Here is a 57,671-nt window from a genome sequence, read left to right as displayed (position 1 = left end):
TGAACGCGGCCTGCGGGTCCGGCAGGTCGCGCAGCGCCTTGGCGAGGACGACGGCGTCCTCCAGGGCCATCGAGGCCCCCTGGCCGGTCGCCGGGGAGGCCGCGTGGGCCGCGTCGCCGATGAGCAGGGTGCGACCCTTCTGCCACACCGCGCCGAGCGGCATCTCGGTGGCGTTGGTGACCATCACGGGGCCCTGGGACGCGGCGACGATGTCCGCGGCGGGCGTGGGGTCCTTGCGCAGCAGCGGCAGCAGCTCCTCGCGCCACGGGGCGCGGTGCGCGGCTGCTCCGGCGGGCAGGGGTCCGGTGCTCACGCGGGCGAACCAGTACGTCTGCCCGGTCGGCGAGGCCGCGTATCCGAAGGCGGTCTCGCTGCCCCGCACCATGGTGATGACTCCGGTGCCCTCCGCGCCGGGTGTGGCGTCGCTGTAGCCGTAGAAGACCCGCTGCCCCGCGTAGGTGGGCCGCACGCCGGGGGTGAGGATCCGGCGCACGGTGGAGTTCAGCCCGTCGGCGCCGACGACGAGGTCCGCGTGGGCCGTGCCGCCGTCGGCGAACCGGGCGGTGACGCCGTACGGGCCGTCCGTGACGTCGACCAGGCGGGCGCCGTGGCTCAGCCGGATGCCGCGCCGGACCGCCTCGCCCTGCAGGGCCGCGTTCAGCTCGCCGCGGCGCAGACAGCGGTACCGCAGGTCCGGGTCGGCCATCTCGCCGAGCGGCGCGTGCGTCAGTTCGGCTCCCTGGCTGTCGAGGAGCCGCAGCGAAGTCAGCGGAAAACCGACGGCGGTGACGGCGTCCGCGGCGTCGAGCTGGGCCAGGGCGCGCATGCCGTTGCTCGCCAGGGTGAGGAACGCCCCGATGTCCTCGGCCGTGTCGGGGTGTGCCTCGTACACGGTGACGTCGTGTCCGGCCTTGTCCAGTCCGAGCGCGGCCGCGGTGCCCGCGATGCCGCCGCCGATCACCAGTACCCTCGTCGCATCCGTCCCGCTCAAGTGCCGCTCCTCGCCCCGACAGTGGTGGTGGCCATCTAAGGGCAGGGCCGGGCTGGTCGGGTGGCCGGGGGCCGAGATCCGGACAGGGTCCACGCGGGGAGGATGCGGCGAGGGGTGTCGGACGGCGGAACCGCCGCCCGCTGTGGTGCTCACGGGTGCCGGGGACCAGGGGACGCAGGTCGTCCGGGTCCTGCGGATCGTCACGGGTCTGGGCGCCTGGCACAGCGCCCGGTCGGCCGCGCGGGGGTGCAGGTGGCCGTTCTCGCGCAGACCTGGTTCGCGGCGGCCGACGGCACCAAGGCCTGGCTGCGGACGCCCGGGGCTGAGGCGGACGGACGTGGTGTGCGGGGCTGCGGCGGACGTGGTGTGCGGGGCATGTGCCCGGACACCGCCGTGGGGCCGGCGTCCGGTGGACACCGGCCCGTGCGCGGCCCGCTCCTGGCCCGCCTCCGACTGTCCCGCGAGCCGTTCCCGGGGAGCATGCGGGCCCGCTGCTGTGCACACGCGCGCCCCCTGTGCGAGGGGTTGTCGCGGGAGGACTGGGTACTTCCCGGCCATGCGGGTGAGCGTGGTGGATGCGGGGTCGAACACGGTCCGGTTGGTGATCGCTGATGTGGAGGGCGGCGTTCCGCTGCCGGTGCACACCGTCAAGTGGAAGCTGCGCCTGTCCGAACACGTCGGTCCGGACGGCACCATCGCCGACGAGGCGGTGGAGCTGCTGGTCAAGGCGGTGGCCGCGGCCGGTGCCACGGCACGGACGTGGCACGCGGCAGGACCGCTGGCCTTCGCGACCGCGGTGGTGCGGAGCGCTCCGAACCGGCAGGAGGTGCTACGACGGGTCGCGGCGGGCACCGGGATCCGCATGTGCACGCTGCCCGGCGAGACCGAGGCCGACCTGACGTTCCTGGCGGCCCGGCGCTGGCTGGGCTGGCACGCCGGCCCGCTCGCGGTGCTCGACATCGGCGGCGGCTCCCTGGAGGTGGCCTTCGGCCGGGGCCGGCTGCCCGACTTCGCCGCCTCCCTGCCGCTCGGCGCGAACCGGCTCACGCGGGAGTACCTGTCCGACCAGGACCCGCCGGGGTCGGCGGAACTGAAGGGGCTGCGCCGCCGGGTACGCCACGAGCTGCGGGACGTGGCATCACGGATCCGCTGGGAACGGCCGCGCACCGCCGCGGTCAGCTCCCGTACGTTCCAGCAGCTGGCCCGGCTGTGCGGTGCGGCACCGGGGCGGTACGGCCCGTTCGTGCAGCGGGACATGCGCTGTCGGGAGCTGCGCGAGGCGGTGCGTACTCTCGCCGCGCTGCCCGCCGCCGAGCGTGCCCAGCTGCCCGGGATCTCCGCGCCGCGCGCCGAGCAGAGTCTGGCCGGGGCGGTCGTCGGACACACGGCGCTGAAGCTGATGGGGCTGCGCGGGGCCGTCGTCTGCCCGTGGGCGATCCGCGAGGGCGTCCTGCTGCGGTACATCGAGGACGGCGCCGACTGGTGGACGGAGGCCGCCGGCACCACCGACACCGCGGCGCCCCCTGCCCCGACGGCCCTGCGCATCGCCGGCCCGCCGGCCTGACCGACATCGCCCCGCCCGGGGAGGTACCCCGCCCGGGCCCGGGTGGAGTCCTCTGCCCCAACGGCTCCGGCACGGCGCTCGGTTCGGCATTCTCCTAAGGTCCCGAAACCCACCGACAGCCTGGGGCGATCATGACAAATGCGGGGTAGTCATGCCCGTATGCCTTTACGCCGATCACGACCGGGAATGAAACGCCTCGCCGCGCTCGCCGCTGCCGCGGCGCTGGTCCTCGTGGGCTGCGACGGCGGCGGGAAGCCGCCCTCCGGCGACGGTCGGCAGCAGCTGACCGTGGCGGCGCTGCCGCTCACCGACTCGGCCGCCCTCTATCTCGCCCGGGACCGCGGGCTGTTCGCCAAGGAGGGCCTGGACGTGCGCGTCCAGCCCGTCCAGCAGAGCATCCAGGCCCTGCCCGCCCTGCTCAAGGGCCAGGTGGACGTGATCGCGAGCGCGAACTACGTCACCTATTTCCAGGCGTACGAGAAGGGCACCCTGGACCTGCGCATCCTCGCCGAGGGCGTCCGGATCGCCCCGCACATGATGGACGTCCTCGTGCCCGGGGACTCCCCCCTGAAGTCCCCCGCGGACCTCGCCGGCAAGAAGGTCGCCGTCGCCGTCCTGAACAACATCCAGTCCCTGACCCTGAACGCGATCCTCGACGCCCGGGGCGCCGGGCGGCCCGTCTACCGGCAGATCCTGTTCCCGCAGATGGGGCCCGCCCTGGACCGGGGCCAGGTGGACGCCGTACACGCCGTCGAGCCCTTCGAGACCGCCATCCAGGGCGAGTCGGGCGCCCGGGTGCTGCTGGACGCCGGATCGGGCCCGGCGCGGGGCCTGCCCGCCAGCGGGTACATCACCACGCGTGACTTCGTCGACAAGCATCCGAAGGCCGCCGCGGGCTTCCGGCGCGCCGTCGAAGCGGCCTCCCGGCTCGCCGCCGGGGATCCGGGTGCGGTCCGCACGGAACTGCCGAAGTACGCCAAGGTCAGCGCGGCCCAGGCCGAGTCGATCCATCTGCCCGCCTATCCGGCGACCGCCGACCCGGCCGCGCTGCGCCGGCTGATCCGCCTCATGCGCGCCCAAGGGCTGCTGGAGAAGGACGTCGATCCGGCACCGTTGCTGGCGAAATGACCCGGCGTCAGGACGTGCTGCTCGGTCTGCTCGGCTCGGCGGCGGCCTTCGGAGTCTGCGAGGCGGTCGCCCGGGCCGGGTTCGTACGGCGCAGCTATCTCCCGCCCGCCTCCCAAGTCCTCGCCCGCGCCGTCCGGCTGGCGGGTGACCCGGCCTTCCTCGACGGGATCGGGGTGACCCTGCGGGCGTGGGCGCTGGGTCTCGGTCTCGCCTGCGCGGTCGCCGTGCCGCTGGGGCTGCTGCTGGGCGCGGTACCGGTCGTGGAGGCCGCCGCCCGCGCGGTGATCGAGTTCCTGCGGCCTCTGCCGTCCGTCGCGCTGATACCGCTGGTGTCGTTGCTGCTCGGGTCGGGCACGCGGACGGAGGTGACGCTGATCGCGTACGCCTCGCTGTGGCCGGTGCTGTTCAACACCGTCTACGGACTCGGGGAGACCGATCCGCTGGCCAAGGACACCCTGCGCGCCTTCGGGTCCGGCCGGCTCGCGGTGCTGCTGCGGGTCGAGTTGCCGGCCACCGCTCCGTTCATCGCCGCCGGTGTGCGGATCTCGGCCGCGGTCGCCCTGATCCTCGCCGTCGCGACGGAGATCCTCTCCGGCTTCGGCCAGGGTCTCGGGATCTTCATCGCCCAGGCGGAGACGGCGACGGACGGCACCCGGGACGTGCTGGCGGGGGTGGTGTGGGCGGGGGCCCTGGGGCTGGTGATCAACGGCGTACTGGTCCGGGCGGAGCGGCGGCTGTTCGCCTGGGCGCTCGAACCACGGGAAACCGCGGGGCGGTTGCGGAGGGGGCTGCGGTGGTGAGGCGTACCGCGCTTCCCCTGGTGCTGCGGTGGGCCGTGCTGCTCGTCGCCGTCGCCTGCTGGGAGGTGGCCGCCCGTGCGCGGGACAGCGTGTACTTCCCGCCGCCGCTGCGGATCGCCCGGCACGCCCACGCGCTGTGGTTCTCCGGGAACGCCGGCCATCTGTTCCTCACCCCGGCCGCCGTCGACACCATCCTGCCGAGCCTGGGCCGGATGGTGTCCGGGTTCGTGCTCGCCGCCGTCGCGGGGATTGTCCTGGGGATCGCGGTGGGCCGCTCGCCGCGGGTGTACGCGCTGTGCAACCCGGTGCTCCAGTTCGCCCGGGCCGTGCCTCCACCCGCGCTGGTGCCGGTGTTCGTCGTGGTCTTCGACTTCGGTACGCCCATGCAGGTGGCGTCGATCGTGTTCAGCGCCGTGTGGCCGGTGCTGGTCAACTCGGCCGAGGGCGCCCGGGCCACCGACCCGCTGCGGCTTCAGGTGGTGGCCGTGCTGCGGCTGACGGCACCCGAGCGGCTGTGGTTCCTGATCCTGCCCTCGGCACTGCCCAGGATCTTCGCGGGGCTGCGGCTCAGCCTGTCGCTGTGCCTGATCCTGATGGTGTTCTCGGAGCTGCTGCCGGGCAGCGACAACGGCATCGGCTTCACGCTCACCGACGCCCAGACCCGCTCCGACCTGCTCACGGTATGGGCGGCGCTGGTGCTGCTGGGAGCGCTCGGACATCTGCTCAACACCGGACTGCTGGCGATCGAGAAGCGGCTCGTCGGCCCGACGGCGTCCGCGGGGAGGACGGCATGACGACGGGTACGGTGCGTGAGGCGGTCGTGGGGTTGCTGCGTGCCACCGGCATGACCACGGTCTTCGGCAATCCGGGCTCCACGGAACTGCGGATGTTCCGCGACTGGCCGGACGACTTCACCTACGTGCTGGGCCTGCAGGAGTCCGTCGCCGTCGGCCTGGCGGCCGGACACGCCCTGGGCACCCGGCGCGCCGCCTTCGTCAGTCTGCACTCGGCCGGCGGGGTGGGGCACGCGCTCGGCGCGGTGTTCAACGCGTTCCGCGACCGGGTGCCGCTGGTGGTCGTGGCGGGTCAGCAGGCGCGCTCCCTCATCCAGTTGCGGCCGTTCCTCGGCGCGGACGAACCGGCCCTGTTCCCGCGCCCGTACGTGAAGTCCGCCCGCCAGCCGGAGCGGGCCGAGGACGTGCCGGCCGTGCTGGCCGAGGCGCACCGGCTCGCGATGACGCCTCCGCGCGGCCCGGTGTTCGTGTCCGTGCCCGAGGACGACTGGGACCGGCCCGCCGGACCCGTCACGCCCCGTACCGTGCACGCGGCGTTCACGGCCTCCCCGGACGCCCTCGACGCGCTCGCCGCCCGGCTGGACTCCTGCGCGCGCCCGGCACTGGTGGTGGGCCCCGGCGTGGACGACGAGGACGCGCTGGACCTGGTCCGGACGCTGGCCGAGCGGATCCGGGCCGGGGTGTGGATCAGCCCGCTCTCCGGCCGCTCCGGCTTCCCGGAGTCGCATCCGCTGTTCCAGGGGTTCCTGCCGCCGACAGCCCGGCAGCTGGCCGCGCGGCTCGCCCCGTACGACGTGGTGGTCGCCCTGGGCGCACCGGTCTTCACCTACCACGTGGCGGACGACGGGCCGCCGCTCGCGCCCGGCACCGAACTGTTCCATCTGGACTGCGATGCCGGCCAGGCCGCCTGGCTGCCCACCGGCACCAGCATCGTCACCACCCTGCGGCCCGCCCTGGCCCGGCTCACCGCGCTGCTGGGGGACTCCGACCGCGATCCGCCCCCACCCCGGCCGGCCCCCGCGCCGGCCCGCGCCGAGGGACACATCACCCCGGAGCTGTTCTTCGACCTGCTGCGTGCCCGCCTGCCGCGCGACAGGGTCCTCGTCGAGGAGGCGCCGAGCCACCGCGACGCGCTCCACGCGCGCGTGCCCGTCGAGTCGAGCGGCGGCTTCCTCACCACGGGCAGCGGGGCGCTCGGCTGGGGCCTGCCCCTCGCGGTCGGCCGGGCGCTCGCCGACCGGCGGCGCGTGGTGTGCGTGGTCGGTGACGGATCGGCGCTGTACTCGGTGCAGGCCCTGTGGACCGCGGCCCGGCACACGGCACCGGTCACCTACGTGCTGCTGGACAACGGCGGTTACGCGGCCGTGCGCGCGCTGGGCCGCCGGATCGGCATCGCGCCCGTGCCCGGCACGGACATCGCGGGCATCGACTTCGTGACCCTCGCGCAGTCCTTCGGCTGCCCGGCGGCCCGCGCCGGACACCCCGGGGAGCTGCCGGCCGCCCTGGACCACGCCCTGGGCCGGGGCGACGACACGGGACCGTTCCTGCTGCACGTGCCGGTCACCGGCAACGCGGGCACCCTGTACGAGCCCTGGGCCGGGTGACGGATGCTGCGCCTCGACTCCGTCAGCCGGCACTTCGGCGACCAGCACGTCCTCGACGGCATCAGCCTCACCGTGCCCGACGGCCAGCTCCTCAGCGTGGTCGGGCCCTCCGGCTGCGGCAAGTCCACGCTGCTGCGCACCATCGCCGGGCTGCTGCCCGCCCAGGAGGGCACGATCACGATCGACGGGACACCGGTGCACGGCGTACCGGAGCGGCTCGCGGTCGTCTTCCAGGAGTACGGCCGCTCGCTGCTGCCGTGGCTCACCGTCCGCGACAACGTGGCCCTGCCGCTGCGCCGCCGGGGTCTCGGGCGCGCGGCCCGCCGGGCCGAGGCCGAGACGATGCTGGAACGCGTCGGCCTGCGCGGGGCCGCCCGGCGCCATCCCCGTGAGCTGTCCGGCGGCATGCAGCAGCGCGTCGCCCTCGCGCGCGCCCTGGTCTGCCGGCCGTCCCTGCTGCTGATGGACGAGCCGTTCGGCTCGCTGGACGCGGGCACCCGCGAGGATCTGGAGGACCTGCTGCTGGAGCTCCATCGGGGCCGTGACGCGACCATCGTGTTCGTCACCCACGACATCGACGAGAGCGTGTACGTCGGCGACCGCGTCGTCGTCCTGTCCCCCGGCCCCGGCTCCCGCGTGGTGCGGGACCTGTCGGTCGGTCTGCCCGGCGAGCGTGACCAGCTCACCACCCGGGGCCTGCCGGGATTCGTGGAGCTGCGCACGGAGGTCGGGCGGGCGCTCCGCGGCCGCTGAGCGTGGCGGTGGGAAGGGTGGCCCCGGAGGCGCCCGGGGCCGCCCCTCCCGCGGCCGTCAGTGGAGGTCTCGCACCCTCACGGTGTAGATTCCCCGGCCGTGCGTGGCGGCGTACAGCGTGCGGCCGTCGGGGCCCGCCTTGAGCTGGAGGACGGCCACGGCCGGCAGGCTGCCGATCCGCTCCCAGGAGGTGCGGCCCGGCGCGCGGTAGACGACCCCGAGGTCGGTGGCGACGGCGAGGCCGCCGTCCGCCGTCACCAGGGCGGAGTCGGTGGGCACGTCGGGCAGGTTGGCCGAGATGTCCTTCCAGGTGGTGCCGCCGTCGGCGGACTCGAAGACATGGCCGACGCCCGCGCCGGGGCCCTCGGTCCAGTGCCGCGAGAAGCCGTTGACGGCGAGGAAGACATGGTCGGCGTTCTTCGGGTCGACGGCGAAGCCGCTGAGGTAGCGGTTGGGTACGGTGCCGTCGGCCGGCAGGCTGACGTCGTGCCAGCCGGTGCCGTCCGCGTTGCCGACGGCGATGCCGCGGGCGAAGCCCTGGTTGTTGCAGGGGCCGCACCAGGCGGCGTAGATCTTGCCGCCGGACGCGGCGACGGCGGTCGCGGTGCGGCCCGCGCCGAGGTCGTGGACGCTGGTCCACTCCGTGCCGCTGCGGATGGCGTACCCGTGGGTCTGGACCCAGATGTGCCGGCCGCCGGCGACCCAGACGTCCCCGTTCTTCGTGTCCGCCGCGAGCGGGGCGATGAAGCGGGCCTCGCTGGTGGCGTTGTCGGGCGGGGCTACGGCGTACGAGGTGGCCTTGCCCGGGTCGGTGGTCCAGCTGCCGTCGTTCACGGCGCAGTTCTGGGTCACCTGGACGGCGAGGTAGACGTACTCCTGGGCGATGTTGCAGCCGTTGGCCGGATCAGTGAGGGTGTCGCCGCCGTCACCGCCGAAGTCGGAGCCCATCACCTTGTCGTCGCCGCGCAGGACGGACTGGCCGTTGTCCTGCAGGCCGCCGGTGACGGACAGGCCGCCGTGGTCGAGGTCCCTGCCGATGCCGACGGAGTAGTACTGCAGGGTGTCGATGGTGCCGTCGTTGAGGGACGTCCAGTCGGTGGCGTGGCCGGAGGCGTCCTGGGCGCCGTTCACCGGACGCTTGTAGACGCCGCCGTCGTTGCCGACGTACACGAAGCTTTTGCCGTGGTACCGGCCGATCGCGACGCCGTGCTGGTCGGAGTGGGTGGTCGGGTTGCAGGCGCCGGTCTGCCGGGAGGGGTCGATGCTCCAGCAGGAGAAGCCGAAGTTCCAGTACGGGCCGACCGTGGACCAGTTCGCACCGCCGTCCTTGGTCTCGTAGACCTCTTCCAGGCCCGCGTAGACGTGCTGCGGGTCGGCGGGGTCGACGGTGAGGAACTGGTTGTACCAGGCCTGCACGCCCGGCATGTAACCGGGCGAGGTCAGTGCCGAGTTGTCCGCGGCCAGGCCCTTGTAGTCGGCGATCTTCGTCCAGGGGCCGGCCGGCGAGCCGGAGGCGTAGATGCCCTCCAGGCCGCTGTCCGGGTTGGTGCTGAGCTGCTTCGGGGACTGGTCGATGGCGTAGTAGCGGGAGCCGTCGGCCGAGCGGGCGAAGGTGACGTTGCCGACGTCGTCCGCGTCGGCCGGGAGGTCACCGAGACCGCTGGTGATCCGGGTCCAGGCGCCCTTCACCCGGGTGTAGAAGCCGTTGTAGTCGTCGCCGCCGCGCCAGCCGACGGCCAGGACCACCTTGGACGGGTCCTTGGGGTCGATGGCGATGTCGTTGGCGATGTTCTTGTACGGGGCGTCCGGGTCGTGGGCCTGGGAACCGCCCGGCAGGAAGTCGGGGTTGGGCGCGAACTCCAGCTTCCAGGCGCCGCTCAGCTTCTGGATGGAGTGGCTCCACACGCCCTCGCTGGTGGCGGCCCACACCTTGCCGCCGCCGAAGCGGAGTTCGTGGATGGTGGTGCTCTCCAGCTCGTCGCCGCCGACCCGGCTGCGTGCGGAGAAGGTGCCGTGGTGCGGGTGCGCGAGGACGTAGACGCCGCTGCCGAGGTAGGCGTCGGAGTTGGTGGTGGCCTCGCCGGTGCCGAGCCAGAGGCGGCCGGACCCGTCGAGGGCGAGGGCACCGGTGGACTGGGCGGGCAGCCGGTCGCTGACGGGCTGCCAGTGGCCGCCGCCGGTGCGCGAGCGCCACACCCCGCCGCCGGCGCTGCCCGCGTAGACGTAACCGTCGTCGTCGGCGGCGATCGCCGCCATCCGGCCGGTGACCTTTCCGCTTCCGCCGCTGGAGTTGGAGTCGATGTCGCGGTAGCGCGGGTCGTCGGAGTCGTACGGCAGGTCGGTGATGTTGCGCCAGCCGCCGGTGCTCTTGAGGCGGGAGAGGCCGCGCCAGGCGGCGCCGTACGCGCCCGGTGCGACGACACCCGGTGAGGTGCGGGCCTCGGCGTACTGGTCCGCGCCTTCGGCTATCTCGTCCGCCTCGTTGCCGTCGTCGCCGTCCGCCGCCAGGTGCGGCGACGCGGCGCCCACCGACTGCTCGCGTTCCTTGGCGAGTTGGCCGAGCGTGCGGGCTCCGAAGGGGCCGGCACCCCGCCCCGAGGCGGCGGACGGGGGTATCGCGACGAGGGCCGCGGAAGCGGTGAGCGCGCAGACGGCCAGCCACCGTCTTCTGTGGGTGGGCAGGGACACCAAGGACCTCCCGAGGTGCAGCGACACTGCTGACGCAGGAGACCCGACCACGCGGGGGCGACGACATCAGACACTTGGGAAAGTCTTGACGAGAACCTGTCAGTAGTTGCCGAGAACCCGCCAGTGGTTACCGCTCCGGACGGCCGTTCCCCCGGGCGGCCGGGGAAGCCGCCCCGCCCTGGGTGCGGAGCCTGCCCGCGGTCCTCAGCAGCCGGTCGGCCGGATCACGCAGCCCGGGATGGGCCAGCACCGTGTTCCGCAGTCCGCGGACCGGCCTGCGCCACAGCCGCCGGGCCAGCGCCACCGGGTGCGGACGGGCCGCGAAGCCCTCGGCCACCCGCAGTTCACGGGTCTTCAGCCAGTCCTTGTACTCCTTGTCGCCGCGCCCGAGGTCCACGAGGGTCACACCGTGCCGGGCGGCCGCCTCGGCGGTCCTCAGATGCATCATCAACCCTGGTGAGTAGGCTGGCAGTTCGGGGTCGTAGGCGGTGAACCAGGCGGCCAGCACCGTGCCCGACCGGGGTCCGAAGTGGGCCGCGACCGGCCGGTCGCCCGCGTACAGCACGGACAGCACCCCGGTGAAGTGCTCCTCGCGCACCCGGAAGAGATGGTCGACCAGGCCGACGATCCACGGCCGGGAGAACCGGTCCATGCGGCCGGTCCTGCGGTACTGCGCGGACTTCCACCGCATGAGCGTGCGCAGCACCTCCGGGTCCCGCTCGTCGAACTCGAACCGCACCTCGCCGATGTCCCGGCCGAGCCGCCGTTCCTTCTTCAGCGTCGTCTTGGCCAGCCCCGGATAGGTGGCGCGCAGCCACTCCGCGTAGCCGCCGTCGCCGGGCTTCACATCGATGACCGGGGAGGCGAAGGTGCCGGTGACGTGCGGCGCGAACGGCCGCTGTTCCTGGACGAGATGGTCGAACTCGAAGATGCTGAGCCGGCAGGCCCGCAGCAGTTCCCCGGTGTCCCAGGTGACACCGGGCCGGTGCACGAGCGCCTGACAGTCGGACAGGCCGAGCCCGATGGCCCGTCCGGTGCCGAAAGGCCCCCGCTCGTACGGGAAGAACCCGGTGGGCTCCGCACCCTCGCGCAGCACCGCCACCCGGGCACCGCTGCGGTAGTGGCCGACGCCGATCGCGAACTCCGGCGCGAGAAACGGGTTGGCGTACTCGGGCGACTCGTCCATGGCGCGATGCCAGGCCCCGCACAGCTCGGGCGTCAGCTCGCCGGGTCTGTGGATCGTGATCTCCACCTCAGTTCGACCGCCCTTCCGCGGGCTCCGCGAGCGGTGTGCCCGACGCGGCACGGGTCGGTGAGGCGTGTGAATCATGGCTCATGGATCGCATGGGCGACCGCTCCCCCCATGACGCGCCGGGCGCGTCCTGCCCTAGGTACCGATGTGCGCCGAATCCCCTCCGTGCGCGACTGCTCAAACGTGGCGAAACAGTACGCACGCTGTCAAGGGTGCCTCAGGCGACGGACAGTCCGCCACGGGTACGCGGATATCCGGGACAACCCTTTGTAAAGGCTTCGCCTCTGCGCAATGAGCTTCCTCAGCACCCGCGGCACCCCGGCCCTTCGGCCGTGACGGACAGCGCTCTTGACATGGACCTGCATGAGCCCCGAGTCTTCGTGCTTGAAGTTGCTCGATTGATGCTCATTTCGAGCGCTTACGAGCACCAGAAGCAAGAACAGTCAGTCCGCAGTGCTGCGAGGGGAGCTGTTCCGCCGTGCAAAGACCGCGAAGACTGCGCCACCGTGTGCCGTGGCCGGCCTGGGTACCGCTGGCGCTGGCCGCCGCCCTGACGGGAACCGCGCTCGCCGCCCCGGCACCCGCCCGGGCCGCCACCGCGACCGGGGCCGTACTCGACCCCGCCCACGGCAGCGTCAGCTGGCAGAGCCCGGCCTACCCCAAGGGCACCGGCGGCGGCACCGAGAGCTGTCCGGACGCCCCGGCCGACCCGGACAACAAGGTCTGCGACCGTTTCGACCTGACCGTCTCGGTGCCGGACGGCTACTGGGACGACAACCCCGAGGGCGGCGTCCCGCTGTCGGTGAAGTGGGAGAAGCCCTCCGACGACTTCGACCTGTACGTGTACGACGACCACGGCAAGCAGGTGGCGTCCAGCGCGGGCACCGCCGATCCCGAGGCCACGGTGATCCCGCGGGCGTCGGGGACGTACCACGTGGTGGTCGTGCCGTACGACGTGCACGACAGCTCCTTCACCGGCACCGCCTACCTGCCCGCCACCACGGACGCCGGTGACCTCACGTCCTTCTCGGGCGGCGCCGGAAGCTACACCGTCGAGGCCGGGCGGCTCACCGCGCGGGCGGACTTCCTGACGGGGGGTCAACTGCGGCTGCAGGCCGACCCGTCCGGCTCGCTGAGCGATCCCGCCGGCACCGCCATCGTGCGCGGACAGCCCGCCCCGGAGCGGCACACCTCGTCCTTCGACGCGGGCGACTACTACGGCATCCGCTCCCCTCAGGCCGTCCTGCGCGTGTACAAGAGTCCCCTGCGCTTCGGTCTGTACAGACCCGACAACCGCACCCGGATCTGGCAGGAGGACAAGCCGCTGCGCTGGTCGACCGGCGGCATGCGGCAGAGCCTCGTGCGCGGCGCGGACGAGCAGTTCTTCGGCGGCGGAGAACAGAACGGCAGCTTCTCGCACCGCGGGCAGACGATGTACGTGTCCAACAGCTTCGACTGGAACGAGGGCGGCTACAACAACTCCCAGCCCTTCTACCTCTCCAGCGCGGGCTACGGCGTCTTCCGCAACACCTTCGCCCCGGGCGTGTACACCTTCGCCCAGCCCGTGACCACCGGCCAGCAGGAACGGCGCCTGGACGCCTACTACTTCCTCGGTGACGCCAAGCAGGTGATCGGCAAGTACACGGCGCTGGTGGGCAAGCCCTTCATGCCACCGGTGTACGGCCTCGAACCCGGCGACTCCGACTGCTACCTGCACAACGCCAACCGGGGGGAGCGGCACACCCTGGACGCGCTGAGGATCGCCGACGGCTACACACAGCACCAGATGCCGCTCGGCTGGATGCTGGTCAACGACGGCTACGGCTGCGGGTACGAGAACCTGGAGCAGACCGCCAAGGGCCTGCAGGACCACCACGCCCAGCTGGGCCTGTGGACCCAGGACGGCATCGACAAGCTGGCCGACCAGGTCAAGGCCGGCCAGCGGGTGGCCAAGCTGGACGTGGCCTGGGTCGGCAACGGCTACAAGTTCGCACTCGACGCGTGCGACGCCGCCAAGAAGGGCATCGAGGACAACAGCGACGCGCGCGGCTTCGTGTGGCTGCCGGTGTCCTGGGCGGGCGCCCAGCGCTGCGGCGTGCTGTGGAGCGGCGACCAGAAGCTGTCCTGGGACTACATCCGCTGGCAGATCCCGACCTACGCCGGCGCCACCCTGTCCGGCATCTCCTACAACACCGGTGACGTGGGCAGCATCTACCGCCACGACGCCAAGATGTACGCCCGCGACCTGCAGTGGAAGGCGTTCCTGCCGGCCGTCATGACCATGGACGGCTGGGCGAGCGACGGCACCACGGGCAAGCCCGCCGACCAGCAGCCCTGGCTCGACGGCGAGCCGTACACCTCGATCAACCGCACGTACCTGCAGCTCAAGGAGCGGCTGCTGCCGTACATGTACACGTTGTCCGCCGAGGCGGCGAAGACCGGGGTCGGCGCGGTCCGTCCGCTGTGGCTGGAGTATCCGGAGGACCCCGGCACCCTCGGGGACGGCGCGAAGTACGAGTTCCTGTCGGGCCCCGACTTCCTCGTCGCCCCGGTCTACCAGGACTCCGACACCCGCGACGGCATCTACCTGCCGAAGGGCACCTGGACCGACTACCGGACCGGCCGCACCTACCAGGGCCCGACCACGGTCGACGGCTACCACGCCCCGCTCGACACGCTCCCGCTGTTCGTGCGCGAGGGCGCGATCGTACCGATGTGGCCGAAGGGGACGACGAGCTGGCAGACCCGGGACCGGCACGAGCTGGACTGGGACCTGTATCCGGCGGCCCACGGCACGAGCCGCTACACGCTGTACGAGGACGACGGGGTGACCCGCGACTTCGCCAAGGGCGCGGCCGCCACCCAGCGGGTGTCGATGCGGGACGACGGCCATGGGACGACCGTCTCGGTGGGCGCGAGCAGGGGCGACTACGCGGGCAAGGTGGACGCCCGTGGCTACCGGTTCACCGTGCACGGCGGCCCGGCGCCCGCCCGGGTGCTCCTCGACGGCCGCCGACTCCCCGCCTCCGCCTGGTCGTTCGACCCTGTCACGCACGTCACGACCGTCACCACCCCGAGCCTGCCACTGGACCGGGGGTTCACGGTGCGACTGGTCGACGGGAGGTAAAGAGATCATATGGTCTAGTCCAAAGCGAGCATTGGTCTAGTCCAGCCTATTGACGTGACCGCAACAGCTCCCGGAGGGTGGGGCTCCCCGCTCAGGGGACCTCCCCACCCCACCCTCTGGAGGCACGCAGTGAGACCTCTTCGGGCATGTCTGGGCGCGGCGACGGCCGTCACGCTCGCCGCCGCGGGCACCGCCGCGTTCGTCGCGGGCAACGCCTCGGGCGCGACCACCGCGCTCGGCAACCGCTGGTACGCCGCCGCCCCGTATCTGATGCCGCTGGACAACGACCCGCCGGACCCGGCGGCCATCATGGACGCCACCGGCCTCAAGGCGTTCCAGCTGGCGTTCGTCCTCGCCCCCGCCGGCGGTGACTGCTCGCCGACCTGGGGCGGCACCGCGCCCGTCTCCTCGGACACGGCGGTGCAGTCGATGATCAGCACGATCCGCGCCAAGGGCGGTGACGTGTCGGTCTCCATCGGCGGCTACGGCGGCACCAAGCTCGGCCAGGCCTGCTCCGACGCGGCGTCCACGGCGGCGGCGTACCAGCAGGTCATCACCAAGTACGGGCTGCACGCCATCGACTTCGACCTGGAGGAGCCGGAGTACGAGAACACGGCGGCCATCAGGAACGAGATCGGCGCGGCCAAGATCCTCCAGCAGAACAACCCTGGCCTGTACGTCTCCGTGACCACGGCCGGCACCGCGGACGGCACCGGCTGGTTCGGCAAGCAGATGCTGCTGGAGGCCAAGTCCCAGGGGTTCACCCCGAACAACTTCTCCATCATGCCCTTCGACGGCGGTTTCAACGGCGCGGCGAGCCAGACCGGCGCGCTGACCAACTTCAACGCGATCCTGCAGTCGACCTTCGGCTGGGACCAGGCGACCGCGTACGCCCACGAGGGCTTCTCCGGCATGAACGGTCGCAGCGACACCGGTGAGTACTTCACCCAGGCGGACTTCCAGACCGTGCTGGACTACGCGACGAGCCACCACATGGACCGGTTCACGTTCTGGTCCCTGAACCGGGACCGGCAGTGCAGCCCGCCCGACAACGGCGGCCGTACCTCCGGGACATGCTCCAGCGTCCCCCAGAACCCGTGGGACTTCGCGACGTACTCGGTGAAGTTCGCCGGCGTCACCCCGCCCACCGCCACGCCGACGCCGACCCCCACGCCGACGCCGGCGTCCTGCAAGCCCGCGTGGAGCTCGACGGCGGTGTACACCCAGGGGAACGAGGTCTCCTACGCCAAGCACAACTGGAAGGCCAAGTGGTGGACCCAGAACGAGGTGCCCGGCGCCTCGGAATGGGGCCCGTGGCAGGACGAGGGCGCCTGCTGAAGCCCTTGACGTGCCCGGTTCAGACCTCTAGCTTCTCGGGTCACCAGCGACCAAGGATGCGTTCAGAGTTCACATATATGAACTCATCCTTGGTCCGACGGAAGGGACCCCCACATGACCCGGACCCGGCTCCTCGCGACGCCGACCACCGCCTGTCTCGCCCTCGCGCTCACCCTGCTCGCCGGCCCCCGCGCGAGCGCCGCCGACCCGCATGCGGCGCCCGGCGGCAACTTCGACCTGTCGGTCTGGGAGCTGCAGGAGCCCGTCGGCTCCCCCGGCCACCCGACCACCATCCCGTCGTCCCGGCTCCAGGGCGCGGACGGCTACCAGGACGCGTACTTCTACACCGACACCCGTGACGGGGCCATGACCTTCTGGGCGCCCGAGAAGGGCGTGACGACGCCGAACTCCCACTACGCCCGCTCCGAACTGCGCGAGATGAACCGCGACGGCAGCGCCGCCGACTGGGCACTGTCCGGCTCGCACCGGATGAGCGCGACCCTGCGCGTGGTGTCCGTGACGGAGAACGTGTGCGTCGGGCAGATCCACCTCGGCAGCGGCGGCTCCTCCACCAAGCCACTGCTGGAGCTGTACTACCGCGCGAACGGCGACATCGTCCTCGGCACGGAGAACTCACCGGCCGGCGGACAGACCACGCACCCCGTGGGGCACGTGGCGGTGGGCAAGACCTGGAGCTACACCATCGCCGTCTCCGGCGGGAACACCATCGACCTGACCGTCAACGGCACCACCACCCACTACGGCATCCCGTCGTCGTTCCAGCAGTACAAGCAGTACTTCAAAGCCGGCTCCTACAACCAGTCCTCCTCGGAGAGCACCACCGCCGGTGCCCGCGTCGCGTTCTACGGCCTCACCCTCAAACACGGGTGACACGCCGCGCGACCTGCGCGATTGGTGCAAATGGCCGCACGGTCGTAGCGTCAAGTGAACGCGGTCGGACACAGAACGACAGTGGGAGCGGCCATGCGCGGATCACTGGTGGGAACGGCAGCCACCCTCGCGGCAGGAGCCCTGCTGACAGGGGCGATGACGACGGCCTCGGCCAGCCCGCCGGCTCCGGCCGCGACGCACGCGAAGTCCGAGACGACACGGCCCGTGCTGATCGACTGTTTCTTCCACCGGAACGTCCGCCCCGCGGACTTCATCCTCGCCTGCGGCGACGGCAACAGCCGGCTCTCCGGACTCCACTGGACCGAGTGGGGTCCGGACGCGGCGAAGGCCGTGGGCGTGAACTGGGTCAACGACTGCACGCCGTACTGCGCGGCCGGCACCTTCCACAGCTACCCGGTCGTCGTCCGGCTCACCGGCGGGAAGCAGTGGACGCGGCACCCGTCCTTCGCGCGCTACACGCAGATGACCCTGACCTACACCGACACCCGGCCGGACGCCTTCAAGCAGGTCATGACCTACCCGCTCTGGGACTGACCGCTCCGGGGACGGGCCGTCCCCTCGATACGCGCCGAATTGCGGTGCAGCGGCCCGCACGCCTCTGCGATCATGCCGCAATGCGCGACACCCTCGAACAGCTGGTCGTACGGCACACCCACCGCATCCCCGCCCCCACCGGAGCCGCCGGAAGCGGCGAGGTGACGGCGCGGCAGTTCGACGCCGCGCTGATGTCGGTGGGCTTCAAGCTCTCCGCGGCCGCTCTCGGGCACCTGTCGGCACAGTCCGAGGACGTGGTCGCCGACACCGCCGTACGCACCCTGGCGGCGGTCCGCGAGCTGGTCGGCGACCACGTCGAGCACAACGTCTACTTCGTCGACTTCCCGGCGAACGTCCCCGACACCGTCGAGTTCTGGATGCGTTGCGTCGACGAGGCGCTCACCGACGACTCCACCCGCACGGGCACGCTGAAGCAGCTGATCAGCGGGGTGGTCGACCTGCTGACCCTGCCGTCGTACGGCCGCTACCGGCACACCTACGCCGAGGTGCTCGCCCGGCACGACGAGCTGATCCCGGCGGCGGGCGACCGCCTGACCGTGCTGGACCTCGGCGCTCCGCTGGAGGACGAGGTCACCGCGCTGTACCTCGCCCTGGCCGGCAGCAGCACCCCGCTGGGCGAGGACGGCCTGCGCGACCTGGAGGTGCTCGCCGGGCACTGCGTGACCGGGCCGCAGCCCGAGGTGATCCCCGTGCGGGAGAACCGGGCCGTGGTCAACCGGGCACGGCTGCGGGCGGGCGCCGACCTGCTGCTGGACACCGTCACCGACGTGCTCCGCCTGGCCTGCGCGCTGTCCGACGGCGACGTGACCCTTCAGGAGCCCACCCGGTTCCGGGGGCTGTCCCGGCCGGTGCGCCGCGCGCTGCTCGCGGGACTGGACGCCGTCGTCGCCGCCTCCCCCGCCAAGCTGGCGGACGTCTCCGCCCACCGGGAGGCGTTCAAGCGCCTCGGGGAGCGGCTGCACCCGCACGAGTACCCCCAGTGGCCGCACGCCGTCGACGTGTTCGCCGTCGCCCGCGGTGAGCGCCGGGCGCCGTCCTTCGAGGGCCGCGTCGAGGAGCTCCTCGCGGCCGGCGACGTCACCGGGGCGGTTCGGCTGCTGCGGTCCGCTCCCGGGAAGCTGTTCCGCGCCCTGGACCGGCTGCTGCGCACGGCCCGCACCCAGGAGGAGCGCGACACCGTGGTCGCCGCGGCCGAGGAGGTCGCCGGCGAGGCGTCCGGGCGGGTCCTGCTCTCGGTGCGCGAGCATCTGTACAACCGTGCCGAGGCGGGGGAAGGCCGCCGGGTGTTCGTGAGCCGGCGGGGCCGCGCCTGGGTCACCGACGACACCCGCCCGCCCCTGCTGCCGCCGGAACGCGAGCGGCTGAGCCGCGCACTGGACCAGGAGATCGGCCGCCGGCTCCCGGCCGTGGACCGGCTGCTGGTCGACCCCGACGTGCTCGACGTGGCGCTGCCGCTCAGCGGCAAGGCGACCGCGTCCGGCCTGGGCGTGCTGCCGCGCGGCTCCCTCTCCCCCGTCGACGGCGAGCTGCTGCGCTTCTTCGTCTACTGGAAGGAGTCCGGCGGGCCCACCGACTACGACCTGTCGGCGCTGCTGCTCGACGCCGACTACGAGACGGTCACCTGGCTGTCCTGGACGGCCCTGTCCGACGTCGAGGGCGAGCACTCCGGCGACATCACCGAAGCCCCCGACGGTGCCTCGGAGTTCATCAACCTGCGCCTGGGTGCCGTGCGCGGCACGTTCGTCGTCCCGCAGGTCGACATCTACTCCGGGGAGGGCTTCGAAGAGGTCGAGGAGTCCTTCTTCGGGTTCATGCTGCGCGAGTCCGAGCAGGCCGGCCGCCCCTTCGAGCCGCGCACGGTACGGATGAAGTCGGAGCTGCGCGGGCCCGGCCGGGTCGCGCTGCCGCTGGCGTTCCTGCGCGACGCCGACGGCCGGTGGCACGCGAAGTGGCTGCACCTGTACCTCAAGGGGCATCCGGCGGCCAACCGGGTGGAGGGCAACCGGGTGTCGGTGGCGACGCTGCTGCGCGGCATCGTCGAGCGCGAGTACCTCACGGTGGGGTATCTCGCCGGGCTGCTGGCCGGACGCGGCACCACCGTGACCGAGTGGGACGGTACGGTGGCGGCCCCGGACGGCCCGGTCACCTACGTCGGCCTGCAGCGGCCGGAGGGACTGCACCCGGACTCCCGGATCGTCACCCCGGAAAATCTGCGCGACCTGATCCCGGAGTGACTGCTAACGTGAGCGACGGCGAGGCCATGAAGGGGCTTCCTTCTCACCTCTCCTGGCATAGGGATTAAATCCAGTCCCTTCGCTCTCCTCGCCGTCGGCGTCGGCCCCGTGGCACCTTCCGGTACCACGGGGCCTTGTCGTGCGTGCCGTGCGGGCGTGGCTCAGGCGAGCTCGACCAGCAGGTCGCCGCCCTCCACCTGCTGGATCCGGTTGATGGCGAGGCGCGACACCCGGCCCGCCTTCGGCGCGGTGATGGTGGCCTCCATCTTCATCGCCTCGATGGTGGCGACGGTGGCACCGGCCGCCACCTCGTCGCCCTCGGCCACCGCCAGGGTCACCACACCGGCGAACGGCGCGGCGACATGGCCGGGGTTGGCGCGGTCGGCCTTCTCCGTCACCGGCACGTCCGAGGCGGCGGCGCGGTCGCGGACCTGGATCGGGCGCAGCTGGCCGTTGAGCGAGGACATCACGGTGCGCATACCGCGCTCGTCGGCCTCGCCGACCGCCTGCAGCTCGATCAGCAGCCGGACGCCGGGCTCCAGGTCGACGGCGTACTCCTTGCCCGGGCGCAGCCCGTAGAAGAAGGCCTTGCTGTCCAGGACGCTGGTGTCGCCGAAGGCCTGCCGGTGCGTCTCGAACTCCCGCGTCGGGCCCGGGAACAGCAGCCGGTTGAGGGTGGCGCGGCGGTCCTTGGCCAGGCCCTCGCGGTCCTCGGCGGACAGCTCGGGCGCGGGCTTGGGCGCGGACCGGCCCCGCAGGGCCTTGGTGCGGAACGGCTCGGGCCAGCCGCCGGGCGGAGTGCCCAGCTCGCCGCGCAGGAAGCCGATGACCGAGTCCGGGATGTCGAACCTGTCCGGCGTCTCCTCGAAGGCCTCCGGGGAGACTCCGGCGCCGACCAGGTGCAGGGCGAGGTCGCCGACCACCTTGGAGGAAGGGGTGACCTTGACCAGGCGGCCGAGGATGCGGTCGGCGGCGGCGTACATGGCCTCGATGGCCTCGAAGCGGTCGCCGAGGCCGAGGGCGACGGCCTGCGTGCGCAGGTTGGACAGCTGCCCGCCGGGGATCTCGTGGTGGTAGACGCGGCCGGTCGGGGAGGCGAGGCCCGCCTCGAAGGGGGCGTAGATCCTGCGGACCCCCTCCCAGTACGGCTCCAGGTCGCCGACGGCCCCCAGGTCGAGGCCGGTGGGCCGCTCGGAGTGGTCGGTGGCGGCGACGAGCGCGGACAGCGACGGCTGCGAGGTCGTACCGGCCATGGAGGCCACCGCGCCGTCCACCGCGTCGGCGCCGGCCTGGATCGCGGCCAGGTAGGTGGCGAGCTGACCGCCGGCCGTGTCGTGCGTGTGCAGATGCACGGGCAGGTCGAACTCGCGGCGCAGCGCGGAGACCAGCTTGGCGGCGGCCGGGGCGCGCAGCAGGCCCGCCATGTCCTTGATGGCGAGGACGTGCGCGCCGGCGTCGACGATCTGCTCGGCCAGGCGCAGGTAGTAGTCGAGGGTGTAGAGCCGCTCGGACGGGTCGTTGAGGTCGGCGGTGTAGCAGAGGGCGACCTCGGCGATCGCGGTTCCGGTCTCGCGTACGGCGTCGATGGCGGGGCGCATCTGGCCGACGTCGTTGAGGGCGTCGAAGATGCGGAAGATGTCGATGCCGGTGGCGGCGGCCTCCTGCACGAAGGCGTCGGTGACCTCGGTCGGGTACGGGGTGTAGCCGACGGTGTTGCGGCCGCGCAGCAGCATCTGCAGACAGATGTTGGGGACGGCCTCGCGCAGCGCGGCCAGCCGCTCCCAGGGGTCCTCGGCGAGGAAGCGCAGCGCCACGTCGTAGGTGGCGCCGCCCCAGCACTCCAGGGACAGCAGCTGCGGCAGGGTGCGGGCGACGACCGGGGCGACGGCGAGGAGGTCCTTGGTGCGCACCCGGGTGGCGAGCAGGGACTGGTGTGCGTCGCGGAAGGTGGTGTCGGTGACGCCGATGGTCGGCGACTCGCGCAGCCGGCGGGCGAAGCCCTCGGGGCCGAGGTCGACCAGCAGCTGGCGGGAGCCGGCCGGGGGTTCGCCGGCCGGGAGCGGCGGGAGCTTGGTGACCGGGTCGAGCAGGTCGGGGCGCCCGCCGTGCGGCTTGTTGACGGTCACGTCGGCGAGGTAGGTGAGCAGCTTGGTGCCGCGGTCCGCGGAGGAGCGGGCGGTCAGCAGGTGCGGACGCTGCTCGATGAAGGAGGTGGTGACCCGCCCGGCCTGGAAGTCGGGGTCGTCCAGGACGGCCTGGAGGAAGGGGATGTTGGTGGCCACGCCGCGGATCCGGAACTCGGCGACGGCACGCCGGGCCCGGCCGACGGCGGCCTTGAAGTCCCGGCCCCGGCAGGTGAGCTTGACCAGCATCGAGTCGAAGTGCGCGCTGATCTCCGTACCGGCGTGGGTGGTGCCGCCGTCCAGGCGGATGCCGGAGCCGCCCGGGGAGCGGTAGGCGCTGATCCGGCCGGTGTCCGGGCGGAAGCCGTTGGCGGGGTCCTCGGTGGTGATACGGCACTGCAGGGCGGCGCCGCGCAGGGTGATGGTCTCCTGGGCGAGGCCGAGGTCGGCGAGGGTCTCGCCCGAGGCGATGCGCAGCTGGGCCTGGACCAGGTCGACGTCGGTGACCTCCTCGGTCACCGTGTGCTCGACCTGGATGCGCGGGTTCATCTCGATGAAGACGTGGTTGCCGTCGGGGTCGAGCAGGAACTCGACGGTGCCCGCGTTGCGGTAACCGATCTCGCGGGCGAAGCGCACGGCGTCGTCGCAGATCCGCGCGCGCACCTCGGGGTCGAGGTTGGGCGCGGGGGCCAGCTCGATGACCTTCTGGTGGCGGCGCTGGAGCGAGCAGTCGCGCTCGTAGAGGTGGATGACGTTGCCCTCGCCGTCGGCGAGGATCTGCACCTCGATGTGGCGCGGGTCGACGACGGCCTTCTCCAGGAAGACGGTCGGGTCACCGAACGCGGAGGCGGCCTCGCGGGAGGCGGCCTCGATGGACTCGCGCAGCTGGGCAGGGTCCTCCACGCGGCGCATGCCGCGCCCGCCGCCGCCCGCGACGGCCTTGACGAAGACGGGGAAGCCGATCTCCTCGGCCGCCCGCACCAGTTCGTCGACGTCGGTGGAGGGCTGGGAGGAGCCGAGCACGGGCACGCCCGCCGCGCGGGCGGCGGCGACCGCCCGGGCCTTGTTGCCGGTCAGCTCCAGGGTGGCCGTGCTCGGGCCGACGAAGGTGATGCCCGCCTCCTCGCAGGCGCGGGCCAGTTCCGGGTTCTCGGACAGGAAGCCGTAACCCGGATAGACGGCGTCGGCGCCGGCCCGGCGGGCGGCGGCCACGATCTCCTCGACGGAGAGATAGGCCCGCACCGGGTGCCCCGGCTCCCCGATCTCGTACGCCTCGTCTGCCTTGAGCCGGTGCAGCGAGTTGCGGTCCTCGTGCGGGAACACGGCGACGGTGCGCGCGCCGAGTTCGTAGCCCGCCCGGAACGCGCGGATCGCGATCTCTCCTCGGTTGGCGACCAGCACCTTGCGGAACATCCTGGATTCCCTTCAGCTGCCTGCCGGCGACGAACACCATGGTGTCAGCCACGCCCTGCCGTATCCGCGGCAAACCCTAGGGGGTGCCCGCGCGTGTCGACGTGCGAAAACCATCACATCGACGGGGTGGGCCGCGCCACACCCGCATCCGACGGAATCAGCATTCCAGGGATGTCATCGCCGTGTCGCGCGTACGGTCGGCGGTCGCCGGAGCGGACGGGGCGCCGGGCGGGGCGGGCGCGGGGACCTGCGCCGGCTCGGCGGGGGCGGGGTGGCGGTGCCGGGTCCCGGCCGGGGCGGGACCGCCGGACCGCGTGGTCCGCGCCGGCCGCGGGGACCGCACACGGTCGCGCGGGCGAGCACGGCGGCCGTGCAGGAGGCCGAGGAGGATCGCCGTGACCACCGCGACCAGGTGCTCGCGGCCGGCCAGGTCGGGCACGGCGAGGGACTGCCCCACCATCGAGCCGCCGGTCAGGGCGAACACCAGCGGCGCGCGTCTGATCACCGCGAGATAGGTGAACAGGCCGACGATGGCCGCGGAGGGTCCCGTGTCGAGCACCTGGCCGTACGCCGGCGGCAGCCCGAGGCCCCACCAGCCGGGGCCCAGCGCGATCATCACGCGGGCGGCGAGCGTGCCGGCCAGGGTGGTGACGTAGGCGATCGCCAGGGTCCGGGCCCGGCCCAGGAGCAGTTCGGCGAGGGCGAAGGCGAGGAAGAGCTGGGTGATGCCCGCCCACACGGGCAGGTCGAGTGCGGGGACGTACAGCGACACGGGCGTACGCAGCAGCGAGAGCCACAGCGGGAGGTCGGCGTCGACGCCCCCGAGGCGCTGGACCCACAGCCGGCCGAGCGGGTGCTGGGCGACGTCGTGGCAGAAGACCACGCCGAACGCGGCGACGAACCCCAGGAGGAGCGCGGACACACCGCGCCGGGTGAGGCACCGCACCGGGTCGACGACGATCGCACACCACTCGGTCCGCAGCGTCCGCGCGGTGAACCGGGCGAGCCGTGCGGGCAGTGAGCGGTGACGGTCGGTGTGCCCTTCAGTCGTCATGAGGCACGGCAGCCCATCGCCTGCGGCTCCCCCGTCATGTCCCTCGCCCCCTTCACCCCGCTCACGGTGGTCGGACCGTGCGGGGCTTTCTGCCGGCGTTCGCCCGTTCCGGGCGTCAACGTAGAGCTGCGGCGGTGAGGCCCGATCGGGGACAGTCCAGCGAGCCGGAGGACAGGCGTCAAGATCCATTGCGGGGACGCGCGGGTGTGGGAAGACCCACAGGCGCGCGGGGCCGGGAATCGAGGAGCGCGGGGCAACCTCCACCCTCTCGGACCCGTCCTGCGGAACGAGGCCCCCGCGACTCCCGTACGGCTCCGGCGGCGTGCGCGGGGCGGGGCGTCGCAGTCGCCCTCTTCAGTCCAACGCGCCGGAACGACCGCTCAGTTCATTCAACGAACGCGAAACCTTTCTGATCCGATCACGAACTCTCGTACGGTGACCGTCCCTTCACCACCGAGTGTCATGTCTCGCCACGAACACACCCCTGCCCACCTCGGGCGCCGATCGCCGCCCTGTCCCGGCTGGGGAACGATCCGGTGATCACCCGGAACGACCTGTTCGAGCTGCCGGTCCGGCTGGGCGCGTAGCCCGGCCCGGAGCGCGGCTTGACTTGGAGAGCGCTCCAACTCGTAGCGTCGCGGACGTCCGGCACGAGGGTGCCCGCGCCCGGCCTCCCCCACGGGATGCCGGGTGCCGCGATCCGTCGCTAGATGGAAACAGGGCGGACCACGGCCCGTGCCGTACGGAACGACGATCGAGTGCGCAGGAAAGGCTGGGACATCGCATGCAGAAGCGCAGTCTGCGGGACCTCCAGGTATCGGCCATCGGCCTCGGATGCATGGGGATGTCCGCCTTCTACGGATCCGCCGACCAGGAGGAGGGCATCGCGACCATCCGGCGGGCCCTGGAACTGGGCGTCGACTTCCTCGACACGGCCCAGGTGTACGGGCCGCTGACCAACGAGTCGCTGGTCGGCGAGGCGATACGGGGACATCGCGACGAGTACGTGATCGCGACCAAGTTCAACTACCGCATGGACGAAGCCGTACCCGGCGACATGAGCACGATCGGCCGGCAGGACGGCTCGGCCGAGCACGTGCGCGCCTCGGTGCACGGCTCGCTGGAGCGGCTCGGCACGGACCACATCGACCTGTACTACCAGCACCGGGTCGACCCGGACGTGCCCATCGAGGAGACGGTCGGCGCGCTGGGCGAGCTGGTCGCCGAGGGCAAGGTGCGCCACATCGGGCTGAGCGAGGCGAGCGCGGAGACCATCCGGCGGGCGCACGCCGTGCACCCGATCACCGCGGTGCAGAGCGAGTACTCGCTGTGGACGCGGGACGTGGAGGCCGAGGTGCTGCCCGCGTGCCGGGAGCTGGGCATCGGCTTCGTGCCGTACTCCCCGCTCGGCCGCGGCTTCCTCGCGGGCCGCTTCACCTCGCCGGACGAGCTGGACGAGAACGACTTCCGCCGCGCCAACCCGCGCTTCACGGACGCCAACCTGGAGGCGAACCTGCGACTGGCGGCGAAGGTGAAGGAGATCGCCGCCGAGAAGGACGTGACCCCGGCCCAGCTGGCCATCGCCTGGGTGCTGGCCCAGGGCGAGGACCTGGTGCCGATCCCGGGCACCAAGCGCCGCGGCTACCTGGAGCAGAACGCCGGTGCCGTCGGTATCGGGCTGACCGAGGAGGACCTGGCCCGTATCGACGCGGAGCTGCCCGAGGCGGCGGGCGAGCGGTACGACGAGGCGGGCATGCGGGCGGTCAACCGCTAGGGGCGGGACATTGCGGTCCCCGCAGGATCCGGGAGAGAGCCTCGGCGGGTCGCCACCTGCCGGGCCCGGTGTCTGACGCCTGCCGGGGCTGGACTCACCGCTGCGGGTGCTGCTCCCGGCCCGGCAGGTGGTACACGTGGAAGGCCTGTTGGATCACCGGCTGGGCCACGTTCCGCACGCGCACGCCGCCGCTGGTCATGCCGTGCTCGGTGCCGGCGTGGGCGTGGCCGTGCACGGCCAGGTCGGCGCCGCCGGTGTCGATCGCCTCCGCCAGCAGATAGCTGCCGAGGAACGGATAGATCTCCTGCGGCTCCCCGGCGAGGGTGTCCGGCACGGGTGAGAAGTGGGTCAGGGCGATCCGCACGTCGCAGTCGGCCAGCTCCTTCAGGGCGGTGTGCAGGGTGTCGGCGCACCGGCGGCTGTAGCGGACGAACTCCTTCATGAGCGGTTCGCCGAACTCCCCGGCGCAGCGTCCGACGAATCCGCCGCCGAAGCCCTTGGTCCCCGCGACCCCGATCCGGCGCTCGCCCGCGGTGACGACGGCGGACTGCCCCTCCAGGACGTGGGCCCCGGCGTCGCGGAGGATCGCGGCGACCTCCTCGGGCCGTTCGTCGTGGTGGTCGTGGTTGCCGAGGACGGCGACGACCGGCACCCCGATGTCCTTGATCTCCCGTGCGACGACCGCGGCCTCCTCCGGGGTGCCGTGCCGGGTGAGGTCGCCGGCGAGCAGCAGGACGTCGGCGCACCCGGGGAGCGTCTCGAAGGAGGGGCGCAGCGTGCCCTGGCTCTCGGGGCCCATGTGGATGTCCCCGACGGCCGCGACGCGGATCATGTCAGGTCCTCTCCGTGGTCGGGCGAGGAGGTCCCGGCGACGAGGATGTCGCAGTGGACGGGATGCTCCGCCAGTTCCTCGCGGGCCATGTGGCAGATGTCGTCCCGGCACTGGGCGGACGGCACGGTGCCGGTCAGCAGGACGGCGTCGCCGCGCATCTCCACTCGTACGCCGAGTTCCCCGAGGGGTCCGGCGGCCAGGTGCTCGGCGAGGTGGGCGACGCGGTAGTCCAGGTTGCCGGCCGCCGGCGGGGGCGGCGGGCTCGTGTCGGTCATGGCTGCCCCTCCTGGGGGTCGATCACGTTCAGCCGTTCGAGGAGGAAGAGGAAGGCGGCCGGCATGGGCTGGTCCCCGCAGGCGGCCCGGACCTCGTCCCAGTCGACCTTCTCGCGGACGGCCCGGGCGACCGGCAGGACGGCCCCGAAGTCGCAGTAGTGCTCGGAGAAGGCGCTGAGCAGGCTGTGGATCAGGTCGGTCGGGGACAGGACGGGCATCAGCACCGAGTCGACCGGCAGGACGTGGGCGCGCTCCAGCAGGTCCTTGGTGACGGGCTGGTGCGCGAGGGCGAAGATGATGTCGACGTTCTGCCCGCGGCACGTGGTCTTCAGCAGCCAGTCCTCGGGCGGGGTGCGGACGGCGAGGCCGGCCTCGGCCAGCGTGGCGACGACCGTGTCGGCGTCGTCGGGCAGGACGCAGAAGTCCGCGTCGTGCTGGAGGTAGCGGCTGCCGCCGTGGGCGTAGACGGCCACGCTCCCGGCGAGCGCGAAGGGATGGCCGGCGCGTTTGAGGAGGGCGCCGATCTCCTTGGCGGCCTCCAGGATCGCCTGGCTGCGGTCGTGCGGCAGGTCCGGCTGTCCCGGCGCGGACCCGTGATGCAGGTCCGGCGACTCCGGCACGGGCTCATGCGGCAGATGCGGCGACCCTGGCACGGACTCGTGCGACAGGCGCGGCGCCCCTGGCACGGACTCGTGCGACGGGTCCGGCGGCACCGGCGCTGAGGTGGCAGGCCGGTCCGGTCCTTCCGTGGCGAGGTGGAGTTCGGTGACCTCCGGCGGCCGGAGGGGCGCGGTGTCCTCCCCGTTTCGTGTCATGACCTCTCCTTCACGGCACCCGGCGCCCCCGGGGCGGCCGGTCCGGTCCCGGGGGTCCTACGGGTACCCGCCGCGACCGCACCGACACGACGCACCCTCCGGCGGTCGGCGACGTCTCTGTCCGCCGGGTGCGGCAGCAGGTCGCCGGGCGCGAGGGAACAGGCCGTCGCAGGCAGTGTCGGGACGAGCGGGCGAGGCCGCGGCGGACGCAGCCCGGCTCGGGCTGCCCTCGTGTGACGTGCGGCGCGTGCGGCCGGAGAGCAGGCTGTAGGAATGAAACCCCGGCTCAGGGGGGCTTGGCGGCAGCCTTGGCGGTCGATGCATCCGCTGTTGTTGCTCCCGGTCGCGCTCATCGTCGTGATCACGGTGGTGGACATGCAGACCCCCTACAGCGTCCACCTCGGCCCGGCCCTGGTGATCGCGCCCGCGCTGACGCCCTCCATCGCCGGGCCCCGCACCACGGCGGTCATCGGGGCGCTCGCCCTGGCCGCCCAGATCCTCATCGGAATCACCCACGGCGGTCTCGGCACCACGAACCACATCGTGCAGATCATCACGCTCGCGGTGCTCTCGGTGCTGGTGGTGCTCTACAGCGCCCTGCGGGAACGCCGGCAGGCCCAGCTGGCCCAGGTCCGCACGGTGGCGGAGGCCGCCCAGCACGTGCTGATGTGGCCGCTGCCCGAGCAGATCGGCCCGCTGCGGATCGCCTCGCTGTATCTGGCCGCCGAGGACGAGGCGCAGATCGGTGGCGACCTCTACGCGGCGACCCGGTGCGACGGCGGGGTCCGCGTGCTGATCGGCGATGTCCGCGGCAAGGGACTGGCCGCCATCGGCGAGGCCGCCCTGCTGCTCGGGGCCTTCCGGGAGAGCGCGCACCGGCGCATCCCGCTCGCGGAACTGGCGGCCGTCCTGGAGCAGAGCATCGCCCGGCACGCCGCGGACCTGGAGCCGCCCGAGGAGGCGGGCGAACGGTTCGCCACGGCGCTGCTGGTGGAGATCCCGGACCGGGATCCGGTCACCCGGATGACCAGTTGCGGCCATCCGCCGCCGCTGCTGCTGAGCCCCGGCCACGCCGTCACCGTCCCCAGCCTGCACCCGTCACCGCCGCTCGGGGTGCACGGCGGCACCGAGCACACGCTGGACGTGTTCTCCTTCGAGCCGGGCGACACCCTGCTCCTCTACACCGACGGCGTGGTGGAGGCACGGGACGCCCGCGGCCGGTTCTACCCGCTCACCGAGCGGGTGATGCGCTGGACCGACGACAGTCCCGAGGCGCTGATGCACCATGTGCGGCGCGATCTGCTCGCCCACGCCGGGGGCCGGCTCGGCGACGACGCCGCGCTCATCGCACTGCACCGCACGGCCGTGGAGCGGCACCGCCACCACGGCCGGGTCCCCGGCACGGAAGCCCTCCGGCACGGGTGACCGCGTCCGGCGGGCGGACGCTGCGGGCACGCTCGGTCCCGTGATCCCGGCCGGCGCCCGGGCCCCGCCCGGAGCGGCGGTGCCCCGGGTACGTCCCGCGCGGGCACCGCCGGCCGCCACGGCAGGCGTGCGTCCCGCCCCGAGTGGGGCGGGGCGGGACGCACGCCCCCGGTCAGCGGACCGACTTGAGGTCGGTGATCTTCAGGGTCTTCAGGTCGGACTGCACGTCGATCTTGCTGACCTCGGCGTGCGGACCGTCGCTCCAGGTGAGCGTGACCCGGCTGGTGGCGTGGCCGGCGCCGGAGCCGGTGTAGGTCACCTTCCACTTCACCGGAACGTTCTGCGCGAAGAGGATGCCGTCGGCGTGCTCCCTCTTCTCGAAGGCCGTCACCTTCCTCTGGGCGGCGGCGGAGAGGTAGAAGCCCCGCAGTGCCTTGGCGGCCTCGCCCGCGGACCTGTCGTCGGTGGACCAGACGGCGTCGATGTAGGCGCCGTAGAAGTCCGCCACGTGCTGGGTGACGTTGCGCGGGTCGCCCTGGGCGGAGGACACGGCGGCGGCGTGGGTGGTGCGGCTCGCGCCGGTGCCCGCGAGGGCGGGCGCCACGGCGGCCAGGGTGATGCCGCCGGTGAGGACCGCGGCGGCGAGGAGGGTCTTGCGGCTGTGAACGGACATGCGTCTCATTCCCCCGGTTTCGTGACGTCCGGGCCGATCCCGTCCGTCGACGGACCTTAAGACCTCATTTCCCTCGCGCCGGTTCCGCTTCTCCCGGCATTTTTCCCACTCCCCTCACAGAACATGAGGCGGCCGGAAGGTTGTGCCGAATTCCGGTCCGTTTTCCGCGCCGTTTCGGTCATCCCGCCGTGCGCGAGGAGAAGGGGCCGGGGTCCGGGAGGTGGGTGCGGACCCCGGCCCCTGGTCTGTCAGGGCTCGCCGGTCGTCTGTCAGGGCGTGCCTACGGCTCGTCAGGGCTTGCGGGCGACCGCGCCGTACATGGCGATGTCCTCGTCGCGGATGCCCTTCTCGCCGGTCCCGTCGGGGTGCCACTTGTGCACCTGGACGATGCCCGGCTCGACCAGCTCCAGGCCCTCGAAGAACTCGTGGGCCTCGGCGAGGGTGCGCAGCCGCATCGGCATGTCGCGGGCCGCGTACTCGCGGGCGACCCGGCCCACCTCCTCGGGGGCGAACTCGGCGGTGCCGATGGACATCGCGAGGTGACTGCCGGACGGCAGCGGCTCCAGCAGCCGGCGTACGACACCGACCGCGTCGTCCGCGTCGAGCATGAAGTGGACGATGGCGATGACGGTGAGCGCTACCGGCTTGCCCAGGTCCAGCGTCTCGCGCAGCTCGGGGGCGTCCAGGATGGCCGCCGGGTCGCGGAAGTCCGCCTCCAGGTACGCGGTACGGCCCTCGGGCGCGCTGGCGAGCAGGCCCTGGGAGAGGGTGAGCACGATCGGGTCGTTGTCGACGTACACGACCCGGGACTCGGGGGCCACGGCCTGGGCGATCTCGTGCAGGTTCGGGGAGGTCGGGATGCCGGTGCCGATGTCCAGGAACTGGCGCATGCCCGCCTCCTCGGCGAGCCAGCGCACGGCGCGGTTCATCCAGTCGCGGTTGGCGCGCATGTGGACCGGGAGCGCGGGCCACTCCCGGGCCATGGCGTCGCCCGCCTCCTGGTCGGCGGGGTAGTAGTCCTTGCCGCCGAGGATGTAGTCGTAGATGCGGGCGGAGTGGGCGTTCTCGGTGTCGATCCGGTCGGCCGGCCATCCGTTGTCGGGCAACGCCGTGTCTCCCATTCAGGTCGAGGGGTGGGGGCTTCGCGTACGCGCGGGCGGGTGCGTCACAGCTCCTTGCGGATCGCGCCGAGCAGGGCCTCGGTCTTCCTGGCGGGTGCGGCCTGGGCACCGAGCCGGTCCAGTGCCTCCCGGTACACCACGACGTCGTCGGTCTTGTCGAGGTAGACGGCCCCGACCAGGCCGTTGAGGTAGACGACGTCGGGCAGTTCGCGGGCCCGGAACCGGAAGAGGTGATAGGCGCCCGCCCGCAGCGCCGGGTGCGGGCCGTTGGCGAACGGCATGAGCTGCAGGGTGACATGGGGCAGCCGGTTGACCTCGATGAGGTGGTCGACCTGCGCCCGCATCACCTGCGCCCCGCCGACCGGCCAGCGCAGTACCGTCTCGTCCATCACCACCCACACCCGCGGCGGCGCCTCGCGGGCCAGCAGCTCCTGGCGGCGCATGCGCAGGGCGACCCGGCGTTCGGTGGCCTCGGCGGAGGCGTGCGGAGTGTCCGCGGCGAGCAGGGCGCGGGCGTAGTCCTCGGTCTGCAGCAGGCCGTGCACGAACTGGTTCTCGTACGCGCGGATCTGCAACGCGGCCTGTTCCAGGCTGAGGTAGGCGGCGAACCAGTCGGGCATCACATCGCGGTACGTGTGCCACCAGCCGCGCTTGTTCGCCTCGCGCACGGACTGCAGGAAGGTGTCGATCTCCGCCCGGTCGGTGACGCCGTAGACCTGGAGCAGTTTCTCGACGTCCGCGAGCCGCAGCCGGGCCACCTTGGCGGCCTCCATGCGGCGGATCGTGGAGTGGCTGACCCCGATGGCGGCGCCCGCTTCCGGGTAGCCGAGGCCGGCCCGGGTGCGCAGCTCTTCCAGTTGACGGCCCAGGATCATGCGCAGGACGGAGGGGGCGCCGCCCCAGTCGGTCTCCGCGGTCACGCGCCACACCCCCTCAGCAGGTCACGGGGACACCGTCGCACACGATCGCTTCCCCGACCCATTCGATCACGTTCTGGCGGAAGCAGCATGCACTTGGCTACTTGCAAATTTCAACTTGCTGGTTGCGGAGCGTTGTCGGCAGGTGCCACAGTGGACTCACTGCTCCGGCTGACCAAGGAGCGGGCGGCGCGGCCGGGTTGGGGGAGACCTGGCCGCACTACGGCCTCGTGGGAGGCGGTGTGTCGTCTGCTGCGCGAGCGGCCGGCGAGAGCCCGACACCCCCACACGAGGCCGGACGAAAGGCGCACGGCGATGGCTCCGCCCTCCCTCCCCCGACCACTCCACCGAGCACCCTTGCCGTCAAGCCCGTCGCGCCTGCCCGCGGTACCCCGCCGGCACCGGCCCGCGGACCCGGTGAAACCCCTGCGCCGGGATGCGGGCGACGCGGAGCGCACAGGCCTGCCCCGGGACACCGCCGAACCGACCCACCGGGCCCCGGACCTCCTCACCCGGCCACACCACGCGCCGGGCATCGCCGAGCGAGCGCATCAGACTCCGGACGGCATCGACCGGCCCCGCCGGACCCCGGAGACGACAGACCGGCAACACACCGTGCCGGACACCGCCCACCGGGCACACCGGACCCCGGACGACACGGACCGGCCACACCGGACGCCGGAGACCGCCAACCCGCGACACCCCGTGCCGGACACCGCCGACCGGCTGCAACAGGCTCCGCACGACGCTGAGGCGGCACGTCGGGCGCCGGACCGCACCGACCGCACACACATGGTTCCCGACACCGCGGACGGACCGCGCCGGGCTCCGGAGAACGCCGGCACCGCGGACCTGCCTCGTCCGGCTCCGGCGAACACCGCTGCGGCGGACCGAGCACCGGACCGTGCCGACCGGGCACCCCGCGTTCCGGACGTCGCCGGCCGGCGGCCGCCCCGGGCTCCGGACGGTGCGGGGATGCGGGACGCGTGGGCTGCCGCGGCGGAGGCCGCCCCGTACCGGGCCTCGGACACCGGGGACCGCCCCCTCCCCGGGGCGGACACCGCGGAGCATCCGCACCGGCCGCCGCTCCCGGCCGGTGTCCTCGTACCACCCGGAGGCGAGCGACCCGGTCGACTCCCTGGACCCCTCGGTCCCGACCGGCTCGCCTCCGGGGCCCCGCCGTCCCGCTCCGCGCCCACCACCGCCTTCGAGCTGCCGGCCCGGCCGGTGGCCGTCGGCACGGCCCGTCGCGCCGTACGGGACCTGCTGGCCGCCTGGGGCGTGCCGGCAGACCGGCGGGACGACGCGGTCCTGGTGACCTCGGAGCTGGTCACGAACGCCCTCGTGCACACGGCCGGTGAGCGGATCGCCTGCCGGGTGCACGGCACGGCGGACCGGATACGGATCGAGGTCGAGGACCAGGGAGGCGGCCACGCGCTGCCGGCGGCGCGCCGCCCGGGGCCCGACGACCAGCACGGGCGCGGGCTGTTCCTGGTGGACGCGCTGAGCCTCGACCGGGGCGTGGCGCCGGTGTCCGGCCGGTCCGCCCGCGTCGTCTGGGCGGAGCTGCCGTCAGGCCTCGGCTGATCCCCCAGCCGTCGATCCCATCCCCCGCCCCGGACCATCCCCCACTCGTCCGAAGGATTCCCCATGCACCACGCGGCCCCCGTCCCCGCCCCGTCCGCCGACCCCTCATGGACCCGCACCCGCCCCAAGCCGGGCTCCCAGGAGCAGGCCGGCTGAGCCCGAACGCCCCGCCGGCCCCGCGGAGTCCATCCCCAGCCATCGCGTCACTCACGCCACGCGGACGCCCGCGGCGCGCTGTCGTGCCACAGCACCCGGCCCCCCGTCACCTCGACACCCCGGTACGGAGGGGCCCACGCCCCCGTGCCGTGCTCCACCCGGCTCCCACCGCCCCCAGCACCCCCACACGGGGGCGTGGGCCCCACGCCGCACTTCACCTGCTCCCTGCCTCGACATCCCCGCCGCCCCGCAGCCCCGAGGGGATACGGATCCGGGTGCTTCCCGGAACCGGCCCACCGCCCCACGACCGCGCCCCACCCGCCCGGCACCCCGCACGCACCACCCCACCCACACCCCACCTCCACGCCACCCTCACGTCACACCGCTGCACGTCGCTGCGCGCCGCCCCGGTGCGCCCCGCCCGGCGACCGAAACCACCCCCACGCACACCCCACCCACCCGTGAAGCCCGGTACATTCACCGCCGGTGCGGGGCGTCCGCATCTGGCGGGGCCCGGGGTTCGTGCGGGCTCCGCGTCCGCGACGCGGAACGTTCCGCCGGGGGTGTGCATGGTCTGGTCGGTGATCCGCCGGAGGCGGCCCGCAGCCGGGCTGCCCGCGCCCGGCCGGTGCGAGCCCGCGTGCGGCCGGCACGCCCTGGCCACCGAACGGCTGTTGCTGTTCACCCCCCGGACCCGGCTCGACGTGGCGGCGGCGCTCGCCGCCTGCGCCGACGCCGAGGCGCAGCGCTGGCTCGGCACCCAGGCCGACCGGGTCGTGCCCGATCCCGGCACCCGCCGGGCCCTGCTGGCCTGGCGCCCGGCGGGTGACGACGGCCGCCGGGTGCCCCCAAGGCTGGCGCAGCCGTACGCACCCGGCCCGGACGACCCGCTGTTCCTGGTCTGTGTGCGCCGATCCGACCTCGCCTACGCCGGCGCCCTGGAACTGGAGCACCGCACGGGCGAGATGGGCGGCTGGCTGGCGCCGTCCTGCCGGGGCCAGGGCCTGGGCGCGGAGCTGTTCCGCGCGGGCGCGGCGCTCGCGCACACCCATGCCGGACTGGCGACGGTCCGGGCGGGTGCGGAGCCCGGGAACACCGCGAGCCGCCGGGCCCTGGCCCGGGCCGGCTTCGTGGCGGACGACGGGCCGCCCCGCCACACCCTGCCCGACGGCCGTGAGGTCGACGCCGTCTGGCACCGCCACGACAGCACGGCGGCTTCCCGCTGCCGCTGACCACCCGCTCACGCGACGCCCGACCAGCGGCGTGCGCCATCCACCCCCCACTTTTCACGGAGAGCCGACGTGACAGACACCGGATTCAGCCCGGAGCGCATCGACACCGGCAAGCCGCACTCGGCCCGGATGTACGACTGGTTCCTGGACGGCAAGGACCACTACCCGGTCGACGCCGAGGCCGCGCAGCGAGTGCTGGAGCTCTTCCCGGGTGTCAAGGACACGGCCTGGGCCAACCGCGAGTTCATGCACCGGGCCGTCCGCTTCGTCGCCCGTCAGGGCGTCGACCAGTTCCTGGACGTGGGCACCGGGATCCCCACCGAGCCGAATCTGCACCAGATCGTCCAGGCCGTCGCCCCGAGCGCCCGCGTGGTGTACGCGGACAACGACCCGATCGTTCTCCGGCACGCCGAAGCCCTGCTCCGCGGCACGCCCGAGGGCCGTACCGCCTATGTGCACGCCGACGTCCGGGAACCGGAGCGGATCGTGGAGTGCGCCCGCGAGCATCTGGACCTCACCCGGCCCGTCGCCCTCTCCCTGATCGCGCTGCTGCCGTTCGTCACCGACGAGCAGGATCCGCACGGTGTCGTGCGCACGTTGCTGGAGCCGCTGCCCTCCGGCAGCCATCTACTGTTGTCCCACGGCAGCGCCGAGTTCGACCCGGAGCTACGGGAGCGGATCGTGGCGGTCTACCGCGCCGGCGGCACCCCGGTCCAGGCCCGTTCGCTCGCCGAGGTGACCCGGTTCTTCGACGGCCTCGACGTGTACGAACCGGGTGTCGTGCCGGCCACGCGCTGGCTCCCGGAGCCGGGCATGCGGGTCGTGGCGGAACAGCCGGTGTACGTGGGGGTGGCCCGCAAGCCCTGACGCGGCGGGTACGGGGTCCGGCCCGGTCGGCCGTGCCGGACCGGCGCTGCGGACATATGCTGCGAAATGCCGCCCCGAAGGGAGTGAGCCGTTGCGGCGCATCAGCTCGGCGGAGGCGGTGTTGCGCCGCCACACCGCGCCGCCACCTCACCCGCGCGGCGGCCGAGCGGGTCCGCTGAGAGGAACGGGGCGGGCGGCCGCGTCATCACGACGCGCCCCGCCGGACGGAGAGCGGCACACTCGGCCGGGTCACCGCCGGGCGGCCGAGGGCCCGGTCCCCGGCTTCCCCACCCCGGCCCGTGCGTGGACCTCCAACGCGCGGGCGGCACGGCGCAGTTGATCCGCCGCGGTGGTGCACGCGGCGGCCTGGCGCTCCAGGGCGGGGCGGGTGCCCCCGGGTGCCGCGGCGCAGCCGCTGAGGGCGGCGGCGGTGGCGAGCAGCTTCCGGGCACAGCCGTCCATGAGGCCGGCGTCGGCACGCAACATGGCGGCGCGGGCGAGGAGTTCACCGGCCGAGGCCGTGGTCGCTCGGGGGGACTCGGTCACCATGGCGGCTCCCACTCGACGGGGCAGGGTAGGGGTCGTCAGCGCGGCAGCAGGGCGCCGGCGCTGCGGTGGGCCAGGAACTGGGGACAGGCGAGGACGAACAGGGGCCTGGCCGTGTCGAGGCCGAGCCGGCGCAGCTGTCCGGCGAGGGGTTCGGCCGCCGCGGTGCCCAGCCGCAGCCGCACGCCGGTGCCGGGGTGCAGCCGCGGCCTGCCGTGGGTCCGGACCAGGGTGCGTACGGTGCTCTCGCCCCGGCGGCCGTAGAGGACCCAGTCGGCCTCCGGGCAGCGGACGCCCGGCCCGAGCCGGCCGGTCACGGCGAGTCCGAGGTCCCGGGACCGTACGTCGATCCGCCGGCCCGTCAGGTCGGCCTCGGCGGTCGTCCGCATCGCGGGCTGGCCCCAGATCTCCCGGGCGACCACGCGGGCCTCCTCGCTGGTGACGGCGAGGCAGAGCACGTAGCGGCCGGTGCGCCGCAGGTCGGCGCGGCGCAGCGGGTCCACGGCGAGGTCGTACGGGCGGGGCCGCCACAGGTCGTCGACCAGGACGGACAGGGCGATCTCGGTGTAGGGGCCGATCGTGGTGCAGCGGTGCTCGTACAGCGACAGCACGGCGAGGGCCCGCCGGCCCAGCCGGCTCGGGGTGAGCCAGGTGCCGCCGGGCAGCAGACCGCGCGCCGCGTCGGCGCGGACGGGGTAGCAGAGGTGGGCGACGGCGGAGTCGTAGGAGCGCACCGGCACCTCGACGGGGCCGACCGTCGTGGGGGACGGGCTGGTGGGCAGGGTGAGGAAGGGATGGCCCTCGGGCGGGTGGGCGCGGTCCCGGGGCTGGTAGGCCCGGGTGCGCACGACGGGGCCCCGGTAGGCCGCGAGTGCCTCGTCGACTCTCTCGCGGGCCTCCGGGACGACCGTGCGCAGGTGCTCGATGTACTCGCGGAGCATGTGGCACAGCGGGAACTCCCGGGTGGGCCCGGGGTAGGCGACCTCGTACCGGTGCGGATGCGGGTCGAGGCGGGGGGTCGTGTTCCGGTCGTCCGGGACGGGCACGGGGTCGTGCTGGTTGGTGATGTGCGCGATCCAGGTGCGCGGGTCGGCGGGCTCCCTGGTGCCGGCCGGGGAGCCGACGGTGACGACGTGCGTGACCCGGTAGCTGCGGCAGAACTCCGCGTCGTGGGCGAGGTTCAGCAGCGCGGTGCCGCCCTCGCCGTGCCCGACGAACGCGAGGTCGGCGCCGCGCGGGATGCCGTAGTCCTTCAGGGCGGCCAGGATCGAGCGGGTGCAGGAGGAGTCGGTCGTGAACAGCTCGCGCCAGGCACCGACGTAGTCCGGTGGGGAGTCGTTGCGCGGGCGGCCCGGTGCCGTGCCGGGCGCCTGGACGACGTAGCGGACGACCCCGTCGGGGCCCCGCACGTTCTGTACGAGGATCCGCCCGTTGCTGGACAGCACCTCGATGTTGCGCAGGAACCCGAGGAAGGAGCCCTCGGTGGCGATGAACTGCTTCTCCTGGTCGGTGAGTCCGACGGGCTCGGCGGCGCCCTCGCTCCTGGGCACGGACACGAGGCGAGCGGCCCCGATGCCGTCGGGCGACGCGGCGGACGGCCCACGCCGCGCCGCGAACGGCCGGCCGGTCCGGCCGGCCCCCGGGTCCTCCTCCAGCAGGGCCCGCAGGGCGAGCAGTGCGGCCAGCAGCGGAGCGAGCCCCGACAGGCCACGCTGGGCGCCCCGGTCCCGGAACAGCGCGCGCAGGGCCCGTACGGCGTCCGGGTCGCGGCCTCGGTCGACGGCCTCCCTCAGCCGGCGCATGCCCGGGTCACGCGCCAGCTCGGGGTGGTCGACCAGCAGGGCCGCGATCCGCAGCCGCAGGGAGGCGAGGCCGACCAGCACGGCCAGGCTCTCCCGGCCGGGCACCGCACCGCCCGCGCCGAACGCCCTGGCGACGCCCTTCGGCACGGTGGTCGCCGAGCCGCCGAGGCCGTGCCTGTGCGTCAGGGCCCGTAGCAGCGCCCACCGGGCGGCGAGAGCGGTCCGGGGGTGGCGGCGTGCGGAGGCCCTCAGGGGTGCCGCCCGCAGCGCGCCACCGGTGCGGGCCGACACCGAGCGGATGTCCTCGGCGACCTCGGCCAGGTCCCGCGCGCACCGGCGCAGCAGCTCGCCTGCGTCCTGGCCGTCCGGCGCGGACCGTCCGGGTGCGTGGCCGTCCGCTCGCATCCGACGCTCCCTGGCTCGACGACGTTCGACGACAACGACGGGCTTCGGCCACGCCGGCGGGGCGCGGCCCCGGTCCCATCGTCGGCCAGGGACAGCGGGCCCGCACCTTCATCCGTCCAGGCGGCCGGTGGGCACGGGCATCGCCGTCGCTCCCGGGCCGGGCGCTGACGGGCGCTCACCACCGGTGTGCCGGGCTCGCGGTCGCCGGTGGTGCCGTCGGGCCCGGGGCCGCGCGGATCACCGGGCGTGACGGTGCGACGGTCACTCCGGTGGCCGCAGGGCCGCACCGGCCCTGCGGCCCTGGCCCGGACGGCCCGGCGCGTCCCTCATGCGCCGGGCATCAGCCCCGCCGCGACCGTGGCCCCCAGCTCCCAGCACGCCTGCGTCCCGGCCTTGCCCGGCTCGCCGGTGACGGTCACCGCGTCGGCCGCGCGGCGCCAGCCGAGGCCGGTGGTGACGGCCTCGATGGCGCGGACGGCGCCCGTGACGTCATTGCCGCCGTGGACGTAGTAGCCGAAGGGACGGCCACGGGTCTCGTCGAGGCAGGGGTAGTAGATCTGGTCGAAGAAATGCTTCAGCGCGCCGGACATGTAGCCGAGGTTCGCCGGTGTGCCGAGCAGATAGCCGTCGGCTTCGAGGACGTCGGCGGCGGTGGCGGACAGGGCCGCCCGCCGGATCACGCGGACGCCCTCGATCTCCGGTGTCGTGGCGCCGGAGACGACGGCCTCGAACAGCGCCTGGCAGTGGGGTGACGGGGTGTGATGGACGATCAGCAAGGTAGGCACACCCCGCACCCTGCCGTGCGCCCGCGGCGCCCCGCAAACGGCGGGCGTGGCGGCGGGCACGGCGGGGTAGAGCCTGGGCACGGGATGGACGGGAGGGACTGCCGTGACCGGCACGGGTGCACTGGGGTCCGGCCTTCGCCCGCGGTGGCTGCCGGCCGGCTACCGGTGCCGGCCGGTGACGACGGCCGACGCGGCCGCGGTCCACCGGCTGGTCGTCGCGTGCGAGCGGGCGCTGGACGGCCGCGCCCTGACCGGTGCCGACCGGATCAGCGCCGAACTGACACTGCCCGGCCTGCGCCCGCGGGAGGACACCCTGCTCGTGTGCGACCGCGCGGGCGGGCCGGCCGGGTACGGCTGGGTCAGGGGACATCGGGCCAGGGTCCATGTGCACCCCGCGCACCAGGGGCGGGGCCTCGGCAGCGGGCTGCTCACCTGGGCCGAGACCCGGGCGCGGGACCTGGGCGGCGACCGGCTCGCGCAGACGGTCTCCGACAGCGACGGCGCCGGGACCGCGCTCCTGCGCGCCGGCGGGTACTCCCGGCTGGTCACCGAATGGCTGCTGGAGATCGCGCTGCCGCGGGAACCGGCTATGCCCGGCCCGCCGGCGGGCATCACCGTACGTCCGTTCCGGCCCGGCGACGAACCGGCCGCCTACCAGCTCACCGAGGACGCGTTCGACGAGTGGCAGCCGCGGCGGAAGAGCTACGCGGAGTGGGCCCGGCACACCGTCGAACGGGCCACGTTCCTGCCGGCGGCCTCACCGGTGGCCCTCGCCGACGGCCAGATGGTCGGGGCGGTGCTGTCACTGGACGTGCCGGACCACGACGAGGGCTACGTCGAGCGGGTCGCGGTACGGCGCGACCACCGCGGCCGGGGCATCGCCCGCACGCTGCTGTGGGAGGCGTTCCGCACCTTCCACCGCCGGGGCAGGCCGGCCTGCACCCTGTGGACCCACTCCGGTGCCGGCGCGCTCCCGCTCTACCAGCGCCTGGGCATGACCGTCCGGCACAGCTCCACGGTCTACTGCAGGGCACTCGTCACGGGCTGACCCGGGCCGGGCGGCGCGCGCCGGTGCGCGCCGCCCTGTCGGTGCCCTCGGTTACAGTGGCGCCTCCTGAACAGGAGGGGAGAGGTAGGTGCAGGTCGGGGTGGGGTCCGTGCGGGGCGGAGTGGTCCTGGCGGTGGCACTGGCGGCGGTGCTCGGCGGATGCGCGAAGTCGCCGGACGGCGACGCGAAGAGCGCTTCCGGCGCCTTGGCGAGCGCCGGCGGCGAAGGGACCGGGGCGACGGCGAGCGGCGGTTCGATCGGCGCGGCCGGTTCCCGCTGCGAACTGCCCGTCCGTTTCGCCGTCGCCAAGGGCTGGAAGGCCAGGGCGGTCGACGCCGAGAAGGAACTGTCGAAGACCTCGAAGGGCTCCGACGGCGACCTGAGCGGGGCGTTCGCCGACGCGTTCCTGCGCCAGGGACCGGTCACCACGGCCTGTGAGATCGACGCGAAGCCGGCGGGTCACATCGGCTTCCTGCGGGTGTGGACCGGCAAGCCGGGGGACGCGGACGCGGGCGATGTGCTGCGCCGGTTCGTCGCCGCGGAGGACAACGTCAGCAAGGAGAAGTACCGCTCCGTCAGGACGGGCGGCGGACTGCGCGGCGTGGAGGTGGAGTACCTCTACACCAGCAAGCTCCTGGAGGAGACCAAGAAGGAGACCGCCTTCGCGGTCAGCACACCCGACGGTCCGGTCGTGCTGCACCTGGGCGGCATGGACAGCGAGGAGCACGACGCCATGCGGCCGGCGTACGAACTCGCGAAGCGGACGCTCAAGCTGGGCTGAGCGCGGCCGCGGGGCAGCGCTCAGCCCACGGTCGTGGTGCTGCTCCGCGCACGGCGCGGCGGCCCACCGCGGGGAGCGGGCCGCCGCGCGGCGTTCGGCCGGCGCGGGCGGGGGCGGTCAGTACCGCAGACGCCTGGCCCGGAGCAGCATGATCAGACCCGACAGGGCGAGCAGGATGCCGAGGGCCGCCGGCCACAGATGCGCCCCGGTCTGAGCGAGTGCGCCCTGCCCGCCCTGGGGTTCGGGCTGCGCGGTGGCCGGCGGGACATGTCCGGCGGCGGTGGCCTGTGCGGGTGCGGACGGGGTGGGCGGGGACTGGACGGGCGCGGACTGGTCGGGCGCGGACGTGGCCGGTGCCGGTCCGGTCGAGCCGCTCTGCTTGCCGGTGCCGTGGTGCCGGGTGGACGGGGCCGGGCTGGTGGACCGGTCCTGCTGGGCGGGCGAGCCCTGGTCCGTGGGCTTGTGCTGCTCGGCGGGCCGGCCCTGCCGGGTGGGGCGGTCCTGCGGGGTGGGCTGGTCGTGCCGGGTGGGGTGGTGCGGTGTGATCGTCGCGTCGGTCCTCGGCTTCTCGGTGGGCCCGGACGCCGTGGGCCCGGACGCCGTGGGTGCCGGCGCGGCGGTGGCCGTGCCGCCGGGCTGCTCCGTCGTACCGCCGCCCGGGGCGGTCGTCGTGCCGGTGCCGGAACTCGCCGTGGGCGCCGGCGTCGTACCGGAGCCGTCACCGCCGGGGCCGCAGGTGCGGCCGGAGTTGATGCAGTCGACCATCTCGCGCATCAGGTCCTCGTCGAAGACGTTGATGAAGTCGCCGTGGTCGGTGACGGGCTTGTGCAGTTGCTCGGGGAAGGAGTCGACCGCGAAGAGCGGAACCGTACGGCCGCCGTCCTGGAGGCTCGGCGCCTTGACGTCGTAGACGATGCGCTGCACGAGCTGCGGAATGGCGCGGAAGCCGGCCGGACAGGAGCCGTCGGGGGCGGTGAAGGCCACATGGGTACGGTGGTTGGCGCTGTCGATGTTGCGGCCGTCCCAGCAGCTCTGGAACCGGAAGCTGCGCACCACGTCGCTGCCCGGCGGGCACAGCGGGTACTTGTCCTTCAGCTGCCGGTCCTCGTAACCGGTGCAGCTCCAGGACGCGTTGGCGTTGCCGGGGCCGTTGACGAAGGCCTTGGCGTCGCCGGTGATGACGCGCAGGAACCGCGGCATGGCGGTGACCTTGTCGCGCGGGTTGCCCACGAACGTCAGCGTCACCTGCTTGGGCGTGACGATCTGACCCGCGTTGCCCTCCGTGCCGCCGCCCGGGGACGCGGCGTCCCGTTCCTGCGTGCCGTTCTGCAGGCGCAGCACCGGCCAGTAGTAGGTGGACTTGTCGCCCTGGTCGGCACAGCTCGTCCCGGCCCGGGCGAGGTCGTCGTCGCTCGCGAAGGCGTTGTTGCCCTGGTTGCCGACGTAGTCGTGGAAGTGGTGGGCGCCGTTGGAGACGCCGGGCGCGACGATCACGTTGTCGGAGTTGAACAGGCCGTTCGCGTTGACCCCGCAGGAGGAGCTGAAGGTGCCGCGGGAGGCGCCGGCCTGCTGGGCCGGTGCCGGCAGGCCCGGCTGTACGGAGGTGATGTCCGCGTAGTCGGAGACGACCGGCCCGTTGCCGCCCTGCCCGGCGCCGGTCTGCTGCGCACCGCCGGTCGGCGAGGCGGTGGCCTGAGCACCGGCACCGGCACCCGCGCCGTCGCCGGGGCGCAGGGTGCAGGCGGCCAGGTCGTCCAGGCCCTGCGGACGCTCCCCCACCCGGTCGACGGCGTCGGCGATCCGCCCGATCGCCGCGGCCCGCTGCTCCTTCAGAGGGTTCATGATCGTGGCGTCGACGGAGCCGGCGGCCTGACCCGTGGCCTGACCCGACTGCTGCAGCTGCCGGTAGGCCGCCGCCGTCTGCCGGTCCAGCAGGGCGAGTTCGCGGTCCACGTCGGAACGGGCGGCGTCCGGTACGGCGGTGAGCCGGCTGCCGACGTCGGGGCAGTCGATCGTCGCCATGCCCGTGGACAGGACGTGGCCGGTCCCGTTCGCGCCGGACCCGCCACCCCAGCTCTCGGTCGCCGAGGCGTAGACGTTGGCCGCGACGAGGCCGCCCCCGCCCAGCATCAGGGCGACCGCTGCGAAGGTCGCGCGTCGTACGCCGGTCGGGCGTCTGCGGTTGTTGCGTGCCAAGGTCGTCCCCTGTGTGATGTGTGCGCCGGTCGGGCATGGAGCTCCCCGGCCTCATACGGAGGAGGGCGGCGATGTGTTCAACGGTCTCGCGAATTCACCGGGACCTCACAGGAAGACGCGAGCCCCTCCCCTTCCCTTTCGAACGTCACCGCGAACATCACAAATACGTATCGGACATTCCACGCCTCAACCTTCACACGAGGTACACATGTTGGTTAGGTTGACGCGAGGCCGCCCGGCGCTCGACCGAGCCGGACGAGTCGGCCCAACTGCCCTGCGGGGCAAGGAAGGAGCCTGTCTTCCATGGCGCCGGAGAGCCGCGACGAAGGTCCACAGCGGGACGAGGTCCGACAGCGGGTCAACTCCCTCTACGACCAGGCCGAGAACGCGACCGGGAACTACAACGCGACCCGGGCCATGGCGGCGGTGACGCGCTCGCGGGGCGTTCCGCTGGCCAAGCGGCCGGGCCGGCGGCCGGATCCCGCTCTCGACGAGGTCGCCCGGCCGTGGTTCGAGGGGGCGCGGGCCAAACTCGGTCCGACCGTCCCGGCCGTACTGCCCGCCGACCGGCTGCCCGACCGCCCGGCGACACCCGGGCGCTCCCGGGAGTGGCGGGGCGGCGGACCTGCGGGCGGCACACCGGACGGCCCGGGAACGGGCCTGTCGGCCCGACGGCCCGAGGCGCTGGAGCGGGCCACCGACCGCGCGGTGGCCGAGCTGACGGCCGGCCCGGCGCCGGACCCGGAGCAACTGGCCCTGGCCGCACGCGAGAGCGGCCGCGCGGCGCTGCCCGGCCCCCGTCGCCCTGAACTCCCGGGCTGGGCGCCCGAGCCGACCGACACGGCCCAAGCGGGTGTGCGCGGCGGGAGCGCGGCGGAACTGGCGCTGCCGGGTCCCTCAGCCCTGGTGGGTGTAGCGGCCGACCTCGAAGCACCGCGAGCGGTACCGGGACTTCCCGGCCCCGGGCTTCCGGCGGAACCGGCCGGCCCGGGACCCGTCGAGACGGCCGTCCTCCCGACGGCCGGGCCGTCCGCGCCCTGGGGCACCCCGGCCCTGGCACCGGGGGCGCTCCCTGGCCCCCGCACGCCGGGCCGACCGTCCCCCGCCGCGTCCAAGGCCGACAACCAGCGCAAACTCGCCGCCGCGAGTGATGTGATCTCCCGGTACGCCGCCCAACTGGTCTCCGCCGCGGCCGTTCCCGCCACGGCCCTGCCGCCCGCGGCCATCGCCCCCGCGCCACAGGCTCCCCCCTCGGCCGCGCCTCCCGCGCTCCTCGCTCCCGCACCGGCCCCTTCCGTCGAAACGGCACCGCTCACGCCGATGACGGCCACCCTCCCCGCGCCCCAGCCGCCCGCCTACGTTTCGCCCACGCCACCAGCCCCCATGACGGCCGGGCCCGTTGCGGCCGCCCCGGCCACCTCCGTGCAGCCGGGGCCCGTCACGGCCACACCACCGCCATCCGTCGCGCAGCTCTCCCCAGACCCCGGAACGGGCCAGTGGCAGCAGCCGCCGTGGGCGTCACCCGACATGGCGGCGACCGCGATGCCGGCCGGGGCCCCCTGGTCCTCCACCACCGTGGCCTCCGTGACCGACACCGGTTCCCTGGCGCCCCTTGCCGAGTCACCGCGGACCACGCGGGCCGCCAAGGCCATCGCGTTCGCCCGGGCACAGATCGGGAAGCCCTGTGTGTGGGGTGCGACGGGGCCGGACTCCTACGACTGCTCCAGCCTCACCCAGGCCGCCTGGAAGGCCGCCGGGGTCACTCTGCCCCGGTCCGCGCACGAGCAGGCGCTCGCCGGCGCCTCGGTCACCCTCGCCGGGATCGAGCCCGGTGACCTGGTCCTGTTCTTCGACGACGACCGGCACGTGGGCCTGCACGTCGGCGGCGGAATGATGGTGCACGCCCCGGGCCCGGGATCGTCGATACGCGAGGAGTCGGTCTACGGCGCCGGGGAGTCGGCGATCCACCGGGTCGTGCGGCCCGCCTGACCGCCCCGGACGCCGGCACGTCCGCCACCCCCATAAGGCACCGCTGCAGACCTCATAAGATCCCCTTATGAGGTCATAGACCGGACCCGCGTACCTACTTAGGTCTGCCTTAGTTTAGGCTTCCCGATCGAGTCGCTTATTCACGCTCGAAGGGAACCTGATCATGCCGCGCCCCCTGCGGGTAGCCATCGTCGGAGCCGGCCCCGCCGGGATCTACGCCGCCGACGCCCTGCTCAAGTCCGAGGTGGCCGCCGACCCCGGTGTGTCCATCGACCTCTTCGAGCGGATGCCCGCCCCGTTCGGCCTGATCCGGTACGGCGTCGCGCCCGACCACCCGCGCATCAAGGGCATCATCACCGCCCTGCACCAGGTGCTCGACAAGCCGCAGATCCGGCTGTTCGGCAACGTCGACTACCCGTCCGACATCAGCCTGGACGACCTGCGCGCCTTCTACGACGCGGTGATCTTCTCCACCGGCGCGATGGCCGACCGCGAACTGTCCATACCCGGCATCGACCTGGCCGGCTCCTACGGCGCGGCGGACTTCGTCTCCTGGTACGACGGCCACCCGGACGTCCCGCGCACCTGGCCGCTGGAGGCCGAGAAGGTCGCCGTCCTGGGTGTCGGCAACGTCGCCCTCGACGTGGCCCGCATCCTCGCCAAGACGGCCGACGAGCTGCTGCCGACCGAGATCCCGCCGAACGTCTACGACGGGCTGAAGGCCAACAAGGCCCTGGAGATCCACGTCTTCGGCCGCCGCGGCCCCGCCCAGGCGAAGTTCAGCCCGATGGAGCTGCGCGAGCTGGACCACTCGCCGAACATCGAGGTCATCGTCGACCCCGAGGACATCGACTACGACGAGGGCTCGATCGAGACCCGGCGCGGCAACAAGCAGGCCGACATGGTCGCCAAGACGCTGGAGAACTGGGCGATCCGCGACGTGGGCGACCGGCCGCACAAGCTGTTCCTGCACTTCTTCGAGTCCCCGACGGAGATCCTCGGCGAGGACGGCCAGGTCGTCGGCCTGCGCACCGAGCGCACCGCGCTGGACGGCACCGGCAACGTCAAGGGCACCGGCGAGTTCAAGGACTGGGACGTCACGGCGGTCTACCGCGCGGTCGGCTACCTCTCCGAGAAGCTGCCCAAGCTGCCCTGGGACATCGACTCGGGCACCATCCCGGACGAGGGCGGCCGGGTCGTCGAGGAGGGCGGCACCCCCCTGCAGTCCGCCTACGTCACCGGGTGGATCCGGCGCGGCCCCGTCGGCCTGATCGGCCACACCAAGGGTGACGCCAACGAGACCGTCGCCAACCTGCTGGACGACTACGCGAACGGCCGGCTGCAGACCCCCGCCTCGCCCGAACCGGAGGCCGTGGACGCCTTCCTCGCCGAGCGCGAGGTCCGCTTCACCACCTGGGAGGGCTGGTACAAGCTGGACGCCGCCGAGCGGGCCCTCGGCGAGCCGCAGGGCCGCGAGCGCGTGAAGATCGTCGAGCGTGAGGACATGCTGCGGGAGAGCGGGGCGTAGGTCCCGGATTCCGCGGGGGTGGTGAGGGGCCGGCGCGCCGGCCCCTCACCCCGTTCAGCCCGGGTCCGACACACCGTCCGGGCCTGTGGACAACTCGACCCCGACGCCTGCGAGGTCCGGCGGGGAGCCGGCTCAGCGGGCCGCGAGCTCGCGGCACCCGGCCACCGCCAGGACCACGATCAGCAGGGCGAGCGCGGCCGCCTGGACGAGATCGCCGCCGAGGTACCCGGCGGCCTCCGGCAGCCCGAGCCAGGGGTAGACGGCGGAGACGCGCACGGCCAGCAGGAGCAGGCCGAGCACGGCGAGGGCGAGTGCGCCGCCGGGCGCGACCGGCTCCCCGCGGCGGACGGTCCACAGCAGCCAGCCCAGGGCGCCGACGACGAAGCAGTTGGCGGGGCCCCACACCAGGTCGGCGGCGGCGGGCAGCAGCACCAGGGACGCGCCGGTGACCACGCACGCCGCCATGAAGACCACACCGGGGGTCCCCGCCGGCAGCCGGGCCGCAGGCGCGTCGCGGTGGTGGGCGGCGCACAGCGCGAGGGCCGGGAGCCACGCGAGCAGCGCCAGCGTCACGACGAACGCCGGCTCCACGATGGGCGTCGCGCCGGTCAGCGAGGACACCAGCGGCCACAGGGTGGGCAGCGCCGCCACCAGGACACCGGTCCGGGCGAGGCGGCGACGGCCGTACAGCAGGCCGAAGTAGGCGGCCGTCCAGCCCAGCGGCAGGACCCACTGGGCGACGGCGACCGTGTCCGCGAGGGGGCCGTGGCCGGTGAACTCCGAGAGGAACAGCCGCCGTTGTGCACCTCCCCGGGTCAATGACCAGGTCAGCTGCAGGATCGGCTCGACGACGGCGGAGGCCGCCAGGAGCAGGACGGCGGCCAGTGCGAAGAGCCGGGCGCCCGATCCGAGCAGGACGTAGGGACGGGGTGCCCCGGCCGCGCCGAGGCGACTGCGCACCGCCAGGGCGGCGATGCTCGCCACCTCGCCGAGCGTCGGCCGGCTCTGGTCCTGCGTGTCGCGGTCGAGGTCACCCACGTACGTCTCGACCATCTCCTCCTCCCGTTCGCGCCGGTAGTAGGCGGGGAGCAGGCGCAGGACGGTGCGGTAGCGGGCCTCCAGCAGCGTGGTCATGCGTAACCTCCCGCGAGTCCGGGTGCGGTGGGGGGTTCGAGCCCGGCCGGGCCCTCGGCGGCGGGGCGGACGCGGCGGCCCTCGGCGATGCGCCGCTTGGCCGCCCCGGCACCGGCGGCCATCCGCTCGGCCTCCGCGTCCAGGGCCGCGACCCCGTCGTCGGTGAGCCGGTAGTAGCGCCGCAGCCGGCCCTGCTGGACCTCTTCCCGGTCCAGCACGATCAGGCCGTCCGCGGTGAGCCGGTCCAGCACCCCGTACAGCGTGCCGACCCGCAGCTGCACCTCTCCGCCGGACAGTTCCTCCGTCTCACGCAGGATGCCGTAGCCGTGCCGGGGCTGGTCGGCGAGCGCCGTGAGGACGAAGAACGCCGCCCGGGTCATGTTCTTCGCTGTCATGGAGCCATGATATATCGCCTGCCGATATATATCGAGTGCTGGACACCAGGGCGACGACGCCTTGGGTGGCGTGATTCCGGCGGATGAACGGGGTCCGCCCCTGAGCGGATGGACGGGCGGACCCCGCTCGCCGGACCATTGTGGGCGGCGCACGAGGCCACGACCACGTGTGAAGGACGGCCTCCCGACGCATGCCCCACGCGCCCCGGGTGAAAGGCGCGCGTCCTGTGCGCGGGGGCGCACAGCCGCCGCCACACGCCGGCCTCCGGGCCCCCGGACGACGGCACGCCGGGCCGAGCGGTGATACTGGGAGACGCACCCGCCCCCATCAGCAGATTGGCTCATGTCGAACTCCGCCACGGACCGCGCCACCATCCCGCAGACCCTCTGGGCGGCCCGCGGCCGCCACACCGGTCCCGCCCCCGAGGAGGTCGTCCGCCGCACCCTGGACCGGCACAGGGAGAGCGGGGACATCGACGACTTCGCCGAACCCCCCGTGCCCGAGGAATCGGACCGGCGGGTCTTCGAGGCACGCTGGCGGGCCGGCGGCACGGTCACCGTGCGGGCCCGGCTCACCCTCGTGGCGCGTGAGGGCCGTCCGCAGGGCCACGAGTGGCGGCTCGTCGCGGAGGCCGAGCGCCCGTGGGACGAGGCGTGGCCCTCACCGGCGACGCTGTTCTGGCCCGCGGACGGTGCCGGCGAGGACGGTTCCTGGGACCACCACGCCTCGGTCGCAGGGCTGCGCTTCCGGCAGGTCAACGCCCTGCCCGCGGACGACAAGGAGATGCGGCGCAGGCTGCGGGACGCGGCGCGCGAGGCGTGGTGCGTCAACGTCGTCGTCCACGAGGCGATGACCCCCGACGAACAGGGCCGGCTGCCGCTGGCCCGGCTGCTGCCGCCGGGGCTCAGGCACCGCGTGGTGGAGCACCGGGCCGCGCCGCACCAGTTCCGGGCCGTCAACTGGGCGCTGAAGGACCTCGGCGTCGAGGTGCCGCGCGGCGGCGCCGTACTGCTGCCCCCGGACCCCGCTCCGGAGGGTTACGACGGCCACGAGCACCGTGTGCGCAGCGTGTTCCTGGACGGCTCCGAGCCGGCCGAACTCGTCGCGGCCCTGCGGCACTTCGCCGCCCTGCCCCGGCCGCTGCCGCGCGAGGTCGAGGAGTCCCTCACCGACCTGCGGGAGAACTGGACCCTGCTGACCCTCCAGGAGGAGCTGGAGCGGGAACGGCGGCTGGTCACCGTGTACGCCGAGGCGCTGGAGGCGATGACGAAGTCCCGGGACCTGTACAAGGAGGCCGCCGAGCAGGCCCTGGAGGCCCTCGCCGCCTACCGTGACGTGCCGGCGCCGGCCCCGCCGCAGCAGCGGCCCGAGTCCCGGACGCCGGGTGCGCTGCAGCCGCTGACCCGGACGTTCGAGCGGCTCAGGTTCGCGGCCAAGGTGCGGCGCCAGTCCGGGCCCGCCCCGCAGAGCGCGGCCGGGGACCCGCCGAACGGCGCACCGGGCACGCTGACTCCGGCTCCGGACACCCTGCCGCCGGCCCCGGACACGCCGGCGTCGGCCGCACCCGCGGCGGAGAGCGGCGGCAAGGAGACCGCCGACGGCACGGAGCGGCCGGCGTAGCCCGCACGCCCGCCCGGCCGTCGTACCTTTCCGGCTGTCGTGCCTGCCCAGTTGTCGCGCCGTCGCAGCCGCGGTGAAGCCGGGGGACCGGGAGGCCGGCGCGGCCGTCACCGTCGAGTCCATGAGCCGGCGTCGCCGTGCCCGCCGGAGCGCCGGTCGGCGTAACCGCCTGGTTTGAGCCCGCCGGTCGGCGCAACCCTTCCCATAGGAGCCCCTTCCCACAGGAGCGGAGTGCCGGCCCGGCCGTCTCCTCCGAGGCCGGAAGGAGGCCGCGAGGAGGCCGCAAGGAGGTCCGATGGATTCCACCACCCTGTTGGTGATCGGCGCCGTCGTCGCCGGGGTGCTGCTCGTCGTCGCCCTCGCGCTGCTGGTACGGCTGGTGCGCGCCCGGCGCACGCTGCGGCGGGCCGGGCTGCCGACGGGGCCGCGCTGGGTGTTCTGGGGCGCGATCGCCTATCTGCTGCTCCCCACCGACCTGCTGCCGGACCCCGTCTACCTGGACGACATCGCCGTTCTGCTGCTGGCGCTGCGCAGCCTGCGCGCCGCCCGGCCGCTTCCGCCCGGTCCGACCGAGCCCTGAGGGACCGCCGCAGGCCTCACCATGGAGCGATGCGGACGGAGTTCACCGGTACACCCGGTACGCCGAAGGCCCCGGACGTGGCCGTGGTCGTCGATGTCATGCGCGCGTTCACCGTGGCCGCCTGGGCGTTCCGGCGCGGGGCCGAGCGGATCGTCTTCGCCGGTACGCGGCAAGAGGCCCTGGACCTGAAGGCCCGTCACCCGGGCCGGCCCGCCTTCCAGGACGGCGCGCCGGTGCCGGGCTTCGACCTGGCCAACTCCCCCGCCCGGCTGCGTTCACTGGACGTACGGGGCCGTACGGTCGTGCAGAAGACCACGGCCGGGACGGCGGGGGCGCTGGCCGTGGCGGACGCCGGACTGCTGCTGTGCGCGAGCTTCGTGGTGGCCGGCGCGACCGCCGAGGTGCTGCGGCGGGCCCGGCCGGAGACGGTGACCTTCGTCGTCACCGGCGACGGCGGCCGGGCCGCGGAGGACCGTGCCTGTGCCGAGTACATCGCGGACCGCGTCCGCGCGGCAGGCGCCGACCCGGCCCCCTACCTCGAACGGGCCGGGCGCTCCGACGCCGCGGCACGGCTCGCGGACGGCGTGCGGCGCGGCTGGGCCGGTGTCCACCCCGAGGACGTGGCGATGTGCCTGGAGGCGGACACCTTCCCGTTCGCCATGGCGGCCGCCCGGGTGGACGGTCACCTGGTGCTGCGTCCGGTGGACGCCCTGAGCGGGGAGCCGGTCCGTACGGGACCGGCACGCCCGGCGGTCTGAGTCAGCCCGCGCGCTCACCGCGGACGGTGCCCGCCACCAGGGTTCCCAGCAGCACCGCGAGGACCGCGATCGCGGCCACCGCCGCCGCGGTGGCCGCGAGCCACGGCGGGGCCAGGGTCGTGTGCCAGGGCCGGGTGGGGTCGGGCAGACCGAACCACCGGCCGAGCTGCCGTTGGGCGGTGAGCGCCGCCGTGACACCGAGCGCGACGGTCCCGGTGACGAGCCGGGCCTGCACCGACCGGCCGGGCAGCACGACGGCCAGCAGGACGCACAGGGCCGAGGCGAGGACGGTGGCCGTGAGGGCACCGTGGGCCAGCCCGGTCCAGGATCTCGGGGCGTGGGCCACCCCGCACAGGAAGACCAGCACGGCGGCGCCGCGCAGGCCCCAGGCGGGAGCCATGGACCTCCAGCCGTGCCGCTCGCCATCCTGTGCCGAGCCGGGCTTCCCCGGCCGGCCCTTGGCGAGCCTGCCCTTCGCCGCCCGGTCCGTCCCCGGCCTGCCTCGCCGGCCGGTGCGCACCCGGGCCGTGTCGTCGGGCGTGGACACGGATTCGGCGGACGCGGAAACGGGTTCGCCGGACACGGACACCGGCTCGGCGCACACGGACACGGACACGGGTTCAGCGGACGCGGAAGCCGGTTCGGCCGCCGTGGAAACGGGTTCGGCCGCCGTAGGCACGCAGACGGGTTCAGCGGACGCGGAGAGGGGTTCTGCCGGCGGGTCGGCGGCGGGACCGGAGTGCGGCGGCTCGGGCAGCGGGGCACCGGGCGTCGAGAGCTCGGGCCATGCGGGCTCGTGCGACACGGGCTCCCGCAGCGAGGTCTCCAGCAGGAGCGTCTCGGGGTCGGGGCGGTCCGCGGACAGTCGGCCGATCAGCTCGGCGAGTTCCTCGATGGGCCGGTTGGCCGCGGCCTGCACCGCGGCCCGCCCGCAGTGAGGTTCACCGGAGGTGCGGTACAGCAGCTGCACGAGCCGGGCGACGTCGTCCAGGGACCGGCCCGCGGCAGCGGCGCGGACCACCTCGTCGGCGCTGCCGGAGTCCCGCGGCGGCTCGGTCAGGAGGGCCACCAGGCGGGCGAGGTCCTCCACGGACCGGTCGACCCCGACCGCGCGCAGCGCGTCGGCCGTGGCCCGGGAGTACTCGGGCGAGTTCTCCAGCAGCGTGATGAGCCGGACGACGTCCTCCAGCGGACGGTCGGCGACGGCCGCGCGGACCAGGCCGTGCAACGGGTCGCCGTACGGACCGTCGCCGTGGCACGCCGCGTCGTCCTGCGAGGTGCCGCCGGACGGGTCGCAAGGCCCCGCGGGAGAGCCCTCCTCGGGGACTTCCGGGGTCGGGTTCGGTGACACCGCCGGCCAGGTGAGGAGCTGGGGGTGCGTGGGGGCCGGCGCGGAGGATGTGTGCGCAGGGCCCGCCACGGAGGATATGAGGGCGTCATCGGGACGCGGGGAGGGAGAGCGTGTCGTCATCTCGGCTCCAGTCGCAGGGTGCGGCCGCGGCTGCGCCCCCAACCCACGGCCGCGGCATTACGCAGTCCATTACTAGGAGCGGGCCGGTGGACCCGCCACTTGGACGGGGCACCGGTGTGAGACGGTCGGGTGACGGTACGGTCCGGGCGACCGCACCCGCCCCTCCTGCCCCGCACCTCCCCCCGGCTTCCCACCCCCGCCCGTCTCCGCCCCCCTCCTTCCCCCGGCCCACCCAACTCGTTGCCTCCTCCCACGTGCGTCGCACGGGCCTCCAGGCGCATTCTTGCTGTGTCATCCACCCGAAGAGGCACGGGACGAGGCAGGGGCGATGGCTGGGAGCGGTGGCGAGCAGGTGGTCCGCACGCGGGCCCGGCTGGCCACGCTGCTGGCCGAGGCCTCGACCAGCGCGCTCGGCGCGGCCGGCGGCCGGGTGGCGGGTGTGTATCTGCGCTCCGGCACTCCCGGCCTGCTGCGTCTCGCGGTGCTCGCGGGACTGCCCGGTCCGCTGTTCCGGCCCTGGTGGCGGCTGCACGTCGGCCGCCCCTTCCCCGTCGCCGACGCCTATCGCCTGGGCGTACAGGTGGTGCTGCCGAACGCCACCGAGACGGTGCGCCGGTACCCGCAGTTCGCCGCGGGGCTGCCCTTCCCGTTCGGTTCGGTGCACGTACCGGTGCCGGGCGGGAGCGAGCCGCTCGGTGTGCTCACCGTACTGCGCCCGGCGGTCGCCGACACGGTGGACGAGCTGCTGGACGGCGAACTGCTCGCCCGCCTGGCCGAGGGCCTGGGCGCCGAGCTGCTCGCACTCGCCGACGGGGACGCCGGCGCGGTGGTCTGGGACGGCGAGCCGCTGTGCGTACGGCCGCCGGCGAGCCGGCCCGCGCAGGCCGTCGTGGGACGGTTCGACTGGGATCCGCGGAGCTGCGCGGTACGCGCGGACGAACGGTTGTACGACCTCCTCGGCCTGCGCCCCGGCGACGACTTCGCGGGGACGGAGGAGGCGCTCGCGGACGCGGTGGCCCCGCACGACGCGCACCAGGTCCTGGCCGCGCTGCGCGACACCGCCGCCGGGAAGCAGTTCGGCGCGCCCCTGTGCCTGCGGGGGCGGGACGGCACCCCGCGGCTGCTGCACCTGTGGCCGGCCGCCGGGGAAGGGCGGGCGGAGCGGGTCGGCGGGGTGGTGTTCGAGCCCGGTCCCGCGGCCTCCGCGGAGGCCGCGGCCGACCTGCTGCCGCAGGGCGTGTTCTGCGTGGACCGGCTGGGGCTGGTCGTGTACGTCAACCAGGCCGCGGCCCGGCTCGCGGGCCGGGAGCGGACGTGGCTGCTCGGGCGGCCGCTGTGGGAGGCGATGCCGTGGCTGGCCGGTCCGCCGTACGACGACCATCTGCGCGGCGCCCTGCTGACCCCGGAGCCGGTGCACTTCCATGTGCGCCGACCGGCCGGTGACCGCGCCGAGCCCGGGGCGAGCGACTGGCTCGCCGTGTCGGTGCATCCCGGAGAAGACCTGCTGACCTGCACGCTCGTCCCGGCCGGCCGTATGGACACGCCGGTCGAGCCCGTCGTCGAGGCGCACCTGCCGGAGGACACGGCGGCCGCCGACCACGCGATGGCACCGCTGTACCGGCCGATCGCCCTGGCCATCGCGCTGACGGACGCGGTGACCGCCCGTCAGGTGTCGGCGGTGGTCGTGCAGGAGCTGCTGCCGGCGTTCGGCGGTGGGTGTCTGGCCATCTACCTGCTCCAGGAACGGCATCTGTTTCTCGCCTGGGAGAGCGGTTTCCCGCAGGGGTTCCTCGACCCGTTCGAGGGCGTGGGCCTCGACGCGCGGCTGCCGGGCGTGGAGTGCCTGACGACGGGCCGGCCGCTGTTCTTCGAGTCGATGCAGCAGTTGCCCACCGCCTATCCGGGCATCCCGATGGACGCCGACGAGGGCGCCCGTGCCTTCCTGCCGCTGATCGCCTCCGGGCGGCCGGTCGGCTCGTGCATCCTCGGTTTCGACCGCGCCCGCAGCTTCAGCATCGAGGAGCGCACGGTCCTCACCGCGCTCGCCGGGCTGATCGCGCACGCCATGGAGCGGGCGCAGCGCTACGACAGCGAGGCGGCCCTCGCCCGCGGCCTGCAGCAGGCGCTGCTGCCCCGCCGGCTGTCGGCGCACCCGCTGGTGGAGACCGCGGGCCGGTATCTGCCGGGCACCCAGGGGATGGACGTGGGCGGCGACTGGTACGACGTCGTCGAGGCCGGTGACGGGCTCGCGCTGGTGATCGGTGATGTGCAGGGACACGGGGTGCAGGCGGCGGCCACCATGGGGCAGCTGCGCAGCGCGGTACGCGCGTTCGCGCTCGGGGACCGGCCGCCCGACGAGGTGATGAGCGGCACCAACCACCTGCTGATCGACCTCGACCCCGGTCAGTTCGCCAGTTGCTGCTATCTGCGGCTGGATCCCGCCACCGGCCGCGCCCGGATCGCCCGGGCGGGGCATCCGCCGCCGCTGCTGCGCGCGCCGAGCGGACCGACCCGGCTGCTGGACATCCCGGGCGGTGTCGTCCTCGGTGTCGACCCGCAGGCCCGGTACCCGGTGACGGAGCTGGTGCTGGAGCCCGACGCGATCCTGGCCCTGTACACGGACGGGCTGGTGGAGCGGCCGGGCGCGGACATCGACGACGGCATCACGGCGCTGCGGCTCGCCCTGAACAGGGCCGGGGCCGCCGCCGGGCGCCGGGGCGGACGGTCGCTGGCCGGGGTCGCCGACCGGCTCACGGCCACCGCGCGGCACGCCACCGACCGGCCCGACGACGTGGCGCTGCTGCTCGCCGCCCGCCGTTCGACGCCCTTGGGTCACCGGTGACCGGATCACGCCACGCCGATCGACGACCGTCATCTCGGCCGACGGTCTCGCCGGAGCGGGCCGAGCAGTGTAGACATGGGCACATGGTGCGACTGCCCGGCCGGCCCGCGACCCGGCCGCCCCGTCCTAACGGGGACGCGCGCGCCTCGCAGGACGGGCAGCCGCAGGGCCCGGGCGGGAACGGCGGCCGGCCCGGAATGCTGCGGGCGGCGGTGACCGGGCGCAGCGTCGCCGGGCAGGTGTTCCTGCTCCAGGTGGTGATCGTGCTGCTGCTGGTGGTCTCGGCGGTGGTGGCTCAGGTGCTGCAGGTGCGGCACGACACCGATCGGGAGGCGCAGAACCGTTCGCTCGCCGTCGCCCAGACGTTCGCGAACGCGCCCGGCACGGCCGCCGCGTTGCGCTCGCCCGATCCCACGGCCGTGCTGCAACCGCACGCGGAGGCGACCCGCAAGGCGACGGGCGTGGACTTCGTCGTCGTGATGAACACCGACGGCATCCGCTACACCCATCCCAAGCCCGGCCGTATCGGCAAGAAGTTCGTCGGCACGATCGGCCCGGCGCTGGCCGGGGGGACGGTCACCGAGCACGTCAACGGCACGATAGGGCCGCTGGTGCAGGTCGTGGTGCCGGTGAAGGACGCGCGCGGCAAGGTGGTGGGGCTGGTGTCGGCCGGGATCACCACCGCGCACGTGGGAGGGGCGGCCGCCCAGCAGCTGCCCCTGCTGCTCGCGGCGGCAGCGGCGGCGCTCGCGCTGGCCACCGGGGGCACGGCCCTGGTCAGCAGACGGCTGCTGCGCCAGACGCACGGCCTCGGACCGTACGAGATGACGCGGATGTACGAGCACCACGACGCGGTGCTGCACGCGGTCCGGGAAGGTGTGCTGATCGTCGGCGCCGACAGCCGGCTGCTGCTCGCGAACGACGAGGCCCACCGCCTGCTGGACCTGCCCGAGGACGCCGAGCTGCGCAGCGTGCTGGAGCTGGGGCTGGACGACGAGACGGCGGCGCTGCTCGCCTCGGGGCGGGTCGCCACGGACGAGGTGCACCTGGTCAAGGACCGGCTGCTGGCGATCAACCAGCGCCCCACCGACCTGCGCGGCGGTCCGGCCGGCAGCGTCACCACGCTGCGCGACTCCACCGAGCTGCGGGCCCTGTCCGGCCGTGCGGAGGTGGCGCGGGAGCGGCTGAACATGCTGTACGACGCCGGGGTGGGCATCGGCACCAGCCTGGACGTCGGCCGCACCGCGGAGGAGCTGGCCGAGCTGGCGGTGCCCCGGTTCGCGGACTTCGCGACCGTCGACCTGTTCGACGCGGTGCTGCACGGCGAGGAGCCGAGGCCGGGCACGGCGCTGCGCCGCGCCGCCTGCGCCGGCATCCGCAAGGACGAACCGCTGTACCCGGTCGGCGAGCGGATCCGGTTCGTGCCCACCTCGCCGCAGGCGCGCAGCCTGACCACCGGGCAGTCGGTCCTGGTGCCCCGGCTGCGGGAGGCGCCCGGCTGGCGCGCGCAGAACGTGGAGCGCACCGACGAGGTGCTGGCGTACGGCATCCACTCGCTGATCACCGTGCCGCTCAGGGCGGGCAGTCTGGTACTGGGCGTGGCGAACTTCTGGCGGGCGGAGAAGCCGCAGCCGTTCGACGCCGAGGAGCTGGCCCTCGCCGAGGAACTCGTCGCGCGGGCGGCGGTCTCCATCGACAACGCCCGCCGGTACACGCGCGAGCACAACATGGCGGTCACCCTGCAGCGCAGTCTGCTGCCGCGCAGTCTGCCCGAGCAGGACGCGCT

General features: G+C 73.8%; 43 protein-coding genes (2 of these 43 cut by a window edge). 25 read left to right on the top strand and 18 right to left on the bottom strand.

The window, feature by feature from the left end; translation table 11 throughout:
- Positions 1-991, bottom strand: the 5' portion of a protein-coding gene (locus tag IE244_RS17735) for an FAD-dependent oxidoreductase (protein ID WP_229854174.1). 191 nt of this gene lie to the left of the window's left edge; only the first 991 of its 1,182 coding nucleotides appear in the window; the start codon lies at positions 989-991; its stop codon lies off the left edge, out of view.
- Between the two features lie 556 nt (positions 992-1,547).
- Here IE244_RS17735 and IE244_RS17730 point away from each other — a divergent pair.
- The 6 genes from IE244_RS17730 to IE244_RS17705 all read left to right on the top strand — a co-directional run bounded on the left by IE244_RS17730 (position 1,548) and on the right by IE244_RS17705 (position 7,634).
- Entirely contained in the window at positions 1,548-2,555 is a 1,008-nt protein-coding gene (locus IE244_RS17730; RefSeq protein WP_191874488.1) for a Ppx/GppA family phosphatase, read from the top strand.
- 186 nt (positions 2,556-2,741) lie between these two features.
- Positions 2,742-3,683 carry an ABC transporter substrate-binding protein gene (locus IE244_RS17725; protein ID WP_191874487.1) on the top strand — a complete coding sequence of 314 codons (942 nt, stop codon included), beginning with the start codon at positions 2,742-2,744 and terminating at the stop codon, positions 3,681-3,683.
- Positions 3,680-4,483 carry an ABC transporter permease gene (locus IE244_RS17720; protein WP_191874486.1) on the top strand — a complete coding sequence of 268 codons (804 nt, stop codon included), beginning with the start codon at positions 3,680-3,682 and terminating at the stop codon, positions 4,481-4,483. The genes IE244_RS17725 and IE244_RS17720 overlap by 4 nt, the downstream gene beginning before the upstream one ends.
- Entirely contained in the window at positions 4,477-5,277 is an 801-nt protein-coding gene (locus IE244_RS17715) for an ABC transporter permease (RefSeq protein ID WP_229854173.1), read from the top strand. Before IE244_RS17720 ends, IE244_RS17715 begins: the two co-directional genes overlap by 7 nt.
- Positions 5,274-6,881 (top strand): benzoylformate decarboxylase, encoded by a 1,608-nt coding sequence (gene mdlC, locus IE244_RS17710; RefSeq protein ID WP_191874485.1) that lies wholly within the window; start codon positions 5,274-5,276, stop codon positions 6,879-6,881. The genes IE244_RS17715 and mdlC overlap by 4 nt, the downstream gene beginning before the upstream one ends.
- 3 nt (positions 6,882-6,884) lie before the next feature.
- Entirely contained in the window at positions 6,885-7,634 is a 750-nt protein-coding gene (locus IE244_RS17705; RefSeq protein WP_191874484.1) for an ABC transporter ATP-binding protein, read from the top strand.
- A gap of 57 nt (positions 7,635-7,691) precedes the next feature.
- On the opposite strand, the gene IE244_RS17700 is transcribed toward IE244_RS17705, so the two are convergent.
- Together IE244_RS17700 and IE244_RS17695 are read right to left on the bottom strand one after the other, a co-directional pair.
- Positions 7,692-10,322: a glycosyl hydrolase gene (locus tag IE244_RS17700; protein ID WP_191874483.1), complete on the bottom strand. Its 2,631-nt coding sequence runs from the start codon at positions 10,320-10,322 to the stop codon at positions 7,692-7,694.
- A 127-nt stretch (positions 10,323-10,449) separates the two neighbouring features.
- On the bottom strand, positions 10,450-11,574 hold the full coding sequence (locus IE244_RS17695) for a GNAT family N-acetyltransferase (RefSeq protein ID WP_229854172.1): 1,125 nt from the start codon (positions 11,572-11,574) through the stop codon (positions 10,450-10,452).
- 934 nt (positions 11,575-12,508) lie between these two features.
- Here IE244_RS17695 and IE244_RS17690 point away from each other — a divergent pair.
- From IE244_RS17690 to IE244_RS17670, 5 genes are all read left to right on the top strand, one after another.
- On the top strand, positions 12,509-14,701 hold the full coding sequence (locus IE244_RS17690; protein WP_191874701.1) for a glycoside hydrolase family 31 protein: 2,193 nt from the start codon (positions 12,509-12,511) through the stop codon (positions 14,699-14,701).
- 129 nt (positions 14,702-14,830) lie between these two features.
- Positions 14,831-16,039 (top strand): chitinase, encoded by a 1,209-nt coding sequence (locus IE244_RS17685; protein WP_191874481.1) that lies wholly within the window; start codon positions 14,831-14,833, stop codon positions 16,037-16,039.
- A 114-nt stretch (positions 16,040-16,153) separates the two neighbouring features.
- The gene (locus tag IE244_RS17680) at positions 16,154-16,930 is read left to right on the top strand and encodes a polysaccharide lyase family 7 protein (RefSeq protein ID WP_191874480.1); all 777 of its coding nucleotides are present in this window, start codon (positions 16,154-16,156) and stop codon (positions 16,928-16,930) included.
- A 93-nt stretch (positions 16,931-17,023) separates the two neighbouring features.
- Entirely contained in the window at positions 17,024-17,485 is a 462-nt protein-coding gene (locus IE244_RS17675) for a hypothetical protein (protein WP_191874479.1), read from the top strand.
- A gap of 80 nt (positions 17,486-17,565) precedes the next feature.
- Positions 17,566-19,740 (top strand): TerD family protein, encoded by a 2,175-nt coding sequence (locus tag IE244_RS17670; RefSeq protein WP_191874478.1) that lies wholly within the window; start codon positions 17,566-17,568, stop codon positions 19,738-19,740.
- 161 nt (positions 19,741-19,901) lie between these two features.
- Here IE244_RS17670 and IE244_RS17665 read toward each other — a convergent pair whose 3' ends face one another.
- Both IE244_RS17665 and IE244_RS17660 read right to left on the bottom strand, forming a co-directional pair.
- Positions 19,902-23,276 carry a pyruvate carboxylase gene (locus tag IE244_RS17665; RefSeq protein WP_191874477.1) on the bottom strand — a complete coding sequence of 1,125 codons (3,375 nt, stop codon included), beginning with the start codon at positions 23,274-23,276 and terminating at the stop codon, positions 19,902-19,904.
- Positions 23,277-23,433: 157 nt separating this feature from the next.
- Positions 23,434-24,330, bottom strand: coding sequence for a hypothetical protein (locus IE244_RS17660; RefSeq protein WP_229854170.1), 897 nt, complete (start codon positions 24,328-24,330; stop codon positions 23,434-23,436).
- A 784-nt stretch (positions 24,331-25,114) separates the two neighbouring features.
- On the opposite strand from IE244_RS17660, the gene IE244_RS17655 reads away from it, so the two are divergent.
- Positions 25,115-26,104, top strand: coding sequence for an aldo/keto reductase (locus IE244_RS17655; protein ID WP_191874476.1), 990 nt, complete (start codon positions 25,115-25,117; stop codon positions 26,102-26,104).
- Between the two features lie 94 nt (positions 26,105-26,198).
- On the opposite strand, the gene IE244_RS17650 is transcribed toward IE244_RS17655, so the two are convergent.
- The 3 genes from IE244_RS17650 to IE244_RS17640 are packed head-to-tail and all read right to left on the bottom strand — an operon-like array spanning position 26,199 to position 28,026.
- On the bottom strand, positions 26,199-26,936 hold the full coding sequence (locus tag IE244_RS17650) for a metallophosphoesterase family protein (protein WP_191874475.1): 738 nt from the start codon (positions 26,934-26,936) through the stop codon (positions 26,199-26,201).
- Complete coding sequence (locus tag IE244_RS17645; protein WP_031169920.1) at positions 26,933-27,211, bottom strand: BON domain-containing protein; 279 nt, start codon at positions 27,209-27,211, stop codon at positions 26,933-26,935. Before IE244_RS17645 ends, IE244_RS17650 begins: the two co-directional genes overlap by 4 nt.
- Complete coding sequence (locus IE244_RS17640; RefSeq protein ID WP_229854169.1) at positions 27,208-28,026, bottom strand: nucleotidyltransferase family protein; 819 nt, start codon at positions 28,024-28,026, stop codon at positions 27,208-27,210. Before IE244_RS17640 ends, IE244_RS17645 begins: the two co-directional genes overlap by 4 nt.
- A 318-nt stretch (positions 28,027-28,344) precedes the next feature.
- Here IE244_RS17640 and IE244_RS17635 point away from each other — a divergent pair, with 318 nt between their 5' ends.
- Positions 28,345-29,451, top strand: coding sequence for a PP2C family protein-serine/threonine phosphatase (locus IE244_RS17635; protein WP_308436269.1), 1,107 nt, complete (start codon positions 28,345-28,347; stop codon positions 29,449-29,451).
- A gap of 172 nt (positions 29,452-29,623) precedes the next feature.
- Here IE244_RS17635 and IE244_RS17630 read toward each other — a convergent pair whose 3' ends face one another.
- From IE244_RS17630 to IE244_RS17620, 3 genes are all read right to left on the bottom strand, one after another.
- Positions 29,624-30,124, bottom strand: coding sequence for a hypothetical protein (locus tag IE244_RS17630; protein WP_191874473.1), 501 nt, complete (start codon positions 30,122-30,124; stop codon positions 29,624-29,626).
- Between the two features lie 290 nt (positions 30,125-30,414).
- A complete protein-coding gene (locus tag IE244_RS17625) occupies positions 30,415-31,230 on the bottom strand; it encodes an SAM-dependent methyltransferase (protein WP_191874472.1) in 816 nt (271 codons plus the stop codon).
- 59 nt (positions 31,231-31,289) lie between these two features.
- Positions 31,290-32,165 carry a Sco1979 family transcriptional regulator gene (locus IE244_RS17620; protein ID WP_191874471.1) on the bottom strand — a complete coding sequence of 292 codons (876 nt, stop codon included), beginning with the start codon at positions 32,163-32,165 and terminating at the stop codon, positions 31,290-31,292.
- 972 nt (positions 32,166-33,137) lie between these two features.
- Here IE244_RS17620 and IE244_RS17615 point away from each other — a divergent pair.
- The 3 genes from IE244_RS17615 (at position 33,138) to IE244_RS17605 (ending at position 36,004) form a co-directional block, all read left to right on the top strand.
- Complete coding sequence (locus IE244_RS17615) at positions 33,138-33,749, top strand: ATP-binding protein (protein WP_191874470.1); 612 nt, start codon at positions 33,138-33,140, stop codon at positions 33,747-33,749.
- 737 nt (positions 33,750-34,486) lie between these two features.
- Entirely contained in the window at positions 34,487-35,137 is a 651-nt protein-coding gene (locus tag IE244_RS17610) for a GNAT family N-acetyltransferase (protein WP_229854168.1), read from the top strand.
- A gap of 69 nt (positions 35,138-35,206) precedes the next feature.
- Positions 35,207-36,004 (top strand): SAM-dependent methyltransferase, encoded by a 798-nt coding sequence (locus IE244_RS17605; RefSeq protein WP_191874468.1) that lies wholly within the window; start codon positions 35,207-35,209, stop codon positions 36,002-36,004.
- A gap of 249 nt (positions 36,005-36,253) precedes the next feature.
- Here IE244_RS17605 and IE244_RS17600 read toward each other — a convergent pair whose 3' ends face one another.
- The 3 genes from IE244_RS17600 to IE244_RS17590 all read right to left on the bottom strand — a co-directional run bounded on the left by IE244_RS17600 (position 36,254) and on the right by IE244_RS17590 (position 39,542).
- The gene (locus IE244_RS17600) at positions 36,254-36,553 is read right to left on the bottom strand and encodes a hypothetical protein (protein ID WP_191874467.1); all 300 of its coding nucleotides are present in this window, start codon (positions 36,551-36,553) and stop codon (positions 36,254-36,256) included.
- A 35-nt stretch (positions 36,554-36,588) separates the two neighbouring features.
- On the bottom strand, positions 36,589-38,757 hold the full coding sequence (locus tag IE244_RS17595) for an acetoacetate decarboxylase family protein (protein ID WP_191874466.1): 2,169 nt from the start codon (positions 38,755-38,757) through the stop codon (positions 36,589-36,591).
- A 326-nt stretch (positions 38,758-39,083) separates the two neighbouring features.
- The gene (locus tag IE244_RS17590; RefSeq protein ID WP_191874465.1) at positions 39,084-39,542 is read right to left on the bottom strand and encodes a flavodoxin family protein; all 459 of its coding nucleotides are present in this window, start codon (positions 39,540-39,542) and stop codon (positions 39,084-39,086) included.
- Between the two features lie 103 nt (positions 39,543-39,645).
- On the opposite strand from IE244_RS17590, the gene IE244_RS17585 reads away from it, so the two are divergent.
- Positions 39,646-40,590, top strand: coding sequence for a GNAT family N-acetyltransferase (locus IE244_RS17585; RefSeq protein WP_229854167.1), 945 nt, complete (start codon positions 39,646-39,648; stop codon positions 40,588-40,590).
- An 88-nt stretch (positions 40,591-40,678) separates the two neighbouring features.
- Positions 40,679-41,371 carry a lipoprotein gene (locus tag IE244_RS17580; protein WP_191874464.1) on the top strand — a complete coding sequence of 231 codons (693 nt, stop codon included), beginning with the start codon at positions 40,679-40,681 and terminating at the stop codon, positions 41,369-41,371.
- 117 nt (positions 41,372-41,488) lie between these two features.
- On the opposite strand, the gene IE244_RS17575 is transcribed toward IE244_RS17580, so the two are convergent.
- Positions 41,489-43,501, bottom strand: a complete 2,013-nt coding sequence (locus IE244_RS17575) for a DUF1996 domain-containing protein (RefSeq protein ID WP_191874698.1) — start codon at positions 43,499-43,501, stop codon at positions 41,489-41,491.
- A 369-nt stretch (positions 43,502-43,870) separates the two neighbouring features.
- Between IE244_RS17575 and IE244_RS42035 the strand changes: the two genes are divergently transcribed.
- The gene (locus tag IE244_RS42035; protein WP_229854166.1) at positions 43,871-45,556 is read left to right on the top strand and encodes a C40 family peptidase; all 1,686 of its coding nucleotides are present in this window, start codon (positions 43,871-43,873) and stop codon (positions 45,554-45,556) included.
- Between the two features lie 163 nt (positions 45,557-45,719).
- On the top strand, positions 45,720-47,084 hold the full coding sequence (locus IE244_RS17565) for an FAD-dependent oxidoreductase (RefSeq protein WP_191874463.1): 1,365 nt from the start codon (positions 45,720-45,722) through the stop codon (positions 47,082-47,084).
- Between the two features lie 132 nt (positions 47,085-47,216).
- On the opposite strand, the gene IE244_RS17560 is transcribed toward IE244_RS17565, so the two are convergent.
- Both IE244_RS17560 and IE244_RS17555 read right to left on the bottom strand, forming a co-directional pair.
- Positions 47,217-48,218: a hypothetical protein gene (locus IE244_RS17560; protein WP_191874462.1), complete on the bottom strand. Its 1,002-nt coding sequence runs from the start codon at positions 48,216-48,218 to the stop codon at positions 47,217-47,219.
- Positions 48,215-48,598, bottom strand: a complete 384-nt coding sequence (locus tag IE244_RS17555; protein WP_191874696.1) for a PadR family transcriptional regulator — start codon at positions 48,596-48,598, stop codon at positions 48,215-48,217. The genes IE244_RS17560 and IE244_RS17555 overlap by 4 nt, the downstream gene beginning before the upstream one ends.
- A gap of 358 nt (positions 48,599-48,956) precedes the next feature.
- Here IE244_RS17555 and IE244_RS17550 point away from each other — a divergent pair, with 358 nt between their 5' ends.
- From IE244_RS17550 to IE244_RS17540, 3 genes are all read left to right on the top strand, one after another.
- Positions 48,957-50,234, top strand: a complete 1,278-nt coding sequence (locus IE244_RS17550) for a hypothetical protein (RefSeq protein WP_191874461.1) — start codon at positions 48,957-48,959, stop codon at positions 50,232-50,234.
- A gap of 295 nt (positions 50,235-50,529) precedes the next feature.
- Positions 50,530-50,814 (top strand): DUF1232 domain-containing protein, encoded by a 285-nt coding sequence (locus IE244_RS17545; RefSeq protein ID WP_031169965.1) that lies wholly within the window; start codon positions 50,530-50,532, stop codon positions 50,812-50,814.
- A gap of 29 nt (positions 50,815-50,843) precedes the next feature.
- The gene (locus tag IE244_RS17540; protein ID WP_191874460.1) at positions 50,844-51,572 is read left to right on the top strand and encodes a 2-phosphosulfolactate phosphatase; all 729 of its coding nucleotides are present in this window, start codon (positions 50,844-50,846) and stop codon (positions 51,570-51,572) included.
- Position 51,573: 1 nt separating this feature from the next.
- Here the strand turns inward: IE244_RS17540 and IE244_RS17535 are convergent, their stop codons facing one another.
- The gene (locus IE244_RS17535) at positions 51,574-53,043 is read right to left on the bottom strand and encodes a hypothetical protein (RefSeq protein WP_229854165.1); all 1,470 of its coding nucleotides are present in this window, start codon (positions 53,041-53,043) and stop codon (positions 51,574-51,576) included.
- Positions 53,044-53,371: 328 nt separating this feature from the next.
- On the opposite strand from IE244_RS17535, the gene IE244_RS17530 reads away from it, so the two are divergent.
- A complete protein-coding gene (locus IE244_RS17530) occupies positions 53,372-55,885 on the top strand; it encodes a SpoIIE family protein phosphatase (RefSeq protein ID WP_191874459.1) in 2,514 nt (837 codons plus the stop codon).
- An 83-nt stretch (positions 55,886-55,968) separates the two neighbouring features.
- Positions 55,969-57,671, top strand: partial view of a SpoIIE family protein phosphatase gene (locus IE244_RS17525; RefSeq protein ID WP_191874458.1) — the 5' portion only. Its footprint extends 1,078 nt past the window's final position; only the first 1,703 of its 2,781 coding nucleotides appear in the window; its start codon is at positions 55,969-55,971; its stop codon lies beyond the right edge, outside the window.

Origin of the sequence: Streptomyces filipinensis (assembly GCF_014649495.1) — a bacterium.
In the GTDB taxonomy this organism is placed as follows: domain Bacteria; phylum Actinomycetota; class Actinomycetes; order Streptomycetales; family Streptomycetaceae; genus Streptomyces; species Streptomyces filipinensis.
The sequence above is the reverse complement of the archived record's forward strand: the minus strand, read 5'-3'. Positions and strand labels throughout refer to the sequence as shown.

Coding starts and splice junctions, on each gene's coding strand:
- IE244_RS17730 (WP_191874488.1), top strand. CDS start 1,548: ATGCGGGTGAGCGTGGTGGATGCGGGGTCGAACACGGTCCGGTTGGTG.
- IE244_RS17725 (WP_191874487.1), top strand. CDS start 2,742: ATGAAACGCCTCGCCGCGCTCGCCGCTGCCGCGGCGCTGGTCCTCGTG.
- IE244_RS17720 (WP_191874486.1), top strand. CDS start 3,680: ATGACCCGGCGTCAGGACGTGCTGCTCGGTCTGCTCGGCTCGGCGGCG.
- mdlC (WP_191874485.1), top strand. CDS start 5,274: ATGACGACGGGTACGGTGCGTGAGGCGGTCGTGGGGTTGCTGCGTGCC.
- IE244_RS17705 (WP_191874484.1), top strand. CDS start 6,885: ATGCTGCGCCTCGACTCCGTCAGCCGGCACTTCGGCGACCAGCACGTC.
- IE244_RS17680 (WP_191874480.1), top strand. CDS start 16,154: ATGACCCGGACCCGGCTCCTCGCGACGCCGACCACCGCCTGTCTCGCC.
- IE244_RS17675 (WP_191874479.1), top strand. CDS start 17,024: ATGCGCGGATCACTGGTGGGAACGGCAGCCACCCTCGCGGCAGGAGCC.
- IE244_RS17670 (WP_191874478.1), top strand. CDS start 17,566: ATGCGCGACACCCTCGAACAGCTGGTCGTACGGCACACCCACCGCATC.
- IE244_RS17665 (WP_191874477.1), bottom strand. CDS start 23,276: ATGTTCCGCAAGGTGCTGGTCGCCAACCGAGGAGAGATCGCGATCCGC.
- IE244_RS17660 (WP_229854170.1), bottom strand. CDS start 24,330: ATGACGACTGAAGGGCACACCGACCGTCACCGCTCACTGCCCGCACGG.
- IE244_RS17655 (WP_191874476.1), top strand. CDS start 25,115: ATGCAGAAGCGCAGTCTGCGGGACCTCCAGGTATCGGCCATCGGCCTC.
- IE244_RS17650 (WP_191874475.1), bottom strand. CDS start 26,936: ATGATCCGCGTCGCGGCCGTCGGGGACATCCACATGGGCCCCGAGAGC.
- IE244_RS17645 (WP_031169920.1), bottom strand. CDS start 27,211: ATGACCGACACGAGCCCGCCGCCCCCGCCGGCGGCCGGCAACCTGGAC.
- IE244_RS17640 (WP_229854169.1), bottom strand. CDS start 28,026: ATGACACGAAACGGGGAGGACACCGCGCCCCTCCGGCCGCCGGAGGTC.
- IE244_RS17635 (WP_308436269.1), top strand. CDS start 28,345: ATGCATCCGCTGTTGTTGCTCCCGGTCGCGCTCATCGTCGTGATCACG.
- IE244_RS17630 (WP_191874473.1), bottom strand. CDS start 30,124: ATGTCCGTTCACAGCCGCAAGACCCTCCTCGCCGCCGCGGTCCTCACC.
- IE244_RS17615 (WP_191874470.1), top strand. CDS start 33,138: ATGCGGGACGCGTGGGCTGCCGCGGCGGAGGCCGCCCCGTACCGGGCC.
- IE244_RS17600 (WP_191874467.1), bottom strand. CDS start 36,553: ATGGTGACCGAGTCCCCCCGAGCGACCACGGCCTCGGCCGGTGAACTC.
- IE244_RS17595 (WP_191874466.1), bottom strand. CDS start 38,757: ATGCGAGCGGACGGCCACGCACCCGGACGGTCCGCGCCGGACGGCCAG.
- IE244_RS17575 (WP_191874698.1), bottom strand. CDS start 43,501: ATGCTGGGCGGGGGCGGCCTCGTCGCGGCCAACGTCTACGCCTCGGCG.
- IE244_RS42035 (WP_229854166.1), top strand. CDS start 43,871: ATGGCGCCGGAGAGCCGCGACGAAGGTCCACAGCGGGACGAGGTCCGA.
- IE244_RS17565 (WP_191874463.1), top strand. CDS start 45,720: ATGCCGCGCCCCCTGCGGGTAGCCATCGTCGGAGCCGGCCCCGCCGGG.
- IE244_RS17560 (WP_191874462.1), bottom strand. CDS start 48,218: ATGACCACGCTGCTGGAGGCCCGCTACCGCACCGTCCTGCGCCTGCTC.
- IE244_RS17555 (WP_191874696.1), bottom strand. CDS start 48,598: ATGACCCGGGCGGCGTTCTTCGTCCTCACGGCGCTCGCCGACCAGCCC.
- IE244_RS17550 (WP_191874461.1), top strand. CDS start 48,957: ATGTCGAACTCCGCCACGGACCGCGCCACCATCCCGCAGACCCTCTGG.
- IE244_RS17545 (WP_031169965.1), top strand. CDS start 50,530: ATGGATTCCACCACCCTGTTGGTGATCGGCGCCGTCGTCGCCGGGGTG.
- IE244_RS17540 (WP_191874460.1), top strand. CDS start 50,844: ATGCGGACGGAGTTCACCGGTACACCCGGTACGCCGAAGGCCCCGGAC.
- IE244_RS17535 (WP_229854165.1), bottom strand. CDS start 53,043: ATGACGACACGCTCTCCCTCCCCGCGTCCCGATGACGCCCTCATATCC.
- IE244_RS17530 (WP_191874459.1), top strand. CDS start 53,372: ATGGCTGGGAGCGGTGGCGAGCAGGTGGTCCGCACGCGGGCCCGGCTG.